Raw genomic sequence first — 42,471 nt, 5'->3', positions numbered from 1 at the left:
AAACTTCACGGCCTTTCCCCGATAGAATATCGGGAAAAGGCCGTGGCATAATACTCTTTTTATTACTGTCTACTTGACAGGGAGATGACCAATAGATGTCCTCTTTTTTTGATTGGAATTGTCTGAAAAATGTTTCTCAAAATTTTAGTAGAGGTATCGGCTGGGAAAGTAAGAATTGTATAAAAGTGTCAAAAATCTTTATGGGAATGGGGAATGTTATAGTGAAAAAGCAAGTCATTTCATCAGCATTAGCGTTAACTGTTATCGCCGGGGGATTTGGAGCGTTTGGGGCAACGACAACGAAAGCGGAAGAACAAAAAATTCAATATCATCAAGAATTTAAAACACCTGCATACATAGGTGAAGAATGGAAAGCACCGGAAGGACTAGATAAAAAAGAGACAGTCTTTCAATACTTAGAGAGTAAGAAAGATATGTTTAAATTAGCAGGAAATATTGAAAAGCATTTTAATATCGTTGGGGAAGAAAAAGACGCTGAATCTGATACGACACATGTGAAGCTAGTTGAGAAACATAATAACATTCCTGTGTACGGTTCTGATCAAACTGTTACACTTGATAAAGAGAATAATGTAAAAGCATTCTTCGGACAAGTTATTCCGAATTTAGATGATAAAAATATTCCTGCAGCTGCAAGCATTACTGCGGAACAAGCAGAAACGATTGCAAAGGCAGATATTGAGAAAGAAATTGGTAAAGTAAAGAGTTATGACGGTGTGAAAAAAGATTTATTTGTATATGAAAAGGACGGTAATTACTACCTTGCATACTTAGTTAAGGCATCGATTTCAAAACCAGCTCCAGGATATTGGCATTATTTTGTTGATGCAACGAATGGAAATGTTATTGAGAAATATAACGCTGTAGATAACATTACTGGATTTGGTTACGGAGTATTAGGTGCTAGACAATCATTTGAAATTGCTCAAGATACGAAAACAGGACAATTCAACTTGTTTGATGGTAAACGAGGACAAGGTGTTCATACATTTGATGCAGAAAATATGGACGAGAACTGGTTTAATTTATTCTCACAATGGCTTGGATATACAGGAGAAGAAGTTGAAAGTAAATCTAAGTTCTTCGAAGATAAAGCTGCAGTTGATGCGCATGTAAATGCAGGAAAAGTATATGATTACTACAAAAAGACATTTAATCGTGACTCTTTCGATGATAAAGGTGCGAAGCTTATTTCAACTGTTCACGTAGGTACAGCTTGGAATAACGCAGCTTGGAATGGTGTGCAAATGATGTACGGTGATGGCGATGGAAAAACATTCATTCCATTATCTGCTGGACTTGATGTTATCGGTCACGAATTAACGCATGCTGTAACTGAACATACAGCAAACCTTGTTTACAAAAATGAGTCAGGGGCGTTAAATGAATCGTTATCTGATATTATGGGTGTTATGGTTGAGAAGAAGAGCTGGGATTTAGGTGCTGATATTTATACACCTGATAAACCTGGTGATGCGCTTCGTTCACTAAAAGATCCAGCATCTATTCCAAACCCATTAAAACCAAGTGAAGGTTACCCAGATCACTATAGTAAACGTTATACTGGAACAGCTGATAATGGCGGCGTTCATATTAACAGTAGTATTAATAATAAAGCTGCTTATTTAGTTTCTGAAGGCGGAGATCATTACGGCGTGAAAGTAACTGGAGTGGGCCGTGAAGCGACAGAAAAAATTTACTACCGTGCGCTTACGAAATATTTAACTGCAAACTCTGACTTCAAAATGATGCGTCAAGCGGCACTTCAGTCAGCTGAAGATTTATACGGTAAAAACTCTAAAGCTGTACAAGCTGTAACGAAAGCTTATGATGCAGTAGGTGTAAAATAATAAGAGAAAAGACCTGACATCCTAGTCAGGTCTTTTCTTTATCCCGCTATCCGCAAATGATGAAATTTCCACTTTGTTTAGTCGCGAATACCTAATGCGATTTTCGCCATACGTGACATACGTTCTTTCGACCACGGTGGATTCCAAACGACATTTACTTCTATTTCATTAACTTCAGGTACGTTTGTTGATAATACTTTTTTAACGTTTGGTACGATTTGCCCAGCCATTGGACAACCGATAGAAGTCATAGTCATCGTAATGACAGCATTATTATTTTCATCTGCTGTAACATCATACACTAATCCAAGATTAACGATATCAACACCTAGTTCAGGGTCAATAACAGCTTCTAAATTGGCAAGTAATTTATTTTCAAATGCTTCTTGTGACATAAGCAGCCCCTCCTACACTTTAATGATATCGATTCTCATTATAACGGAAATGAGCATAATGTGCAGGAAATGAGCTCAAAAAAATATCCCTCTTCGCAAGAGGGATATTTTTTGAACATCTATTCTGTTTTAAAATGAGATACGAGCTGATCTAACTCTTCAACTGTTTGTTTCATTTTTCTAGCAGTTACTGTCATTTCATTCATAACAATAACTTTCTGTTCAGCAGATTGTGCCGTTGCGGCAGTTTCGCTGGATACTTCAGTAGAGATAGAAGCGATGTTATTAAGTGAAGCATTCATTTCTTCAGCACTTGCAGCCATTTCTTCAGCAGTTGCTGATATATCTTGCATTTGAGTAGATACTTTATTTACTTGTTCCACAATTGTTGTGAAAGAAGTACCAGCTTCACGAATAACATTGATACCTTCAAATGCTTCAGAACGGCCTTGAGACATCATAGAGCTAGCAGTCTCTGTATCATTTTGAATTTGATGTAGTAATTGATTAATGTCTGTTGCAGCTGTTTTAGATTGTTCAGCAAGTTTTCGAACTTCGTCAGCTACGACAGCAAATCCTTTTCCTTGCTCGCCAGCACGAGCTGCCTCAATAGAAGCATTTAAAGCAAGTAAGTTTGTTTGCTCAGCAATATTAGAAATAGATTGTACAGCAGTATCAATATATTTCGTATGAGTGATTAGACGTTCAACCACTTCTGACGTAGCATTTACAGCTTCGTGTATTGTTGTCATTTGTGAAACAGATTTTTGAATAACGGTACTTCCATCGCTAGCATGTTCAGATGTGGCAACAGCAAGTTCCGCTACAGATGAAGCGGATTCAGCAATACGCTGAACACTTACTGCCATATCGTCCATTGCAGTTGAACTTTCTTCCATACTAGAAGTTTGTGATTGAATACTTGCATTTAAGTTGGACATCGAGCTTTGGACTCTTAATGTCGCCTCACGTGATGTATTCGTTTTTTCTAGCATATTTTCAGAAGCGGTTTGTACTTCCACTGATGTTTTTTGAACACGATTAATGATATGTTGTAGGTTTTCTAACATTTTATTAAATGATGCTGCAATAGCACCGATTTCATCGTTGCTATTTACTTGTAGACGTGCCGTTAAGTCACCTTCTTCAGAGGCTAATTCTTTTAGTTTTGTATCAATTTGTTGAATTGGTTTCACAAGTTTACCAGAGAACCACCATGCAAGAATAATTGCAACGATAATACAAATAACAAGTGATAGAAAGACTGCATATTCAATTCCTAGTGAAGATTGATCAATTTGTTCAATAGATTGTTCACGTAATTTAGCTTGTTCATTACTGTAATTTGTGAAGTCACCAATTACTTTATAGACCGTTCCGTTTTCTGAAGAAGCTACTTGTAAAGCTTCTTCCCATTTTTGTTCTTTTGCAAGAGTGAATACTTTTTCTTCAACGAACTTTCTCCAAGTAGAACCTAATTCCATTGTACTTTTTACGGACGAAGAAAGATTTGGATTAGAAAGAAGTTTATCTTTTGAATCCTCAAGACGTTTACTCATCTCATTAAACTTGTCTATTTCGGCTTGATCATGTTGTAGTAAATAACCTCTTAAAGCAGATAGCTGTACTTGATAAGCGTCTCCACGTTCTTTCAATTCTGTTGCCAGTGGAGAAATTTCTTTTTGTAATGTTTCAGCTTTACGAGATTGGTCAATAGCAAAAAATAAAATAAAAGCTAAGGCGATACCAAATAAAGCGCAAATCGTTCCCATCATGAACATAAGTTTTTTTCTGATACTTACAAAATTCATATAATTAAAAGCCTCCTTTGTGAAATCTTAGTATTAGAATTAATAAATGTAAAAAATTGAAAGAAAGCTTTACTCCAGTTGGAATAAAGCTTTCTTATTTCCTTTAGGAATTATAGCAGACGGAATGAGAGATAGAAAGAGATATTTTAAAGTGAAAAAGGAGAACCTGTAAAACTTTCTTTCCTATACCTTTGAGTTCGTTTCATTTTCACTTTAAGCGTTTGTTTTGAAATGAGAGACGAGAACTTCAAGTTCTTGTACGATTGTTTTCATTTCAGATGATTTGTTAGCCACGATACTCATTTTGTTTACTTGATCACCAGCTGAATGTGCTGTTTGTAATGTTTCTGCAGCAACTTCATTTGAAATAGAGGCGATATTATTTAAAGCTGCGTTCATTTCTTCAGAGCTTGCAGCCATCTCTTCAGCAGTTGCAGACATTTCTTGCATTTGCGTAGAGACTTTGTTAATGTGGTTAACAATTTCTGAGAATGAAAATCCGGCAGTACGAATAACAGTAATTCCTTCAGAAGCTTCTGCTTGACCTTGTGTCATCATGTCATTTGCTATTTTAGTATCGGCTTGAATTTGATGCAGTAAATGGTTAATGTCAGTTGCGGCTAGTTGAGATTGTTCAGCAAGTTTTCGAACTTCATCAGCAACAACAGCGAATCCTTTTCCATGTTCACCAGCACGAGCTGCTTCAATAGAAGCATTTAAAGCGAGTAAATTTGTTTGCTCGGCGATATTCGAAATAGATTGAAGTGCAGTATCGATATGATTTGTATGTGTAATGAGTCGCTCAACTACTTGTGATGTAGCGTTAACAGCTTCGTTAATTGTGTGCATTTGTGTAATAGATTTCTCAATGACTTTATTCCCATCATCTGCTTTTTCTGAAGTTGTAACAGCTAAACTAGTAACAGAAGAGGCGGACTCAGCGATACGCTGAACACTTGTTGCCATGTCATCCATTGCAGTTGAACTTTCTTCAATGCTAGAAACTTGTGAACGAATATTGTGTTCAAGAGCATTCATAGTTTCTTGGGTCCTTGCGGTATTTTCCATAGAAGCAGTCGTTTCGATAAATACATTTTCGGAAGCTTCTTTTACACTTGTTGATGTTTGTTGAACTTGTTTTATTATAAGCTGTAAGTTAGTGAGCATTTGATTAAAAGAATTTGCAATGTCACCTATTTCATCTTTACTTGTTACGTGTAATCTAGCCGTTAAATCTCCATCTTGAGAAGCTAATTCTTTTAACTTCTCATCAATTTGTCGAATTGGTTTAACGAGTTTACCAGAGAACCACCATGCTAATAAAATAGACGTTAATGTACATGTAATGAGTGAGAAGAAAATAATATATTGAATAAGTGATGAAGAAGACTCAACGTCAGCAATTAATGCGTCACGTTTCTCATTCTCTTCATTTGTATATTTATTAAAACGACCTAAAAGATCATTTACATAATCTGTTTGTGCTAAAGCAATTTTGGATGCTTCGTCCCATTTTCCTTCACGAGCAAGAGGTAGTACCTCATTATCTATGACGCTACGCCATTTTCCCCCCATTAAAATAGCTTCTTTCATTCCTTCTGGGAGCTTCTTGTCACTTGTTACTTTCTCTCTAGTATCAGCTAATTTTTTCCCTTCTCGGTTGAACTTATCTAATCCTTTTTGATCATGTGATAGTAAATATTCTTGTAAACCAGCAACTTGTGCTTGGAACCAATCGCCACGTTCTTTTAAAATCGTCGCTCTTTTTGATACATCATTTTTTAACGTTTCGATTTCACTTGCTTGATTCATGGCGAATGAAAGAATAACAATAAGAGCAATGCTAAATAAAGAAGAAATGCTTAAGAGTGTGAACAGTAGTTTTTTTCGAATACTAACATATTTCATCGTTACCCCTACCCTCATTTAAACTGTTTATTATGATTTATAGATATTTAAAACAAAATTAATAAAAACATTATTATGAAGTTATTAATCTGTTCAATGAAAATTATAGCAGATAATGGAAGCAGTCAGATTGGTATTAGAAAAAGTTCTTAAAATGTATACATTTGCATATCATAAAATTCATAAATAAATATTAGAAATGCTATTGAAATTTGAAATGACATCATGTATACTTCTAATTAGTTGATAACGATTATCAGTATCAACTGAAACATTACTCTTCGTTATGTTGGTCATACCCCTTTTTGACGACGTAAGTCAGAGACGAAATGTTGAAATATCTTGTGTCCTATTCTACAGAATTATGGTAATCTCCAACCTCAACTTATATGCGTGAGCATGCAAAAAGGATCCTATCCGTGAAGGGATCCTTTTTTGCATGCTGTCGCAATTATTGTATATAGACCAGGGATACGTTCTTCGATTCCTTCCGGTGCAGCAGAAGGGAAGAGCCATCTTTGATGAGGTCCGTGTTCTTCAACTAGTTTTTCAATTTTAAAATGTTCTTCCGCGAGTGTTGTAATAATTTCTCCTAACGTCCAGCGACGGATGGTTGTTTTAGGTAGCGATTCTTTCTGTGCTTCTGTAAGAAGGATGCTATAAGCAACATCATCTTCAATTAATTCTTCATCGAAATAATTTCCACTTGCTCGAAATGATGGATGGTCTACTCCTAATAGCTTTGTGTATATTGGATGGTAATCGCGAAGGATAAGTATTCCACCGGGCTTTAGTAGTTGAGAGATTGTTGTAAAAAGTGGTTTTAAATCTAGAAAGTAATGAAGTACACCAAGTTCCAGTAATACGATATCAAATGATTTGGAGAGATTTACATCTAGTACATCAGAAACGATGTAATGAATAGAGACGCCTGCGGCTTCCGCAAGTTCATTTGCATATTTTGCATTACTTGCTGAAATATCAACAACTGTTACGTCAGCTCCTAAAAGAGCGAGTGCGACAGCTTTATTTCCTTTTGAGCCGAGTAAATTAATAATACATTTTCCTTTTGGAGATTGTATGTAAGGTAAATAATGTGCTACTTCGCGCGTGGGATCTTTCATGATTTTTTTCGCATAATCAGCTGGTGCCCCGTGGCGATTCGTCCAAGTTTCATAAGCAGCTGTATTCCAGCTTTTTGCATTTATAGTGCTTAGTTGTTTTTGGTTCAATGTTATCACTCCTTTTGTGAACGTATAGTTATTCGGCAGGGGGATGGGATTTCCTTTTCTTTCTGAATAAAAGTTTGATTTTTCTGTGATTAAGTCGTACAATACTTTTTATACGTAAAAGCGTTGAAAAGGAAAAGTAGGATGAACACATTCTTTCCAGAGAGCTTCGGTAGCTGAGAAGAAGCAAGAATATTCATTTGAACAATGGCCTTTGAGCTTCGTCCTGAACTTATCAAATGATAATAGTAGGCGGCGACGAGAGTTGGTACTCGTTATCAAAACCACAGTATAAGAGCATATAGCTCCGTACTTGTTAAGGCTAATTATGTGAGTAATTGGCGAAATAAGGTGGTACCGCGACTGTTTATACAGCCCCGCCCTTATCTTTTTTAAGATAAGGGCGGGGCTTTTTATATTTAAAAGGAGGAATGTAAGATGAGTATTTTTATTGGAGGCGCTTGGCCGTATGCAAATGGTTCGTTACACCTTGGCCATATTGCGAGTTTGTTACCTGGAGATATTTTAGCGCGTTATTACAGGGCAAAAGGTGAGAATGTGCTGTATGTTTCAGGGAGTGATTGTAATGGAACACCGATTGCAATTAGAGCAAAACAAGAAGGTGTGACAGCGAAAGAAATTGCTGATAAGTATCATGAAGAGTTTGAACGATGTTTTTGTAGCCTTGGTTTTACTTATGATTGCTATACACGTACAGATAGTGAGCACCATCATGAAACGGTTCAAAATGTTTTTTTACGTTTATTAGAAGAAGGACATATTTATAAAAAAACAGTGGAACAAGCATATTGTGAAACGTGTACGCAATTTTTACCGGATCGTTATGTAGAAGGAATATGTCCGCATTGTCATGAAGCAGCAAGAGGAGATCAATGCGATGCTTGTTCTGCTATTTTAGATCCTCTCGATTTGTTAGAAAAGAAATGTAAGTTATGTGGTAGTACGCCATCTGTAGAGGAAACAGAGCATTTCTATTTTGCATTGCATACATTTCAGCAGCAAATTAAAAGGACTGTAGAAATTGCCAAACAAACAGGGACATGGCGCGACAATGCGATTCAACTAACAGAGAGGTATGTAAAGGAAGGATTACTAGATAGGGCCGTATCACGTGATTTACCAATTGGGGTACCAATTCCAGTAGAAGGGTATGAAGATAAGAAAATTTACGTATGGATTGAAGCGGTGACAGGCTATTATTCAGCGAGTAAACATTGGGTTGAAGAAACAGGGAAAGATGATCAAGAGTTTTGGGATAGCGAAGCGAAAACATATTATGTGCACGGAAAGGATAATATTCCGTTTCATTCCGTCATTTGGCCAGCGGTATTACTTGGAATAGGGGAGGAAGCAATCCCGCGTCATATCGTTTCGAATGAATATTTAACAGTTGAAAAAAGAAAATTATCTACAAGTAAAAACTGGGCAGTATGGGTGCCTGACATATTAGAACGATATGATCCAGATTCTATTCGTTACTTTTTAACCGTCAACGCACCAGAAAATCGCGATACTGATTTTTCATGGCGGGAATTTATTTACAGTCATAATAGTGAATTATTAGGTGCATACGGGAACTTTGTGAACCGGACATTAAAGTTTATTGAAAAATATTATGGTGGTATCGTGCCGAAAGGAAGTATTGAAGTAGAGCTGAAAGATAAAGTAGAAGGATTATATAAACAGGTAGGAGAGGCGATTGAGCAAACTAAATTTAAGGTGGCGTTAGAGACAGTATTTGATACAGTACGTTTTGCAAATAAATATTTTGATGAAAAGCAGCCTTGGAAACAAAGAGAAGATGATCCAGTTTCATGTGAAGAAACGATTTATAACTGTGTGTATCTTATCGCTAATTTTGCCCATCTCCTTGAGCCATTTTTACCATTTTCAAGTGAAAGAGTTCGAAACACATTGTCGATTGTGAAACGAAATTGGGAACCGCAAAATACGTTGCCAAGTAGAATTGATAGCGTACAGCCATTATTTGAGCGAATCGATGTAAAACAAATTGAGCATGAGATAGAGAAGCTGTATGGAGCGGTAAAATGAGATAGAGAAAAAGACCTTTCAAGTAAATGAAAGGTCTTTTGTTATGCAGTATGGTTCTCTTTCTTATCTTTCAAAAAGAAAAGTACAGCAAGGATTACAAGAATAATAGCTGCAATATCATACGTTATTTTAAATGTAGTATTAAAGTTTAAGTACTCTACGAAAGGAGTTTTCACTGCTCCTGCATATATACAAACGGGAACGAGAAGTAAATCGTAAAATTTCTTTTCTTTCATATATCTTATTAGGAAGAAGATACACATAATAGCAAAAAATACGATGCTTAAAATAGTCATTTATACCTCCAGATAAATTTACTTATTTTAGTTGCAGTTATATCTTTTATATAAATTCTGTATTTTTTCAAGCGCTGTGCACGCGATTGTGTTTCCTTTCTTTCCTAGCCGTAAGTAGCTGAGGAGTGAAAATCCCAACCAATATAAAAATAATTCCAATCCACTGCATGAACGTTACGACTTCATGTACAAGTGTAATAGAAGCAATAATAGCAGTTGGTAATTCAGCTGCACCTAATATTGTACCAAGCCCTGTTCCAACCTTTGGTACACCGATTGAAAAACAAATGACAGGTACAACAACGCCGAATAATCCGAGGAAGAAAGCATATTTCCATAGGCCAGCTTGCAAAGCACCGTCTGTTAAAAAGGTTGGCGGAAAGAATAGGCATACGATAAGAGTAGCACTTGTTGTCATAAGAAAGCTTTTCGTATAAGGCGGAACATCCGTAGCGACGCGCCCGCTCGCAAAAACATAGAATGAAAAAGAGACAGCAGCTAATAGCCCAAAGATAATCCCTTTCGTAGAAAAACTTTGTCCGAGGCCTTCAAATACACCACCTGCAAACAATGTACCAGCAAATAAAATAAGGATAGATATGATCTTATCGCGGCTTGGAAATGTTCGATTTGCAATTGCTTCGATAATGACACCAATCCAAGTGAACTGAAAGAGTAGGACGACAGCGATAGATGCGGGTAGTTCTTCTACAGAAATAGCGTAAAAAATCCCAGTCATACTCATTGTTGTTCCGACGGTTAGTAATGAAAAAAATTGTTTTTTTGTTACTTTATGACGTGAAAAGAAAAGAACGAGTAGAAATAGTCCAATCCATCCGAAGACATATTGTCCCCCTAGTAGTTGATGTGCTGAAAATCCATTTATGAATCCGAGTTTGAAAATAGTTGAAAGTATGCCGTAGCTGCAAGCACCGAATAAAACGAGCAATGAATATTTAAACTTTTCCATAAAAAATCCTCCTTTTAAGTAATAAAAAACGCCCGCTATCCAAATAAGGATAACGGGCGAACGAAACAGAGTAAGACACTCTACAAAATTCCGCCACTCACACATGAAGTATGAGTTTGGGGTATGTAATTATAGTGAATGTTACATTGCTTTTGGGAATACAATGGAGCATTTTACACCTTGAGCTGTGTTTTGTATCCCGTAAGGAAACTGATGTTTATCTAATATTTGTTTCACGATATATAATCCAAGACCACTACCTTGTACTAAACCGTGTTTATCAGGGTTTGCGCGATAAAAAGGCTCAAATAAATGAGCAAGTTTATCTTCATCAATTTGTGAACCTGTATTTAATACTTCTAATGCATAACCATTTGGTTTTTCATAAAGCTTTATATATACGTGCTGATGGTCAATTGTATAATGAATTGCATTTGAAATAATGTTAAAAATAGCAGTTTGAATAAATTTAGGATCAGCTAAAATTTGTACGTCGTGTTTAATATTAGATTGTACATTTAATTGTTTTACAGATACAAAGTAATCTACTTTCTTCATAACATCCTCAATAATATTAGATAAAGAAATGACTTCTAAATTCGGTTTAAATTGAGGGTTTTGTATTTTGGATAATTATGACATTTTTTCCGTTAATATGTTAATGTCTTGCATCATCTCGTAGGAACGTTTCAAATACTTATCTCTATCTTTATAAGCTCCAATTCCGTGAATCATGCCATCTAGTTGTCCCATAACGGCTGCGATTGGTGTTTTTAATTCATGGGACACCATAGACATAAATTCTTTACGAGATTGTTCTAATTGTTGTTCCTTCTTGAGCTCGCTTCTTAAATCTTGATTGCTTTCATGTAAATTCCTCACAATATTTGGTACTTGTGAAGCAGCTACTTGCAAATTAAAATCTGTTTGATCTGCATTTTTGTTAAGTAGCTTTTTATCTGAGAAATCAAGATTCATAATATCTTTTAAAGCATCGCTCATATATTGAAAAGGTTTGGCAATTAGTTTTGTATAAATTAAAGATCCAAGTAGTGATAATGCAAGCATTGTCGCGCCAATATGTGGAGCTAATTGCTGCAACGCATCTGCTAACTTTGGATTATCATTTGTATCATTTGTTTTACTTGCTGCATTTTGTGTATGTAAGGCATCATTATTAGCGGCTTTCTTTTCTGCTTCTGTAGGCGGATTAGAAGTGCTATTTTTCCCCGAAAGATTTTGTGTATGTTCTTTTGCCTTTACAGTTTGGCTAGGCCGCAAAAGGTGATTGATAGCTGTAGAAAGAGATTTATAATCTATAATAGAAGATTGGAAATTAGAAATGCTCTCCTCTGACACAGCTTTATTTTGCTTCGTTTTACTTCCGTCGTTTTGCTTATCTGAATCGGCCTGTTCTGTAGTCGGCGTTCCATTTTCTTTCGCAAAATGTTCTTTATCGTAGTTTGAAGCTAGAAAGTAAATAATTTGATAAAGGCAAAGTGATAAAAGAATACAAAATAATAAGGTTTTGATGAAAATATTTTTGGTGATGTTGTCTTTGCTACGATTCGATTTTGTAGCCAATGCCTTTCACCGTTTTAATATAAGGAATTCCTAATTTTTTTCTTAAGTTTTTAATATGTGTATCTATAACTCTTACATCACCATAATGTTCATAGCCCCATACCTTATTCAACAAATCACTTCTTGATAATACTTTTCCTCGATTTTGCAGTAAAGTATAAATAATTTCAAATTCTTTTGTTGTCAATTCAATTTGATTACCATGAACATAAGCTGCATATGCTGTAGAGTTTAACATCAATTCATGGAATTGTAGTATAGTTGCAGCTTCTGCTTCCTTCGTTGCTGCCCTTCTTAATACAGCCTCTACACGCTTAATAAATACAGTGTAATGGAACGGTTTCGTAATATAGTCATCAATACCTAACTCAAATCCTTTAATTTCACTTTCTTCATTATGTAAGCCTGTTAACATAATGATTGGTACATCAGATTGTCCTCGCATAATTTTACAAATACTATAGCCATCTATATCTGGTAACATTACATCGAGGAGGACAAGATCGTATGAATTTTTTTGGAAAAGAAGAATACCTTCTGTTCCAGCACCAACTACATCAACTGTAAAGTTTTGTGCCATTAGAAATTCACGAATAAGTTCTTGTATATCTGGGTTGTCTTCAATCACCAGTATATGCGTCATAGTAACACCTCCTAAATAACGCTTTTTACTGCAATATTCGAATTCATCATTTTTCGAGTGACTCAGATTGTTTATACATATAATAAGCCCCCGCTATAAAATAATCATGAAGGTAGCAAGGGGAATAGTTTAGTGTTACTGAATAGTTCAGAATTACAGTAGTTCTATTATAGTATGTATTATAAAATTTATAAAACATTATAACTGTATAATTTTAATATCTACGTTTATCAATGTTTAGATATCAGCTAATCAAATCTATTCCTATTATATATGTAAATACAGTTGTTTTGCTACTGTAAATGAATAAATAAAATAAGCCAAGACATAAAATTCTTGGCTACACATAAATCTTGTTTTTAGGCTATTTTACAGTGACAGTAGCTTGCTGCTGAACGCGCTCAAATAACCAGTGTATATCATTGTTATACATACGAATACAACCAAGTGTTGTCCATTTGCCGATTGCTTGATTATTGTTAGTTCCGTGAATCGCATAAGTTGTTCCGTAAGTTCCTGCCATATTTAATCCGAGCCAACGGTCACCAAGTGGATTACGTGGATCGCCGCCTTTAATTTTGCCTGTATAATAAGGGCGGTTTTTAATTTTATTTACGATTTGAAAAGTGCCTTTAGGTGTAGGTGTTGCAGCTTTTCCAGTAGCGACAGTAAAACTTTTTATAAATTTTCCATCCTGATAATAATCCATTTTATTTAACTGAGTGTCTACGATTAATTGATCTTTCGTTGTAGCTGCCTCTGCACTAGCGAATGGAAGAGTTAAAAATCCTAATGATAATAGTGCGCTTAATAATAATTTTTTCATTGTTATTCTCCTTTTACTATCGTAATAGTCTTACATACAATGAAGTTGTAATCCTCGTAATGCTTTATTTACATTTTCATCTAATGTTTCAAAGAATGTAGTGATTTTGCTGTTGTGTTTGTTGTTATCAATAAGTAATCTTTCATTTAATAAAAGCTCACCACGTAGGCCAAAACTTTGAACTTGAATATTTAGCTCATCTTCATTTTCAGAAATGATTGGTAAGAAATAGTGAAAAGCTTTTGTTGGAATGATGTAGCTTTTGCCAATCATGCTTTCTTGATTTGAATTAATCCATTTTTTCGTGACAATTTTAATATTCTTTTTTGAAACGATAAAAGATAGTGTTGTAGATTTTGTTAAACTTACGTCAAATTCACTTGTTTCACATATTTGTAAATTAAAAACGGTTTCATTTTGATGAGATTCAACATTTGTATTAATAAAATCGTGCATTTTATATGCTTCCATTTCGTATTCACCCTTTTTTCAATTTCGAAAAACGACTTATATTTATTCAAATTAATGCTTAGTCATATATTGGTTAAATTTTTCAACAAATTCCGATATAATCTTACAATACGTATATGAAGCTAATATGAAGTTAGCATGAGTTTGTGATGGTTTTTTATTGAGAACAAAATAAGAGAGCTTTTTTAGTGCTAAAAAATGGATAAAATCTGCATGTTATTAATGCGTCTTTTCGCTATTTCGAATTGAAAAATGATTTTTACTATTTAATAAAGAACGAAAATCATTAGTGTGACCCTTACAAAAATGTAATAAAAATGTAAGCTATTGTGATAGTTATTTCGACAATTTTTTTATACAATAATAGTAAGAAGTTGTACGTGATTGAAAGGAGAGATGACATGGAATGGATTCATGAATTATTTCAGCAATACGGGTATTATGTTGTACTTGTCGGTTTGCTGTTAGAATATATTGCACTTCCGTTTCCGGGAGAGCCAACATTAGCATATGCGGGATTTTTAGCACATAAGGGTGATTTAAGTTTACCGATTTTAATCATTCTATCCTTTATTGGGACAAGTGTAGGAATGACGATTCAATACTTTTTAGGAAATAAATTAGGTATGCCTTTCATTCAAAGGTATGGGAAATACGTATTTTTAACACAAAGAAAAATTGACTTAACGAGAATGTGGTTTGATAAGTATGGGTACTTCCTAATTTTTATTGGTTTCTTTATTCCTGGTGTACGTCATTTCACAGGATACTTTGCAGGAATTATTAATTTACCATTCCGTCGTTTTGCCATTACAATTTATTCAGGCGCTCTATTTTGGGTATCATTCTTCTTAATCGGTGGTTACTGGTTAGGTGGAAACTTACATGATATCTTTGGAGTGCTAGAAGGTCATATCGGTAAAATCATTTTTGGAGTTATTGTGATTGTAGCGGTTACGTTGGGTATTCGTTTCCGTAAGCAGTTAAAACGAGTATTACTACAAAACGCAAGTTAATATGAAATCCATTCTATGTCAGAATTTAGGAAGGTAGTGCAAAAGCACTGCCTTTTTTATTTTATTTTTAAGACTATGTTTAATGTGCATTTTACATTCTTTATAGGAATTTGATACAAGATAAGAAATAAGTATCTTGTCAATTATTATAGTCGTAATGACAAATATAATTGACAAAAATAAGGATATTATTTACAATTTTAATTAAATAAATGAAAAAGAGGGAAGACATGAAGCTTCAAAATCGAGTGAGGGAATTGCGAGCAAAGCATCGTTTATCACAAGGGGATTTAGGGAAAGCGATTGGATCATCACGGCAAACGATTAGTTTAATTGAGCGTGGGGATTATGCACCATCTATCGTATTGTCGTTAAAAATCGCACAAATTTTCAATGTACCGGTGGAGGAAATATTTACGTTAGTAGAGGGGGAAGAGGACGATGAAGAGTAAGCGAAAAAAACAATTTGATTCTGTGGGGAAAATAGCATTAAGTATGATAGGAGGATTTTTAACGTCTTATATAGCTTTAAATTTACTCTCGGATGAACCGAGAAAATTATCATCCAATACATTTATAGGTATATGTACTATTTTTGGAATTTTAATGATGTACTATACTTGGAAGAATACACGTATGTTAGCAGAGGCACGCGATGAAGAAGAGAGCGTACAAGGCAGAAAATTAGGCATTATAAGTATATATTTACGTGTAGGTGATATAGTTACGCAGGCATGGTTTGTATATGCAGTTATTACATGTAGACGTGCACTGTTGCAGGATACAAATGTTTCATTTGCGGTGTGGAATTTAGTAGCTTCTATTGCTTGTTTAACTACAGTAGTAATTATCGGACTCATAACAAAAAATCGTTATAATAAGCTATATCCTGAACAGGGTGTAACGTATATGGAATCTATGAAAATGTGGACGAAAAATGCAGATGAAGGATTAAAGCACATTGTGCATGAGGCTGGATATAAAGCATATGAATTTACGAATACAATATTGGCATATGTATGGTGGGCTGCCGTTATATATACAGCTGCTAGTAATATCGATTTTGTATTAATTGGCTTAATCTCATTTATTTGGATATTGCATCTTGGGAAGTTCATGTACGAAATGCAAAGGAAAATGATTTATTAAGGGGAGAAAAAGGTGGATATTTTAAGAAGGCCAGCTGGCTCAATGACAGTGGCGTTAATTCTGTCCATTTTATACGGAGTAATCCGAACTGGGAAATTAGAAGTAATTTTGAACCTATGGGCAATAGTTGGAATTTCATTGTTAGTGTTAGCCATTCATGAGCTAGGACATGTAGTATTTGGTGTAATAGGTGGTTTAACATTTAAATTTATGACAGTAGGACTCATTACTATTCAAAAAGAAAAGGGAAAATTACGCATTCGAGAAAATAAATTATGGGCGTACTTTGGAGGCGTTGCAACACTAGTACCACCTTCTATAGAGACACCGAATCTTTCGAAAAAATGGGCGTGGCTCACTTTAGGTGGACCGATTACAAGTTTACTATTTGGTATTACCTCAGGTTACATATACATGGTAAGTTATTATCAATATCTTTTATATTTTTCCTTTTTCCATTTTGCAATCTTTGCGGTTACAATTGTGCCGATAAAAGGAACGCTTATGAGTGATGGGATGCAATTTCTTATTTTAATTAAAGATGATGAAAGAGCTAGAAATCATTTATATGAGATTCAAATATCGAGTGAGTTATTTAGTTATAAAAGACCGAAAGATTGGGATGAAAGATTAGTAGAATTGAGTGAGGAGAAAATAAAAGAGAATAAAGGGATAAGAGAGATAATGAGTAGACTTATGCTTGTCTTTTTTGCTCGTGCAGATCAAGAGGGAATGGAAAGAGCGATACCGTATATAGAACGAATTGTTCAACTACCTGTAACGAAAGAAAATAAGTTTTTCGTTAGTAGTTTTCATAGTTGGTATCTTTTATATAAAGCCCTTTATCAGATGGATAGTCTTTCTTTGCAAGAAGCAAAGGAACATGCAAAGGCTATTACAAAAATGGACCTAAGTGGATATTACCGTACACAAGGAATTATCAAATATTTAGAGAATGATCTAGAAGCTTCCCATACTTATATGAAGAAAGCTGATAAAGAATTGGAGAGCGCCGAGAAGAGTGAGATGGGATATTTACAATTAGAAAGAGAATGGTTTGAGCAGTTGAAGGTGAGGGTATCTTACGATGGGTGAGGTATCCTCTTTTTTATATGTCATCTTATGCCGTTCCATAAATAGCCCGGGGCGAGTAAAATGAGATAAGAAGAGCAAAGTTTGGAGGAAGTAGATATGGAAATTTTATCAATTATTTTGATAGTCTTGCTCATTTATGTTGTTTTTAAAGTGGCATATGTAGCATTAAAGATACTCGCGATCCTATTAATTATCTTTTTAATCGTAGAGTTCGGCAGTAAGTTGCTTGGGGGATAGGGTATGTGGTGCGTTTCGAGTGTCGAAGGTTGTCGTTAAATCGATATCTTGTGTTGAACCGTCGATATAATGAAAAAATCGTTGATATAAGTGGAGAAATGATCGATATATTTGAAAAATCGTTGATATATTTTAGTGAATACGAAGTGGGGTATGTGGAAAAGAAGTTGCCGTGAGGGTAACTTCTTTTTATCGTGATGCGGGGATATGCAAAACAATATAAAAAGCTGGAAGAGTATCTTCCAGCTTAAGAGTTACTTTCAATTTGACGACCGCTATCTTCTTCAGTGTCTTGTAATAGGTTGAATACGTCTGCTAGGCAGAATGCAATGAACCAAGTCCATAGACCGTGGAAGAAAGCTGAGCTTAATTGAAGTGGTAATGTATAGTTTGTCATCGAGTAGGAAATACATCCACCGACGATTCCAATCATTGTTAATAACATTGTTTTTTGAGCATTTTCTTCTGGATTGAAGAGGAAGTAAATGTATCCACCTAGAATTGAAGCGCTTACAAGTGTTTCGATTCCGTTAAAGATGATATTCTCTCCAAGCTGAGTGTTTGTCCAGAAGCAGATTGCTCCGCCGATAATAGCAAACAGGACAGCTATTGTATATCGTATATATTGATTCATATGTTCATCTCCCTATGTAATAAGATGATTTGGAAGTCAAAAAGGTAGGTATAGTATATTGAAGTGAGTTTTAATTGTACGTATCTTTTTATAAAAAGATCATTGAAGAGTAACTAAGATGATCGGTTATTTAAACCGTTACGTGTATGGTGTCTGAAATATACCCGAATGCTCGTTTCTTTTTGCTTGTAAAATAAGAGAAACTTCCAAGTCTATATACTCTTTTTTTGTGAGTCTGCTTTCATTATAACACATTTAGGGACATAATAATAGAATTATCTGATTTTGTAATAAGTGTAAAAAATAAAAAGCGTGAGGAAATACAATTAACGGTGCAGTTTAGTGGAAGAAGGATTTTAATTTATTATGATGAAATATGTAATCAAGGTGAGATCTAAGAATGAGGCTTAAATACTATAAAAAATGTTTTATAGCATGAATGTAAGGGAGGAGAGCTAACTTGGAGTTCACAACAGAAAGATTAATAATTAGACCTTTTAAGAGTACTGATTTACAGGATGTATTTGCTATTTATAATAGTGATGATACATGTAAGTTCCTATTACATAATAAGTGGACTCATGAAGACATGCAGAAAAGATTTAATAAGAAGCTAGCAAATAATGTACTTACTAAAGAAACAATATTAAGTTTGGCAGTTATATACAAAACTAAAGTAGTTGGTGATTTATCAGTATGGTACACAAATATGAAAGACACTGTTGAGATTGGTTATAGTTTTGCAAATGAAGTAGCTGGGAGAGGTTTGGCAACAGAAGCAGTAAGTAGTTTGGTATTGAAATTATTTAATGAATGTAATGTACATCGTATACAGGCTAATCTTGATGCACGTAATACAGCTTCACAAAAATTGTGTGAACGAATAGGCATGAGAAAGGAAGCCCATTTCATACAAGATTTTTGGAATAAAGAGGAATGGACAGATAGTATTGTATATGGAATGCTATCCTCCGATTTGTAGTAATAAACTTAGTGATTTTATTATGCTAAAAGGTACGTTATTTGAATAACAAAGGGCATAACATATTAGTCATATATAATATGTTATGCCCTTTAATTTATTAACCGGTTTTATATGCGTTTGAAACGGCCGACAATTTCAACTGTTTCAGTAATGTTCATAAATGCTTTGTTATCCACTTGACGGATAATACGTTTCATTTCGCCTAACTCATAGCGAGTCACGACAGTGTAAATCATTTTTTTCTTATGGTTTGTATAGCCGCCGACAGCGTCTACCATTGTCACCCCGCGTATGCCGTGATGTAGTAGTGCGCTTTTTATTTCCTCGCCTTTTTCTGTAATAGTCATTATCGTTAATTTAATATGTTTCGTATGCACAGCGTCGATAACTTTGCTGACTACAAATCGACTAATTAACGTATAAAGTGTAATATCCCATCCGAAAATAAAACCTGCTGCTACAAGTAAGATTAAGTTGAATACAAATATGATTGCTCCAATTGAAACATCTCGATATTTCGCTACAATCAATCCAACAACATCAAAACCACCTGTTGAAGAAGCAAATCGGAATATAATTCCTGAAGCTGCTCCGCAGATAACACCACCGAATACAGAAGAAAGTAAAATATCGTCTGAAACTTGGTGTACCGGGATAATGTTCATCGCTAACGATGATACAGCTACAAAGTACGCTGTTAAAAAGGTTGTCTTCTTTCCTAAGTAAAAGTGACTTAAAATAAGAAGAGGAATGTTTAGTAAAAAGATAAGTGCACCGATATTGTAGTGCATTAAATAACCGATAATCATCCCTACACCAGCGAATCCACCGCTAATCATATTATGCGGGATAAAAAACATATTCATAGAAATTGCATACAAAATAGAAGCTATAAAAATAACAACCAACTGTATCATAAATTCTAAGTGAAATTTTTTAGCTGCTGGGAAGGATAAAAAGGCGGTGTCGGGAACGTAATCGGCGTCTCCTAGTTGACCCATAGTATGTTTCATCTCCATATTCATTTTTGATTACAAGAAGAGAATAAAGGTTTTTTCAAAAACTGGCAATAGTTTTATTATAATGCAAAAATTTTATAAATTTCTAATAAATCAAGCCTATTCATTGATGTGTGTGAATATGCTAAAGAAAGCGAATACAACGTTTCTTAATTATTGTTTTCTTGAGAAAATATGCAAAATACTTTTTTTGAAAATAAAAGGAAATAGAGAATATTTGCCCGATGTGCTAAAATGACCTTATTAAGGATGTGAAGCGATGGAATTTTTATTGCAGGATGCAATTCTATATATATCGTTTGTAACGACAGCACTTTGTTTATTAGAAGTTTTCTTCCTTACTAATGTTTCTCGCTTTGTGCGTCAACAAGCATCAAGCGGTAGACAAAGAGCTTTTGCGTTAGTTGATACATGTGAAGATAGTGCGGGAAATGTACCGCTATTTTCAATTTTTTATAAATATGGAATGATTCGTTCCGTACGCAGACAAGAATCAAGTGAAGAGAATGATGAGGTTGGTCCGTATACACCAATGTTTCGCTAAATAATTACGAAACATTGGAGGAATGAACATGTTAAAATCATACCGAGCTGCGCTCATTAGTTTATCAGTAGTACTTGTTTTTGTTTTATCTGGCTGCAGTAATGCAGGCACAATTGATTCACATAGTACGGGAATATGGAACCATTATTTCGTATATCCAATCTCGTATATGATTCAATTTGTTGCTCATCATATACCGGGAGCTAGCTTCGGGGTTGCTATCATTATTATGACGCTCGTTATTCGTTCAGCCATGATTCCATTAGCTGTTTCGCAATATCGCAGCCAAGCGAAAATGAAGAAAATGCAACCTGAATTGCAGAAGCTAAAGAAAAAATACGGTGATGTAAGCAAAGACCTTGAAAAACAAAAGCAGTATCAAAAAGAAATGTCAGAACTAATGAAATCAGGCGGTTGGAATCCACTTGCTGGTTGCTGGCCAATTTTTATACAAATGCCGATTTTCTCTGCTTTGTATTATGCGATTAGCAGAACGGAAGAGATTCGCACATCTTCGTTTTTATGGGTGAACCTAGGACATGCAGATCCATATCATATATTACCGATTATTGCAGCGTTAACGACATTTATTCAGATGAAAGTTTTCCAATCGAATATTACACCTGGAGAACAAGTACAGATGCTAAAGATGCAGCAAATTATGATGCCAGCAATGATTCTATTTATGGGGTTTGCGGCGCCATCAGGACTTGTGTTGTACTGGATAACAGGTAACTTATTTACAATGACACAAACAATTGTATTAAGAAAAATAATGGAACGTGAAGAGTTACAATTACAAAAAGCATAGAGAAACACCGCTCATTACGAGCGGTGTTTTTTATTTGAATCGTTAAGGAAATTTTAAGAAACCAATATTACTATTGGCGTTGTATACGAAAGTGTACATGCTTTAGAAATATGAAGGAGGAAATTTCCTATGAAGAAGAAAACAGTTGGTTATTTAGCGATTGCAGGTGCTTTATCATTCGGAATCATTGGAGGAGTCGGTGTTCCGGCATTCGCGGCAACAAATACTCCAACAGCTGAGCAAGCGACAAAAACAGCGAAAAAAGATTTAGATGCCGCTACAAAACAAAAAGTAAAAACGATTATGGACGATACAAAGAAACAGTTACAGGAGCTAGGTGTAAAGCTTCCAGAAAAAGAAAAACGTAAAGAAATGTTTGCGGGATTAGATGAACAGGCGAAAGAAAAAGCGAAGTCGATTTTAGAGCAAGAAAAGTCTGGAAAATTAACACGAGAACAAGCAAAAGAGGAATTAACAAAGTTAGGCGTAAAAATGCCGGAGAAAGGTAAGCGTGGAGACATGTTTGCTAACTTAGATGAACAGGCGAAAGAGAAAGCGAAGTCGATTTTAGAGCAAAAGAAATCTGGAAAATTAACGCATGAGCAAGCAAAAGAGGAATTAACAAAGCTAGGCGTGAAAATGCCGGAGAAAGGTAAACATGGAGACATGTTTGCTAACTTAGATGAACAGGCAAAAGAAAAAGCAAAGTCAATTTTAGAGCAAAAGAAATCTGGAAAATTAACGCATGAGCAAGCAAAAGAAGAATTAACAAAATTAGGTGTGAAACTTCCAGAGAAAGAGAAGCATGAAGATATATTTGCAGGATTAGATGAGGCAACAAAAACAAAAGCAAAAGCGATTTTAGACAATGAAAAGAAACAATTAGAGGCATTGAATGTTGATTTACCGCACCATAAGTTTTTTATGAAAAAAGATGAGAAATAATTGAATGAAGTCGTATCTTTCGTGTGGGCAACCGAAAGATACGTGAGAGGACCGATTTCTGTTAGCAGAAATCGGTCCCTTTTAATGATTTAATAAAATTTTTTTCATTGTTAGTATGTATCCGAAGACGCAGTAGAAGATTGCAAAACCGATAAACACTTCCGTATATTGATATTTACCCAATACGTAGAAGGAAACAGCTGGTATAATAGCTACCGCTAAAATGCTATAACCAGGATACTTGTGCCGATGCATGATAGCGAATAGAACAGAGAGAAACGTAGCGATGATACAAAAGACAGCAATCATTATTGGTGCACCTCCTAAATGGATTATACCATTTTTAGGGAAATAGAGAAGTTTTGTATCTTCTGTTATAATATAAGAAGATAAATATTTCCTATGTTATATAAAAAACATATTGATTTTTTCTAACAATTCAATATAATGAACAATAACTACAAAATTCGACATCAAGAAGTGATGATGAGGACACGATCAATTTTTTACGATTTCCAGAGAGGGAAGCCTTTGGCTGCGAGCTTCCTAATACGGAAAAATGGATTACCACCTCTGAACTGCAGCAGTGAACGAGCATCTAGTAATTGCTTGCCGGCAAAAACCGTTATTTAGACTTGAGAAATTGGTGAAGTGTGTTACTTTACGAATTGAAACAAGGGTGGAACCACGAATACAACACTCGTCCCTTTTTTAGGGAGGAGTGTTTTTTTATTTCATTTTTGCATCACACTAGGATTGGAAGGAGGATACGCAGCATGCATCATGATGAGAAGAACAAAATTGGTTTAACAGTAGCACTTTCTATCGTAGTAGGAACGATTATTGGATCTGGTGTGTTTATGAAACCAGGGAGCGTATTAGATTACTCGGGGAGTTCTAATATGGCCATTCTTGCTTGGGTAATTGGTGGTCTGTTGACGCTAGCAAGTGGTTTAACAGTTGCTGAAATTGGAGCGCAAATCCCGAAAAATGGTGGGTTGTATACGTATTTAGAGGAGATTTACGGAAGTTTTTTGGGATATTTATCAGGTTGGATGCAAACAATTGTTTATGGACCTGCTATTATCGGAACATTAGGTTTATACTTTAGTTCTTTAATGATTAATTTTTTCTATTTAGATAAAGTGTGGAATTTACCAATCGCAATTGGAACGGTTGTGTTCCTTGGCGTTGTAAATAGTATGGGAACAAAATACGGAGGTATCGTTCAAACAATCACGACAATTGGGAAGATGATTCCGATTGTGTTAATTGTTGTGCTAGGTTTCTGGAAAGGGAATAGCGATATTTTTAACGTAGTTGTGCCGATATCGGAAAATCAAAGTATCGGTATGGCAATTTTAGCAACGTTATTTGCTTATGACGGCTGGATTTTACTTGCTTCGATTGGTGGAGAAATGAAGAATCCAACAAAGTTATTACCGAAAGCAATGACAGTAGGGATTTTAATCGTAACGGCTGCTTACGTATTAATTAACTTGGCATTATTAAATGTATTACCAGCAGCGAAAATTGTAGACCTTGGAGAAAATGCAACAGCGACAGCTGCAGGCATGTTACTTGGAGAATATGGCGGAAAAATTATTAGTATCGGTATTATCGTTTCTATTTTCGGCTGTTTAAATGGAAAGATTTTAACGTTCCCACGTATCCCAATGTCTATGGCAGAGCGTGGACAACTTCCATTTTCTAAGTTTATTGCAAAGGAAAGTCCGAGATTTAAAACACCAGCAAATGCGATTACTGTTGAAATCATTTTAGGAATTATTTTAATGATTATTAGTGATCCAAATAAGCTATCTGAGATTTCCGTATTCATTATTTATATTTTCTATGTAATGACGTTTATTGGTGTCTTCATTTTAAGAAAACGTAATAAGAATAAAGAGCGTGCATATAGTGTACCGTTATTCCCAATCGTACCAATCGTAGCGATTTTAGGTTCGTTCTTTGTAATTGGTAGTGCGATTATTAACGATCCAGTAAGTTGTTTTTTATCGATTGGAATTGTATTTACGGGACTTCCGGTGTATTGGTATTTAAATAAGAAGAAAGAAACAGAATGATGAAAAGGTAGGCGTATTATACGCCTACCTTTTTTACTGTAAAAAAATTGTACTTGCGTCTATTTTCTATTTTGGTTACTATAGTCGTAGTAACCAAAATAGAAAGCGTGGGGAAAGACTTGAATTTTCGTGTTTATATTTTAGCTATCGCGGCTTTTGTAGTCGGAACGGTTGAGCTAATTATAGGAGGAACGCTCGATTTAGTTGCCAATGATTTAGGAGTATCTATTAGTGCAGCTGGTCAGCTTATAACAATATTTTCGGTAGTATTTGCTTTGTCAGGTCCAGTTTTATTAGCTTTGACAGGGAAGTTTGAAAGAAAAACATTGTATGTTGGAGCATTATCGATTTTCTTAATCGGAAATATTATTTCGGCATTTAGTGTGAATTACGGAATGCTGATGTTCTCAAGGGTTATTTGTGCGGCGAGTGGTTCATTAATTATTGCACTATCGGTAACACTTGCTTCTAGTGTAGTAGAACCGCATTTTCGTGCGCGTGCAATTGGAATCATTTTTATGGGAATTAGTGGATCACTTGTGCTTGGAGTACCGCTTGGTCTTGTACTCGGAAATGCATACGGATGGCGTGCACCATTTGTATTAATTTCGGTATTAACAGTTATGGCAATTGCTTGTATTTCATTATTCTTAACGAAAGTACCACCGACATCGGTATTATCAATAAAAGAACAACTTGCTACTTTAAAAGATAAAAAAATTGTAAGTGCACAGTTAACATCATTTTTGTTTTTAACAGGGCATTTAACATTGTATGCATATTTAACACCGTTTTTAAAAGATGTCATGCATGTTGAAGCAAACTGGATTAGTGTGTTTTACTTTATTTTCGGAATCGCAGCAGTAATTGGTGGCGGCTTTGGTGGCTGGCTTGCTGATAAATGGGGATCGAAGAAAAGTATTATTTCCATCATTATCGTATTTGCGTGTGCAATCTTCATACTGCCATTAATGACATTCTCATTCCCGCTCTTCATCATTATGATGGGACTTTGGAGTATGCTGAGCTGGGCGATTTCACCAGCGCAACAAAACTATTTAATTGAAATTGCACCAGAATCAGCTGGTATTCAGCAAAGTTTAAATAACTCTGCCCTTCATTTAGGAATTGCACTTGGTTCAACAGTAGGCGGAGTTGTTATCGAAAAATCATCTGTTATATATAATGCTTGGGTAGGCGGTGGCTTTATTATATTAGCATTGCTTTGCGCGATTTTCTCGATTACGAGAGGACGCTCTACTCAGTTCGTGAAAGAAGAATCTATCGTTTGATAGGTTCTTTTTTTATTTGGAAAAAATTGCAGGCTTTAGTAGAAAGGTGGAGAATTTATATGTAGCGAGGTGATGTATATGTATACGAATTTTTCAATTATTGGTCTTCTAATTTCAATGCTCCCTTTGTTTCTTATTATTCTTGCACTTAGATGGGTTCGTTTCATCTATAAAAATTCAGAGAAACAGGTAGAGCAAAATGAGAAAATCATTGAGCTGTTGATGGAGATAAAGGAACAAAACGAAAAGGAGTCTAAGTGAAAAACTAGACTCCTTTTTATTATTTAATTAGTATCTTAATTTCATTAACAAACTCTTAATTTCCTCATCTTCCATAAAGAGGTCATGGTGTTTCTGGGTAATCTTTGCAAGTGCAACGTCATGATAGAAAAATTCTGTAAAGAACTTTACGAAAGGTTGTGACATTGTTTTCATCGCTTGCCATGACTCTTGTTCTACGCCAGCAAATAAAATTTCACGATCGTCAACGATGAGTAGCAAGTAGCGCTCTAATGCATTAGGTTCTTCAGCTGGGATTAGAAAATGCATGTTTTCTAAGTCTGTTTCTACTTCTCCAACAATAAGGGATTCAATTTGAACACCTTGTTTTGCTTTTTGTTCTAGTAAAGGAAGATATTCTAAAAGAGTATCATTCCAAGCTGAAATACGGATTGATTCTTTTGCACTTTCAATGAGTTCTTTACTTTGAACTCGAATAGAAGATTGCATCTTTAAGCTCCACACACGGTCATCTGTAAATGATTTTTTTGATATATTTGTTTCCAGTTCTTTAATATTTGATTGGAATTCTGTCGTTAATTTTTCAATTGCTAGCTTTAGTGGTAATGCTGTATACAGTTTTTTCTTTTCTGAAACAGAATCCATTACCATTCCTTTATCGATTAGGCGTGCTAGCACTTCATATATTTTTGCTTTTGGAACACCTGAATGCTTCACAATCGTTGTAGCATCTAATGGTTCATTGCTTGATACGACAACTTCGTAAGCTTGGCTTTCATATTGTGAGAAACCGAATTTTTGTAACATAGTTACCTCCGAACGAATGAGATTATATTTTAAGGATAATGAACTATTTGTTTTTGCACAAGTGGTAGTCCGTTTTCTAATTGTATTAAGGTGAGAATTAATTTCAATTTTTTAATTTTATCTATTATACTTAATATAATGATTAATAAGATTTCAATTTAATGCGAAGGGGATGCTTGGGGGAAGATGTTAAGAAGTTTACGATTAAAAATTGCGGTAGTGTTTTCAGTTCTTATTTCTATGATGTTCGTAATATTGGGTACAGCTGTGTATCAATTACAGAAAGAAAAGGAAGTGCGTTCCTTAGACGAGTATTCTCAAAATGCGATGGATCTTGTGACAGAGCAACTTACGACATTTGTTCAAAGAACGGATGAAGATATGGGGTATTACGCGAACAGTAAGATGATTCGTAATATGCTTCAAGGTGGGGTTACTCCAGAAGAGGAAGCGTTTTTAACGAAAGAGTTTGCAGAGTATAAAAAGAATCATCCTGGTATTTTAGATTTATATATTGGTACGAAAGATAAAAAAACATTAAGTGCCAATCTTGCTGAAGGTGGGCAAGTGCCAGAAGGATACGATCCAACGACAAGACCATGGTATAAAGATTCAGAGGCTGATGTAAAAAAGGTCCATTGGGGACAACCTTCTTATGAAATTGCAACAGGAAAGTTAAGTGTAGGTGTTTCTAAAGCAATTACAGCTCAAGATGGATCTGTATTAGGCGTTGTTGCGATGGATGTATCGCTTGGGACGATTCAGAAGTTGCTTCACAATATTCAATACAATAATGACGGAGAAATGTTTATTATAAATGATAAAAATATGGCTCTTGTTTATCCAGAAAAGATAGGGAAAGATGTTTCTAAAGAGCCACTTATAAAGAGCTTAAATAAAGAGGTAACAAAATATGCGGTCACTACAATAAAAGGTGAAGATGTAGTTGTTTATAGTCAATCATTTGATACGATGAAATGGACGATAGGAATCTTTTATCCGAAAGAAACGATCGATGGGCTATTAAATAGTACGAGAAATACAGTTATTATAATGGCATGTATTAGTTTATTAGTTGGAATCGTAGCTTCCTACTTGTTCTCAAGAAGATTAGCAAGACCACTGCAACTATTAAAGAATCACGTGCAAAAAGTAGCAGAAGGCGATTTAACGCTCCGAATGAAAGTGACAAGTAAAGATGAAGTTGGAGAGTTGACTAAGCACTTTAATGATATGGTTGAACAAATGAATGAAATGGTAAGTAAAATTAAAAACAGCGTATCAACGGTGCAACAATCAACGAATAGTTTACATTATTTAACGAACGAAACAGTAGCGGCTAGTAGAGAAGTTTCAGGAGCAATGGATGATGTGAGCGGAGGAGCTTCTACTCTTGCGAATAGTGTGGATGAAGTTTCAGCTCAGCTCGAGAATATGGCGGAGTCAGTGGAACAAATGAATAGCTCCGTTGGTGAAATAAAAGGAGTGGCTGGCAAAGCGGAAGAGGCATCTAAGCAAGGATTAAATACAATGAGGAATTTAATCCGTACGAGGGGACAATCATCTTCGATTGTTGTTCATACAGAAGAAGCATCGGATAAGTTAGAACAAAGAGTTGGATCGATTCAAAATGTTGTTGAGCTTATAAAAGGCATTTCGGATCAAACAAATTTACTTGCTTTAAATGCATCGATTGAAGCTGCCCGTGCAGGTGAGCAAGGTAAGGGATTTGCGGTTGTTGCTGAAGAGGTGCGGAAATTAGCAGAACAATCAAAAGAGGCAACCGGAGAAATCACAACGATGATTGGTGATGTACAATTAGAAGTAAAAAGGGTTGTAGAAGTTGTAAGTAAATTGAAAGACATTGCAGATGTGCAAAATAAAGTGACGACAGAGGCGGAAATGGAGTTCCGCACAATTATGTCAGTCGTAAATACGATTAGTACTTCAGTTGAAAAAATTGTAGAAGAGGTACATAACATAGGTTACGAGCAGGGGGAAATTACAGCGGTAATGCATACAATTGCTGGTACGAGTCAAGAAAGTGCAGCTGTTTCTGAAGAGGTACATGCTGCAACGGAATCACAGGTGAATCATTTAGAAAAGGTAGCTCACACGATGGAAAGTTTGACAGAACATATGAGAGATTTAGAAAGATTAGTCGAGCAGTTTAAAGTGGAAGAGTAACATATTAGTAAAATGATGAGGATTTCGGTAAAATAGACAATGGATATATAAGAAACGATTATAGGAGGAAGACTACTATGGCAATTGTTGATGTATCGATTATTCCAGTAGGAACAGGTAATCCAAGTGTTAGTGAATATGTAGCAGAAGTACAAAAGGTGCTAGAGAAAAATGCGGATCGCGTGAAGTATCAATTAACACCGATGAATACAATTATTGAAGGAGATCTTCCTGTCATTCTAGAAGTAATTCAACAAATGCATGAAGTTCCATATACGAAAGGTGCACAGCGTGTTGCAACAACAATTCGTATCGATGATCGTCGTGATAAAGTAAGCACGATGGAAAAGAAATTAAACTCTGTTCGATCAAAATTATAAGGAAAAGCAGCGATTTTCGCTGCTTTTTTCATATAGGAGGTAGATAAGATGAGTGAAAAGTTTAATGAACAATTTGACGGGTTACTAGAAAAATACACGGAACTATTACTTGGAGAGAGCAATGAAGAGAGAAAAGAACAGGTGCAGAAGTGGGCACTGTATTCTTACATAGCGAAGACGCTGCCGGCTTTAGTGAAGCATTGGAATGAGACATATCCTGATGCGAAAGAAGAGATGGTACAGTTAATTACAGATATTAAAAGGCTGAATGAAGAGAAGCGAAATGAGCAATAAAAAAACTTGAGGGAAATATAATCGTAAGTTTTCTGTATTAATATCCTTATATAATTTACATGGAATATAAAGGATTTTATAGGCATGTCGAATATTTTCGACATGCCTATTTTATGCCTATTAAACTCCATTTTTCTAAATGTCGAAAAATATTTCAGGTATATTTATAAGCAGAAATATAGGTTTTTAAATGTTTTTATAGTATTTTATAAATTATCTAAATAATTATTTGTATCCAATAATTTTAAACAATGATATAATTTTGAAGAGGGGTAAAAAACAGATAAATTACAGTCATAGGGGTGAATTACATGGAACAATTAATGCGAAATTCGTTTTTTTTCTTATCTAAAAATAAAGCGCTAACAAAACTGGCTAAAAAGTACGGTTTACGCTTTGGTGCAGGTCGCTTCGTCGCAGGGGAGACGATTGAATTAGCGACAGCTGCCATTCAACAATTAAATAAGCAAGGTCTTTGCGTAACAATCGATTATTTAGGTGAATTCGTTGATAATGAAGCGGAAGCAAATGAAATGGCTAACCAATCGATTGAAGCGATCCGTGCAATTGGAAGAGAAGGTCTTGATTCGCAGCTTTCTTTAAAGATGACTTCTATGGGATTAGATATCTCTGATGAAATCGTAATGAACAATATGCGCCGTATTTTAGAAGCGGCGAAAGAAAATGGTGTGTTCGTTACCATTGATATGGAAGACTATACACGCTGTGGTAAAACAATTGATATCTTTAAACAATTAAAATCTGAATACGATAATATTGGTACTGTTATTCAAGCTTACCTATATCGTACAGAAAAAGATATTGAAGATTTAAATGCTTATAATCCGAATTTACGTCTTGTAAAAGGTGCTTATAAAGAACCTGAAGAAGTAGCGTTCCCAGACAAGAAAGATGTAGATGACAATTATAAAAAAATTATTAAAATGCACTTATTAAATGGAAATTATACTGCAATTGCTTCACATGACGAAGCGATTATTGAATATACAAAAAAACTTGCTGAAGAACATAATATTCCAAGGGATCAATTTGAATTCCAAATGTGATATGGTATTCGTAATGAGCGTCAACTTGAGCTAGTAAAAGAAGGATACAAAATGCGTGTTTACGTACCTTATGGAAACGACTGGTATGGATATTTCATGCGTCGTTTAGCAGAACGTCCAGCAAACGTTGCGTTCGTATTAAAAGGTATGGTTAAAAAATAACCAAGGAGAAAATACTCCTTGGTTATTTTAATTGCTGAAATGCATAATGTGCCATTTTCTTCGTATCAGGATATAGTTGCGCACGAGTAGAAGATAATACGACGTTAATGACGCGTTTACCGTCTTTTTCATCCACTGTTACGACTGTATATTTGCCAAGTGCTGATAGACCGCTTTTACTTCCAATCGCATATGGATCATCATATAGTTCTTCTCGTCCGTAGTTTGCGATGTTTGGAGAGCGTTCTGAAGTATGTAGAGTTGTACGTGTTGAATTCATATATTCTAAAACAACTGGATACTTTAATGCTTCTTTCGTAATAATAGCAATGTCATATGGCGATACTTTATTTCCAAGTGCATCAGCACCACTTGCGTTCTTGAAAGTCGCATGCTTTGTACCGAGTTCCTTCGCTCTAGCATTCATCATTTTCACAAATTCATTTTTTGATCCTGCGATATGTTCTGCAATTGATTCAGCTATTGGATCTGCACTAATGATAAGCATAAGTTTTAATGCCTCATCACGCTTTAATTTTTCTCCAGCACGAAGTTTAATTTTCTTACTTTGACTTTCTGTTTTAATTGCGTTTTCTGTAACTGTAATTTCTTCATCTTCTTTTACATTCTCTAGTAAAAGAAGGGTTGTCATCATTTTGGCTATACTAGCCGGATAAGAGCGTTCGTCTTCACGTTTCCCATACAAAATTTCACCTGTGTCTGCATCGATTGTAACTCCGTATTGCCCAGTAATATTAGGTTGATCAGCTCTTACAGATTGTTGCCTTTGTGCATAAGAGAAGAAAATCATCCCTGTAAATAGTGTGGCAATCATTACAATCATAACTATTGTTCGTTTCATTATAATTCCCTCATTTGTTACAAATAAATTGGGCAGAAAAAGCAGCCATTAATCATTATGCCACGTTCTCTGCCCAAAAATATAGCGTTATTTTTCGCCCATATTATGCTTTTTATATTGTTGGTTATTACCTTGACGTCCTTTTTCCACGCCGTGGTTATGCGGACCTGCGTTTCCAGTTACACTAGCTGCACTAATTCCAGCCTTTGAAGGGTTCTTCTTAAGTTTTGCCATATATATTCCTCCAGTTTCGTCAGATTATAAAAAGGGAAAGTGTATTTTAGTGAAGAAAATACATATATAGCATGGCCAAATGAAAGAAAAATATTTATTTCAGAAAATTTTATCAATAAATATATTGCGAAAATTTAAACAGTATCATATATTTATTAGTAGAGGCTCACTCATTGATTGCGACTTATGTCGAAAAATTGAATGAGCATTCATTCAAGAATAGGGGGAGAATTGGATGTTCCAAATTAAAAAGGCTGCTGTTCTAGGTTCAGGCGTAATGGGTTCGGGAATTGCGGCACACTTAGCTAATATTGGTATTCCGACATTATTGCTTGATATTGTACCACCTGCGCTTACGAAAGAAGAAGTGAAGGGACTTACATTAGAACATAAAAGTGTGAGAAATCGTTTTAGTAATACGGCTGTGCAAAAACTATTAAAGCAAAAACCAGCTCCTCTGACAGTGAAAGGAAATCTAGCACTGATTGAAGCAGGTAACTTAGAAGATGATCTTGAGCGTCTAGCTGATGTAGATTGGATTATTGAAGTAGTAGTTGAAAACTTAGATATTAAAAAGAAATTATTTGAAAAAGTAGACGCTGTTCGTAAACCGGGCTCAATTGTAAGCTCGAATACGTCAGGCATTTCAGTTGAAAAAATGGCAGAAGGTCGTTCAGACGACTTCCAGAAACACTTCTTAGGCACACACTTTTTTAACCCACCACGATATTTAAAACTTCTAGAGGTAATACCGACGAAAGAAACAGATCCACAAGTATTAAGCTTCATGAAACTATTTGGCGAAGACGTTCTTGGAAAAGGCGTTGTTATCGCAAAAGATACACCAAACTTTATTGGAAACCGCATCGGTACGTACGGTTTACTTGTTACTCTTCAAGAGATGGTAAAACGCGGCTATAGCATTGGGGAAGTTGATTCTGTAACAGGCCCACTTATCGGTCGTCCGAAGAGCGCAACGTTCCGCACATTAGATGTTGTCGGTTTAGATACATTCGTACACGTTGCAAATAACGTATATGAAAATGTGCAAGAAGAAGAGCGTGATGTATTTAAAGTACCAGCTTTCATGCATGACATGCTTGATAAAAAATGGCTTGGAAGCAAAACAGGTCAAGGCTTCTTCTTAAAACAAGGAAAAGAAATTTTAGAATTAAACCCTGAAACGATGGAATACGAAGCGCGTAAAAAATTAAAAGCTGCATCCGTAGAGTTAAGTAAACAAGAAAAAGGATTAGCGAATAAATTGAAAGCGCTTGTATACGCGAAAGACCGTGCAGGAGAGTTATTATGGAACATCATTACACCAACTCTTTTATACTCTGCAAAACTTCATAAAGAAATTGCTGACGATATCGTTGCAATTGACCAAGCGATGAAGTGGGGCTTCGGCTGGGAGCAAGGACCGTTTGAAGTGTGGGATGCAATCGGCGTTGAAAAATCTGTTCAAAAGATGGAAGAAAACGGCGTAGTTGTTCCTACTTGGGTGAAAGAAATGTTAGAGAAAGGTTTCACTACTTTCTATAAACATGATAACGGCGATAGCTACTATTACGATAATGGCGAATATAAGCTAATCGAGCGTAATAAAAAAGCAATTTCTCTTAAGCAATTAAAAGCGAAAAATGGTGTATTAAAGAAAAATAGCGGAGCGAGCTTAATTGATTTAGGCGACGGTATCCTTTGCTTAGAGTTCCATTCGAAGAGCAATGCAATCGGTATGGATATTACGCAAATGATTAACTATGCTGTTGATGAAGTAGAAAAGAATTATAAAGGTCTTGTTATCGGTAACCAATCGAAGAACTTCTGCGTTGGTGCGAACCTAGCAATGATCTTAATGGAAGCACAAGACGATAACTACTTTGAAATTGAGTGGGTTGTGAAAAACTTCCAAGATGCAATGACGAAAATTAAGTACTCTTCTAAGCCAGTTGTAGCAGCACCATATGGTATGACGCTTGGCGGAGGTACAGAAGTTTGCTTACCAGCAGCGAGCATTCAAGCTTCTAGTGAAACGTATATGGGCTTAGTAGAAGTTGGTGTTGGCTTAATCCCTGGCGGAGGCGGTAATAAAGAGCTATACATTAAACACTTAAACAAAATGGCAAACGGTGTAGAGTTTGATCTGCAAAAAGTTGCAAATAAAGTGTTCGAAACAGTCGCAATGGCGAAAGTTTCAACTTCAGGACAAGAAGCAGTTTCTCATAACTTCTTAGGTGATAAAGATGGTATTAGTGTGAATGGTGATCACTTACTATACGATGCGAAACAGAAAGCACTTGCTTTATATGAAGCTGGTTATAAAGCGCCGATCCGTAAAAAGATACCAGTTGTTGGGGAAACAGGATATGCAACTCTTGCACTTGGTGCGGAAGCAATGCATTTATCTGGTTACATTTCAGAGTACGATCTTCACATTGCTAAGAAACTTGCATATGTCATTGCGGGCGGAAAAGTGCCGTACGGAACAGAAGTTGATGAGCAATATTTATTAGATGTAGAACGTGAAGCATTTATTAGCTTAGTAAGTGAGATGAAATCACAAGCAAGAATGCAGCACATGTTTGTAAAAGGAAAGCCATTACGTAACTAATAACGAGGGGAGATATCGTTCATGAGAGAAGCTGTCATTGTTGCGGGAGCAAGAACACCAATTGGAAAAGCAAAGAGGGGTTCATTAAAAACAGTTCGTCCTGACGATCTAGGGGCGTTAGTAGTAAAGGAAACGTTAAAGCGTGCAAATTATGAAGGACCAATCGATGATTTAATTTTCGGTTGTGCGATGCCAGAAGCAGAGCAAGGTTTAAATATGGCTCGTAATATCGGCGGATTAGCAGGACTTTCTTACGATGTTCCAGCTATTACGATTAACCGTTACTGTTCTTCAGGTTTACAAAGTATCGCTTACGGAGCTGAGCGTATTATGCTTGGTCACTCTGAAGCTGTATTATCAGGCGGAGCAGAATCAATGAGTTTAGTTCCAATGATGGGACACGTTGTTCGTCCGAATAGTCGCCTTGTAGAAGCGGCTCCAGAATATTATATGGGTATGGGACATACAGCAGAGCAAGTTGCTGTGAAATATGGAATTTCTCGTGAAGAGCAAGATGCATTTGCAGTAAGAAGTCATCAACGCGCTGCGAAAGCATTAGCTGCAGGAAACTTTGCTGATGAAACAGTATCTGTAGATGTGACGTTACGCTCGGTTGGATCAAACAATAAACTGCAAGAAGAAACAATCACTTTCGCACAAGACGAAGGTGTAAGAGCAGAGACAACGCTAGACATTTTAGGGAAATTACGTCCAGCATTTAACGTTCGCGGTTCTGTAACAGCTGGTAACTCTTCACAAATGAGTGATGGTGCAGCATCTGTACTATTAATGGATCGCGAAAAAGCAGTGAGCGATGGCATGAAGCCACTCGCGAAATTCCGTTCATTTGCAGTAGCTGGCGTACCACCAGAAGTAATGGGAATCGGTCCAATCGCTGCAATTCCGAAAGCGTTAAAACTAGCTGGTTTAGAGCTATCTGATATCGGCCTATTCGAACTAAATGAAGCATTCGCTTCACAATCAATCCAAGTTATTCGTGAACTTGGTTTAGATGAAGAAAAAGTAAACGTAAACGGCGGTGCAATCGCACTTGGACATCCACTTGGCTGTACAGGAGCAAAACTAACACTATCTCTTATTCACGAAATGAAACGCCGCAACGAACAATTCGGTATCGTAACAATGTGTATCGGCGGCGGAATGGGAGCAGCGGGAGTATTTGAATTACTATAAAAAAAGTGGAATCGGCTTGTTCAGAATGTGAGGGGGATGGAGCTTCAGACGTAGAGGCGCTCTTTGCCTCGTAGGAAGAAGCGAAGCCACCGAACATTCTAGCCGCTGGAACTGGACTATAAAAAAAGTGGAAGTGGCTTGCTCAGAACAGGAGGGCGTTGGAAGCCCTGACGAAGAGGCGCTTTTTGCCTCAAAGGAAGGGGTGAAACGACCGACTGTTCTAGCCACTGAAACTGGATTATAAAAAAAGAATGGAAGCAACAAAGGTTTATAAAAACAAAAGGGAGAGCCAGCTTCTTTCAAAAAGAGAGAAGCGGCTCATGAAAATATGAAGGAGGAAATTTTCATGGAAAAAACAGTAGGAAATGCGGTTAAAGGCGGTAGCTTTTTAGTAGATGAGATTACGATTGATCAAGTGTTTACGCCAGAAGATTTTTCATCTGAGCATAAAATGATTGCTAAAACGACAGAGGACTTTATCGTAAATGAAGTTCTTCCAGAGCTTGAATATTTAGAGCAACATGAGTTTGATCGTTCAGTTCGTCTTTTAAAAGAAGCTGGAGAACTTGGTTTATTAGGCGCTGACGTACCAGAAGAGTACGGCGGAATTGGTCTTGATAAAGTAAGCTCAGCGTTAATCGCAGAGAAATTCTCTCGCGCTGGTGGTTTTGCAATTACTCACGGTGCTCACGTAGGTATCGGATCTTTACCAATCGTATTATTCGGTAACGAAGAGCAAAAGAAAAAGTATTTACCATTACTTGCAACTGGTGAAAAATTAGCTGCATACGCATTAACAGAGCCAGGTTCAGGATCTGACGCATTAGGCGCAAAAACAACTGCACGTTTAAATGCAGAAGGTACACATTACGTATTAAACGGTGAAAAACAATGGATTACAAACTCTGCATTCGCTGACGTATTCGTTGTATATGCAAAAATAGATGGCGAGCACTTCTCAGCATTTATTGTAGAGAAAGACTACGCTGGCGTATCTACAAGCCCAGAAGAAAAGAAAATGGGTATTAAATGTTCTTCAACTCGTACGTTAATTTTAGAAGATGCGTTAGTACCGAAAGAAAACTTACTTGGTGAAATCGGTAAAGGTCATATTATCGCATTCAACATTTTAAATATCGGTCGTTATAAATTAGGTGTTGGTACAGTTGGATCTGCGAAACGTGCAGTAGAAATTTCAGCACAATATGCAAACCAACGTCAACAGTTCAAACAACCAATCGCTCGCTTCCCATTAATTCAAGAGAAACTTGCGAATATGGCAGCAAAAACATATGCAGCTGAAAGCTCTGTATATCGTACAGTAGGTTTATTCGAAAGCCGCATGAGCACATTATCTGAAGAAGAAGTAAAAGACGGTAAAGCAGTAGCAGCTTCTATCGCTGAATATGCAATCGAGTGCTCTTTAAACAAAGTATTCGGTTCTGAAGTATTAGACTATACAGTAGATGAAGGTGTTCAAATTCACGGTGGTTACGGATTTATGGCAGAATACGAGATTGAAAGAATGTACCGTGATTCTCGTATTAACCGTATTTTTGAAGGAACGAACGAAATTAACCGCCTAATCGTACCAGGTACGTTCTTACGTAAAGCGATGAAAGGTGAATTACCACTTCTTCAAAAAGCACAAAAATTACAAGAAGAGTTAATGATGATGATGCCAGAAGAAGTGGGTGATGAGCCATTAGCACTTCAAAAATATTTAGTAAGTAACGCGAAGAAAATCGGCTTAATGGTAGCTGGATTAGCAGCTCAAAAATATGGTAAAGCATTAGATAAAGAGCAAGAAATTCTTGTGAATATCGCTGACATCGTAAGCAACCTATACGCAATGGAATCAGCTGTTCTTCGTACAGAAAAAGCGATCAAAACAACTGGTCTTGAAAAGAATAAACAAAAAGTGTTATACACTGAAGTATTCTGCCAAGAAGCATTCAACGAAATTGAAGCAGATGCGAAAGAAACACTTATCGCAGTTGAAAACGGCGACATGCTGCGCATGATGTTATCATCATTACGTAAATTAACTCGCCATACACCACTTAACGTAATTCCGAAGAAACGTGAAATCGCTGCGAAAATTTTAGAAGATGAGCGTTACACAGTTTAATAGCTGTACAGAAAAGTAGTCGTATAAACGGCTGCTTTTCTTTTTTTTTGGAAAAAATGAAATTTTTAGTGACATAAAACTAATGACATTAGTATAATAAAACTAATAGTATTAGTTTTCGTGAAAAGGGAGATGGAAATATGAGAATGATACATGAACAAACGGTATATCAATTGTCATTTTTGCCAAGAGTGTTTCCTGTGAATTGTTACTTTGTGGAGGAAGAAGATGGTTTAACTTTAATTGATGCGGCTTTGCCATATAGCGCAAAAAGTATTTTACAGGCGGCTGAGAAAATAGGAAAACGAATTACTAAGATTGTATTAACACATGCGCATGATGATCACATAGGTGCATTAGACGCATTAAAGGAAGTACTCCCTCATGTTCCAGTCTATATTTCTAAGCGGGACGCAAAGCTGTTAGAAGGAGATACGACGTTACAAAAGGATGAACCAAATATACCGATAAAAGGCGGTGTACCTAAAAAGGTAAAAACGGTACCTGATGTTTTATTAGAAGATGGAGACCGAGTTGGATCGCTTCTTGCGATTATGACACCGGGACATACGCCAGGATCCATGTCGTTTCTTGATGTACGAAATAAAGCTCTTATTGTTGGGGATGCATTTCAAACAAGAGGAGGTATGGCTGTTTCGGGACAAATGAAATTTTGGTTTCCGTTTCCTGCGATGGCAACGTGGAGTAAAGAAATATCAGTACAAAGTGCAGAGAAGTTAAGCGAATATGAGCCTTCCTTGCTTGCGGCAGGACATGGGAAAATGATAAAGAATCCAGGCACTGCCATAGAGCTTGCTATTAAGGAAGCGAAACGGAATATAGAAAGTAAGAAAGAGGGTTAATTTATGTCACCGAGAATCGGACTTACATTACAGAAAATTGTAGAAACAGCTGCAGAAATTGCAGATGCAAATGGAATACAAGAAGTGACATTAGCTTCATTAGCGCAAAGGTTAGGGATACGTTCGCCCTCACTATATAATCATGTAAAAGGGTTACAAGATGTACGGAAAAATCTTGGTATTTACGGAATCAAACAGCTGCATAACAAACTGGAAGAAGCGGCCGAGGATAAACGTATGGATGAAGCAATTCATGCATTAGGAGAAGCGTATGTAGCATTTGTCCGAAAACATCCTGGACTATATGAAGCAACTTTTTTACGAGATGAAGAAGTAAGAAAAGCAGGTGACGGAATTGTAAAGCTTTGTCTTCAAGTATTACAACAGTATGGCTTAGAAGGAGAGAATGCACTTCATGCGACACGCGGATTCAGAAGTATTTGTCATGGATTTGCTTCGATTGAACAGCAAGGCGGATTTGGTTTGCCGTTAGATCTGGATACAAGTTTACATGTATTATTGGAAACGTTTATTAAAGGGTTACGTGAATAAGAAGCGAGGCAAACAAAAACCTTAGAAGTGATTCTAAGGTTTTTTAGTGCATATGATTCGAAAAGAGCGGTAGGCTTTTTCTCATTACATGATATTATTTAGCAGGTTTGAAAAATGTGTATATAGCTACGGAAAGGCAAACGAAAATAAAAGCAATAGGATCTTGATATGGACTAGGCTCAGAGCCCTTCTGGATTTCTGTAAGGAAGTCATGTGTTTTCATGCTCATTGCTCCTTTAACTAATAAGTTTTATATGATGCGAGGGTTATAGTGGATAGGGAGTATTTTTTGAAATTTCATATAATAATTATTGCATAGCAATTCTATTCCTAAAACTATAAAATATAAAGTTTTCATAATATGTAAAATTACATATTATTCTTTTTGTAAAATTCGTTATATTATATTTATATTTAAATTAAAGGATTTTAATGAGATAAATGAGAATAACTGGAGGGATACTGTGGGTAAAACAGTGTTAGAAGCGTATAGTGTGGAAAGAAAAATCGAGAATATAACATATAAAAATCTATTTGTAATGATAGCAATGATTATAGGGATTTCACTCCTAGGAGGATTATTTCTTGGTTTAGCCTTTGAGATTTATGGAGAAGAAGCATTAAGTACTAAATTAGAAGGATATTACTTACTCTTATTCGATGCAATTGTTGTTGCTATCGTTTTATTAGCTTATAAACCAGTTCTTCATTTTATTAAATACATTTGGGATGTATCCGTTTTGAAGAATGGGAAGACATATTTATATCTATTAATTGGTTTTATTATCATTGCAGTATCACAATATTTAATGTTACATGTGTTTAGTTTTGAAAGTGCAGCAGAACAAAAGGAACAATTAGGAGGTTTAGGACTTCAAAATAACATACAAAGTATTATATATGTGTTAAGTATTGCTATCATTACGCCGGTTAAAGAAGAAATTCTATTTCGAGGTATTTTATATCGATTTTTAGAAAAGAAATATAATTTTTTAGTTAGTATCATTATTTCTTCCTTCATTTTTGGAATTCTTCATGGAGGTCTTCTAATTACAGCAACGATTATGGGAATGGTATTTGCAATGTTATACAAAAAGACGCAATCTATTATACCTAGTATTATTTTACACATTGTATGGAACTTACTTGTGAGTATAAGTATGATTGTATCTCTATAAAAATAAATACATAACCAGTATAAAAGATGAATGGCTTAGCTATTCATCTTTTATTTTGTATGCACGTGAAAAAGTTAATTCATGTATACAATCAAAAAATAGCTAAATACTAACAGTGAACGAATAAAGAAAGGTAGGAGTATTCCATGCAAAATTTAACAGAGCTTGAAGTAGAAAACTTACGTCATTTAATTGGTGGACACGCAACAATTATTAACAAGTTGGAGCAGTATGCACAAACGTGTACAGATCCACAATTGAAACAAATGTTACAAAAGGATGCGCAAGATGCACGAAATACGAAACAGCAATTAATGACTTTCCTAGGATAGGAGGAAGCGGAAAATGAATGAAAAAGATATGGTAAATGATTATTTAGCAGGATTAAATGCAAGTTTAACAAGCTATGCAAATTATATTGCTCAGTCTGATAATGAGCAGTTACATCAAACGTTAATTCAAATTCGTAATCAAGATGAGATGCGCCAACGTAATATGTATGAGTACGCAAAGCAAAAAAGTTATTACAAACCGGCAGCACCTGCTAATCCAATGATTGTGCAGCAATTAAAAAGTCAATTAAGTGCGGAATAACGGGATGACAAAAAACGGGCGAATGAAGTCGCTCGTTTTTTGTTTTGAGCATGTCAATAAATATAAAATAAATATTTTTCCAGTTGTAACAAATATGACGAAAATGGAATATAACAATTCACAAAAAGGACAAATACTTTGTTCAATATTTCACAAAGTATCCATGGTTTCTATCGTGGGAACCTCTATAATTAGGAGTGTAAAGAGCAAAAGAAATAGATTATATGATCAATTAGGAGAGATTGCTATGAAAAGACATACAAGAAAAATTGCAATTATCGGTACTGGATTAGTTGGATCAAGTTGTGCGTATTCCATTGTAAATCAAGGAATTTGCGAAGAACTATTATTAATTGATATAAATCATGAACGTGCAGTTGGGGAAGCGATGGATTTATCACATTGCATTAACTTTACAAATACAAGAACAAAAGTATATGCAGGAAGCTATGAAGACTGCAAAGATATGGACATTGTTATTATTACAGCAGGGCCAGCACCAAAACCTGGACAAAGTCGCTTAGATACTTTAGGAGCGAGTGCGAAGATTATGGAAAGTGTTGTTGGCGGCGTAATGGAAAGTGGATTTGATGGTATTTTCTTACTTGCATCGAACCCAGTTGATATTATTACATATGAAGTGTGGAAATTATCTGGATTACCTAGAAATCGCGTAATCGGTACTGGTACATCATTAGATTCTTCTCGCTTAAGAACAATTTTATCTGAAATGCTACATGTAGACCCTCGTAGTATCCATGGGTATTCATTAGGAGAACATGGTGATTCTCAAATGGTTGCTTGGTCTCATGTAACTGTTGGTGGAAAGCCAGTTCTGCAAATTTTAGAAGAACAAAAAGAACGATTTGGTGAAATAGATTTAGATGAAATTGTTGAGAAGACTGCAAAAGCTGGCTGGGAAATTTATAAACGAAAAGGTACTACTTATTACGGAATTGGAAATTCTCTAGCATATATTGCGAGTTCAATCTTTAATGATGATCACCGTGTTATTGCTGTATCAGCCATTTTAGATGGTGAGTACGGTGAATATGATATTTGTACAGGAGTACCTGCTATTATTACTAGAGACGGTATAAGAGAAGTTGTAGAACTCAATTTAACAGAGGATGAAGAATCTCGATTCGCAAAATCAAACGATATTTTACGTGATTATATGAAAACAATTGGTTACTAACTTATAGAAGAAGGTGAAACGAA

The 42,471-nt window shown here is 35.7% G+C and carries 42 protein-coding genes, 2 pseudogenes and 2 other annotated features (1 of these 46 cut by a window edge); of the genes and pseudogenes, 28 read left to right on the top strand and 16 right to left on the bottom strand.

The annotated features are described in order from the left end of the window. The first annotated feature begins 221 nt into the window (after positions 1-221). On the top strand, positions 222-1,871 hold the full coding sequence (locus MR169_RS10985; RefSeq protein WP_043308787.1) for a M4 family metallopeptidase: 1,650 nt from the start codon (positions 222-224) through the stop codon (positions 1,869-1,871). Positions 1,872-1,948: 77 nt separating this feature from the next. Here MR169_RS10985 and MR169_RS10980 read toward each other — a convergent pair whose 3' ends face one another. The 4 genes from MR169_RS10980 to MR169_RS10965 all read right to left on the bottom strand — a co-directional run bounded on the left by MR169_RS10980 (position 1,949) and on the right by MR169_RS10965 (position 7,217). After that, on the bottom strand, positions 1,949-2,266 hold the full coding sequence (locus MR169_RS10980) for a metal-sulfur cluster assembly factor (protein ID WP_242319374.1): 318 nt from the start codon (positions 2,264-2,266) through the stop codon (positions 1,949-1,951). Positions 2,267-2,385: 119 nt separating this feature from the next. Further along, a complete protein-coding gene (locus MR169_RS10975) occupies positions 2,386-4,077 on the bottom strand; it encodes a methyl-accepting chemotaxis protein (RefSeq protein ID WP_242319373.1) in 1,692 nt (563 codons plus the stop codon). Between the two features lie 213 nt (positions 4,078-4,290). Beyond that, entirely contained in the window at positions 4,291-5,985 is a 1,695-nt protein-coding gene (locus MR169_RS10970) for a methyl-accepting chemotaxis protein (RefSeq protein WP_016118854.1), read from the bottom strand. Between the two features lie 413 nt (positions 5,986-6,398). Continuing rightward, the gene (locus MR169_RS10965; protein ID WP_242319372.1) at positions 6,399-7,217 is read right to left on the bottom strand and encodes a class I SAM-dependent methyltransferase; all 819 of its coding nucleotides are present in this window, start codon (positions 7,215-7,217) and stop codon (positions 6,399-6,401) included. 114 nt (positions 7,218-7,331) lie between these two features. Then, positions 7,332-7,602: a binding site (T-box leader), on the top strand. Between the two features lie 50 nt (positions 7,603-7,652). On the opposite strand from MR169_RS10965, the gene metG reads away from it, so the two are divergent. Continuing rightward, positions 7,653-9,287 (top strand): methionine--tRNA ligase, encoded by a 1,635-nt coding sequence (metG, locus tag MR169_RS10960; protein ID WP_242319371.1) that lies wholly within the window; start codon positions 7,653-7,655, stop codon positions 9,285-9,287. Positions 9,288-9,328: 41 nt separating this feature from the next. Here metG and MR169_RS10955 read toward each other — a convergent pair whose 3' ends face one another. The 6 genes and pseudogenes from MR169_RS10955 to MR169_RS10930 all read right to left on the bottom strand — a co-directional run bounded on the left by MR169_RS10955 (position 9,329) and on the right by MR169_RS10930 (position 14,077). Continuing rightward, positions 9,329-9,583, bottom strand: a complete 255-nt coding sequence (locus MR169_RS10955; RefSeq protein WP_000154132.1) for a hypothetical protein — start codon at positions 9,581-9,583, stop codon at positions 9,329-9,331. A 67-nt stretch (positions 9,584-9,650) separates the two neighbouring features. Further along, complete coding sequence (locus MR169_RS10950; RefSeq protein ID WP_000410483.1) at positions 9,651-10,553, bottom strand: EamA family transporter; 903 nt, start codon at positions 10,551-10,553, stop codon at positions 9,651-9,653. A 141-nt stretch (positions 10,554-10,694) separates the two neighbouring features. Then, positions 10,695-12,038 (bottom strand): annotated as a pseudogene (locus MR169_RS10945) (sensor histidine kinase). 76 nt (positions 12,039-12,114) lie between these two features. After that, the gene (locus tag MR169_RS10940; RefSeq protein ID WP_000148833.1) at positions 12,115-12,780 is read right to left on the bottom strand and encodes a response regulator transcription factor; all 666 of its coding nucleotides are present in this window, start codon (positions 12,778-12,780) and stop codon (positions 12,115-12,117) included. A 364-nt stretch (positions 12,781-13,144) separates the two neighbouring features. Continuing rightward, complete coding sequence (locus tag MR169_RS10935; protein WP_000735058.1) at positions 13,145-13,606, bottom strand: L,D-transpeptidase; 462 nt, start codon at positions 13,604-13,606, stop codon at positions 13,145-13,147. Positions 13,607-13,636: 30 nt separating this feature from the next. Continuing rightward, entirely contained in the window at positions 13,637-14,077 is a 441-nt protein-coding gene (locus MR169_RS10930; RefSeq protein ID WP_000388768.1) for a DUF3978 family protein, read from the bottom strand. 401 nt (positions 14,078-14,478) lie between these two features. Here MR169_RS10930 and MR169_RS10925 point away from each other — a divergent pair, with 401 nt between their 5' ends. From MR169_RS10925 to MR169_RS10905, 5 genes are all read left to right on the top strand, one after another. Beyond that, the gene (locus MR169_RS10925) at positions 14,479-15,093 is read left to right on the top strand and encodes a DedA family protein (RefSeq protein WP_000454755.1); all 615 of its coding nucleotides are present in this window, start codon (positions 14,479-14,481) and stop codon (positions 15,091-15,093) included. A gap of 230 nt (positions 15,094-15,323) precedes the next feature. Beyond that, positions 15,324-15,545: a helix-turn-helix transcriptional regulator gene (locus MR169_RS10920; protein WP_000776168.1), complete on the top strand. Its 222-nt coding sequence runs from the start codon at positions 15,324-15,326 to the stop codon at positions 15,543-15,545. Next, positions 15,535-16,242: a DUF3169 family protein gene (locus MR169_RS10915; protein ID WP_000837712.1), complete on the top strand. Its 708-nt coding sequence runs from the start codon at positions 15,535-15,537 to the stop codon at positions 16,240-16,242. The genes MR169_RS10920 and MR169_RS10915 overlap by 11 nt, the downstream gene beginning before the upstream one ends. 42 nt (positions 16,243-16,284) lie before the next feature. Then, positions 16,285-17,337 (top strand): site-2 protease family protein, encoded by a 1,053-nt coding sequence (locus MR169_RS10910; RefSeq protein WP_136986161.1) that lies wholly within the window; start codon positions 16,285-16,287, stop codon positions 17,335-17,337. 96 nt (positions 17,338-17,433) lie between these two features. Beyond that, positions 17,434-17,574 carry a DUF3985 family protein gene (locus MR169_RS10905; RefSeq protein ID WP_000404758.1) on the top strand — a complete coding sequence of 47 codons (141 nt, stop codon included), beginning with the start codon at positions 17,434-17,436 and terminating at the stop codon, positions 17,572-17,574. Positions 17,575-17,821: 247 nt separating this feature from the next. Here MR169_RS10905 and MR169_RS10900 read toward each other — a convergent pair whose 3' ends face one another. After that, positions 17,822-18,208, bottom strand: coding sequence for a DUF3938 domain-containing protein (locus tag MR169_RS10900; protein ID WP_001077763.1), 387 nt, complete (start codon positions 18,206-18,208; stop codon positions 17,822-17,824). 460 nt (positions 18,209-18,668) lie between these two features. On the opposite strand from MR169_RS10900, the gene MR169_RS10895 reads away from it, so the two are divergent. Then, positions 18,669-19,190 carry a GNAT family N-acetyltransferase gene (locus MR169_RS10895; protein ID WP_016118849.1) on the top strand — a complete coding sequence of 174 codons (522 nt, stop codon included), beginning with the start codon at positions 18,669-18,671 and terminating at the stop codon, positions 19,188-19,190. A 110-nt stretch (positions 19,191-19,300) separates the two neighbouring features. Here the strand turns inward: MR169_RS10895 and MR169_RS10890 are convergent, their stop codons facing one another. Then, positions 19,301-20,194, bottom strand: coding sequence for a YitT family protein (locus MR169_RS10890; RefSeq protein ID WP_242319370.1), 894 nt, complete (start codon positions 20,192-20,194; stop codon positions 19,301-19,303). Positions 20,195-20,471: 277 nt separating this feature from the next. Here MR169_RS10890 and MR169_RS10885 point away from each other — a divergent pair, with 277 nt between their 5' ends. The 3 genes from MR169_RS10885 to MR169_RS10875 all read left to right on the top strand — a co-directional run bounded on the left by MR169_RS10885 (position 20,472) and on the right by MR169_RS10875 (position 22,512). Continuing rightward, positions 20,472-20,756, top strand: a complete 285-nt coding sequence (locus MR169_RS10885) for a hypothetical protein (protein WP_000394936.1) — start codon at positions 20,472-20,474, stop codon at positions 20,754-20,756. 28 nt (positions 20,757-20,784) lie between these two features. Continuing rightward, the gene (locus MR169_RS10880) at positions 20,785-21,567 is read left to right on the top strand and encodes a membrane protein insertase YidC (protein WP_000920519.1); all 783 of its coding nucleotides are present in this window, start codon (positions 20,785-20,787) and stop codon (positions 21,565-21,567) included. A 129-nt stretch (positions 21,568-21,696) separates the two neighbouring features. Then, a complete protein-coding gene (locus MR169_RS10875) occupies positions 21,697-22,512 on the top strand; it encodes a hypothetical protein (protein ID WP_000730878.1) in 816 nt (271 codons plus the stop codon). An 81-nt stretch (positions 22,513-22,593) separates the two neighbouring features. Here MR169_RS10875 and MR169_RS10870 read toward each other — a convergent pair whose 3' ends face one another. Continuing rightward, positions 22,594-22,821, bottom strand: a complete 228-nt coding sequence (locus MR169_RS10870; protein ID WP_000562238.1) for a hypothetical protein — start codon at positions 22,819-22,821, stop codon at positions 22,594-22,596. 165 nt (positions 22,822-22,986) lie between these two features. After that, positions 22,987-23,223: a binding site (T-box leader), on the top strand. Positions 23,224-23,288: 65 nt separating this feature from the next. Here MR169_RS10870 and MR169_RS10865 point away from each other — a divergent pair. From MR169_RS10865 to MR169_RS10855, 3 genes are all read left to right on the top strand, one after another. After that, on the top strand, positions 23,289-24,599 hold the full coding sequence (locus MR169_RS10865) for an APC family permease (protein WP_016118847.1): 1,311 nt from the start codon (positions 23,289-23,291) through the stop codon (positions 24,597-24,599). Positions 24,600-24,706: 107 nt separating this feature from the next. After that, positions 24,707-25,891 (top strand): MFS transporter, encoded by a 1,185-nt coding sequence (locus MR169_RS10860; RefSeq protein ID WP_002062676.1) that lies wholly within the window; start codon positions 24,707-24,709, stop codon positions 25,889-25,891. 78 nt (positions 25,892-25,969) lie between these two features. Then, positions 25,970-26,152, top strand: a complete 183-nt coding sequence (locus MR169_RS10855) for a hypothetical protein (protein ID WP_000288473.1) — start codon at positions 25,970-25,972, stop codon at positions 26,150-26,152. Between the two features lie 27 nt (positions 26,153-26,179). Here the strand turns inward: MR169_RS10855 and MR169_RS10850 are convergent, their stop codons facing one another. Next, positions 26,180-26,938 carry a TrmB family transcriptional regulator gene (locus tag MR169_RS10850; protein WP_000939479.1) on the bottom strand — a complete coding sequence of 253 codons (759 nt, stop codon included), beginning with the start codon at positions 26,936-26,938 and terminating at the stop codon, positions 26,180-26,182. A gap of 186 nt (positions 26,939-27,124) precedes the next feature. Between MR169_RS10850 and MR169_RS10845 the strand changes: the two genes are divergently transcribed. The 4 genes and pseudogenes from MR169_RS10845 (at position 27,125) to MR169_RS10830 (ending at position 31,028) form a co-directional block, all read left to right on the top strand. After that, positions 27,125-29,125 (top strand): methyl-accepting chemotaxis protein, encoded by a 2,001-nt coding sequence (locus MR169_RS10845; RefSeq protein WP_136986393.1) that lies wholly within the window; start codon positions 27,125-27,127, stop codon positions 29,123-29,125. A gap of 77 nt (positions 29,126-29,202) precedes the next feature. Continuing rightward, positions 29,203-29,505, top strand: coding sequence for an MTH1187 family thiamine-binding protein (locus MR169_RS10840; protein WP_001018860.1), 303 nt, complete (start codon positions 29,203-29,205; stop codon positions 29,503-29,505). Positions 29,506-29,553: 48 nt separating this feature from the next. Further along, a complete protein-coding gene (locus MR169_RS10835; protein ID WP_242319369.1) occupies positions 29,554-29,799 on the top strand; it encodes a YusU family protein in 246 nt (81 codons plus the stop codon). A gap of 311 nt (positions 29,800-30,110) precedes the next feature. Beyond that, positions 30,111-31,028 (top strand): annotated as a pseudogene (locus MR169_RS10830) (proline dehydrogenase family protein). Positions 31,029-31,050: 22 nt separating this feature from the next. Here MR169_RS10830 and MR169_RS10825 read toward each other — a convergent pair. Beyond that, complete coding sequence (locus MR169_RS10825; protein WP_044794995.1) at positions 31,051-31,890, bottom strand: D-alanyl-D-alanine carboxypeptidase family protein; 840 nt, start codon at positions 31,888-31,890, stop codon at positions 31,051-31,053. 87 nt (positions 31,891-31,977) lie between these two features. Then, positions 31,978-32,124 carry a YuzL family protein gene (locus tag MR169_RS10820; RefSeq protein ID WP_001096344.1) on the bottom strand — a complete coding sequence of 49 codons (147 nt, stop codon included), beginning with the start codon at positions 32,122-32,124 and terminating at the stop codon, positions 31,978-31,980. A gap of 235 nt (positions 32,125-32,359) precedes the next feature. On the opposite strand from MR169_RS10820, the gene MR169_RS10815 reads away from it, so the two are divergent. The 10 genes from MR169_RS10815 to MR169_RS10770 all read left to right on the top strand — a co-directional run. Further along, complete coding sequence (locus MR169_RS10815) at positions 32,360-34,738, top strand: 3-hydroxyacyl-CoA dehydrogenase NAD-binding domain-containing protein (protein WP_242319368.1); 2,379 nt, start codon at positions 32,360-32,362, stop codon at positions 34,736-34,738. Between the two features lie 21 nt (positions 34,739-34,759). Beyond that, positions 34,760-35,932 (top strand): acetyl-CoA C-acetyltransferase, encoded by a 1,173-nt coding sequence (locus MR169_RS10810; RefSeq protein ID WP_001206333.1) that lies wholly within the window; start codon positions 34,760-34,762, stop codon positions 35,930-35,932. A gap of 346 nt (positions 35,933-36,278) precedes the next feature. Further along, positions 36,279-38,063, top strand: coding sequence for an acyl-CoA dehydrogenase family protein (locus MR169_RS10805; RefSeq protein WP_000416290.1), 1,785 nt, complete (start codon positions 36,279-36,281; stop codon positions 38,061-38,063). 140 nt (positions 38,064-38,203) lie between these two features. After that, entirely contained in the window at positions 38,204-38,926 is a 723-nt protein-coding gene (locus MR169_RS10800) for an MBL fold metallo-hydrolase (protein ID WP_001242350.1), read from the top strand. Between the two features lie 3 nt (positions 38,927-38,929). Continuing rightward, a complete protein-coding gene (locus MR169_RS10795; protein ID WP_000074923.1) occupies positions 38,930-39,478 on the top strand; it encodes a TetR/AcrR family transcriptional regulator in 549 nt (182 codons plus the stop codon). A 464-nt stretch (positions 39,479-39,942) separates the two neighbouring features. After that, entirely contained in the window at positions 39,943-40,656 is a 714-nt protein-coding gene (locus MR169_RS10790) for a CPBP family intramembrane glutamic endopeptidase (protein ID WP_000520912.1), read from the top strand. Between the two features lie 146 nt (positions 40,657-40,802). Further along, complete coding sequence (locus MR169_RS10785) at positions 40,803-40,988, top strand: hypothetical protein (RefSeq protein ID WP_001180555.1); 186 nt, start codon at positions 40,803-40,805, stop codon at positions 40,986-40,988. Positions 40,989-41,001: 13 nt separating this feature from the next. Next, positions 41,002-41,250, top strand: coding sequence for a spore coat protein (locus MR169_RS10780; protein WP_001002987.1), 249 nt, complete (start codon positions 41,002-41,004; stop codon positions 41,248-41,250). A gap of 247 nt (positions 41,251-41,497) precedes the next feature. Then, positions 41,498-42,448 (top strand): L-lactate dehydrogenase, encoded by a 951-nt coding sequence (locus MR169_RS10775; protein ID WP_000820652.1) that lies wholly within the window; start codon positions 41,498-41,500, stop codon positions 42,446-42,448. Positions 42,449-42,470: 22 nt separating this feature from the next. After that, position 42,471: a 1-nt sliver of a PTS sugar transporter subunit IIC gene (locus tag MR169_RS10770; RefSeq protein WP_242319367.1), read on the top strand. 1,013 nt of this gene lie beyond the right edge of the window; only 1 of the gene's 1,014 nt is visible here; only part of the start codon is in view: it crosses the right edge, with 1 base visible at position 42,471; its stop codon lies beyond the right edge, outside the window.

Source organism: Bacillus cereus group sp. BfR-BA-01349 (assembly GCF_022663795.1).
GTDB lineage: Bacteria > Bacillota > Bacilli > Bacillales > Bacillaceae_G > Bacillus_A > Bacillus_A cereus.
The sequence above is the reverse complement of the archived record's forward strand: the minus strand, read 5'-3'. Positions and strand labels throughout refer to the sequence as shown.

Coding starts and splice junctions, on each gene's coding strand:
- metG (WP_242319371.1), top strand. CDS start 7,653: ATGAGTATTTTTATTGGAGGCGCTTGGCCGTATGCAAATGGTTCGTTA.
- MR169_RS10920 (WP_000776168.1), top strand. CDS start 15,324: ATGAAGCTTCAAAATCGAGTGAGGGAATTGCGAGCAAAGCATCGTTTA.
- MR169_RS10840 (WP_001018860.1), top strand. CDS start 29,203: ATGGCAATTGTTGATGTATCGATTATTCCAGTAGGAACAGGTAATCCA.
- MR169_RS10800 (WP_001242350.1), top strand. CDS start 38,204: ATGAGAATGATACATGAACAAACGGTATATCAATTGTCATTTTTGCCA.
- MR169_RS10815 (WP_242319368.1), top strand. CDS start 32,360: ATGTTCCAAATTAAAAAGGCTGCTGTTCTAGGTTCAGGCGTAATGGGT.
- MR169_RS10885 (WP_000394936.1), top strand. CDS start 20,472: ATGGAATTTTTATTGCAGGATGCAATTCTATATATATCGTTTGTAACG.
- MR169_RS10805 (WP_000416290.1), top strand. CDS start 36,279: ATGGAAAAAACAGTAGGAAATGCGGTTAAAGGCGGTAGCTTTTTAGTA.
- MR169_RS10875 (WP_000730878.1), top strand. CDS start 21,697: ATGAAGAAGAAAACAGTTGGTTATTTAGCGATTGCAGGTGCTTTATCA.
- MR169_RS10820 (WP_001096344.1), bottom strand. CDS start 32,124: ATGGCAAAACTTAAGAAGAACCCTTCAAAGGCTGGAATTAGTGCAGCT.
- MR169_RS10850 (WP_000939479.1), bottom strand. CDS start 26,938: ATGTTACAAAAATTCGGTTTCTCACAATATGAAAGCCAAGCTTACGAA.
- MR169_RS10975 (WP_242319373.1), bottom strand. CDS start 4,077: ATGAATTTTGTAAGTATCAGAAAAAAACTTATGTTCATGATGGGAACG.
- MR169_RS10950 (WP_000410483.1), bottom strand. CDS start 10,553: ATGGAAAAGTTTAAATATTCATTGCTCGTTTTATTCGGTGCTTGCAGC.
- MR169_RS10905 (WP_000404758.1), top strand. CDS start 17,434: ATGGAAATTTTATCAATTATTTTGATAGTCTTGCTCATTTATGTTGTT.
- MR169_RS10865 (WP_016118847.1), top strand. CDS start 23,289: ATGCATCATGATGAGAAGAACAAAATTGGTTTAACAGTAGCACTTTCT.
- MR169_RS10855 (WP_000288473.1), top strand. CDS start 25,970: ATGTATACGAATTTTTCAATTATTGGTCTTCTAATTTCAATGCTCCCT.
- MR169_RS10915 (WP_000837712.1), top strand. CDS start 15,535: ATGAAGAGTAAGCGAAAAAAACAATTTGATTCTGTGGGGAAAATAGCA.
- MR169_RS10795 (WP_000074923.1), top strand. CDS start 38,930: ATGTCACCGAGAATCGGACTTACATTACAGAAAATTGTAGAAACAGCT.
- MR169_RS10870 (WP_000562238.1), bottom strand. CDS start 22,821: ATGATTGCTGTCTTTTGTATCATCGCTACGTTTCTCTCTGTTCTATTC.
- MR169_RS10925 (WP_000454755.1), top strand. CDS start 14,479: ATGGAATGGATTCATGAATTATTTCAGCAATACGGGTATTATGTTGTA.
- MR169_RS10835 (WP_242319369.1), top strand. CDS start 29,554: ATGAGTGAAAAGTTTAATGAACAATTTGACGGGTTACTAGAAAAATAC.
- MR169_RS10930 (WP_000388768.1), bottom strand. CDS start 14,077: ATGGAAGCATATAAAATGCACGATTTTATTAATACAAATGTTGAATCT.
- MR169_RS10775 (WP_000820652.1), top strand. CDS start 41,498: ATGAAAAGACATACAAGAAAAATTGCAATTATCGGTACTGGATTAGTT.
- MR169_RS10955 (WP_000154132.1), bottom strand. CDS start 9,583: ATGACTATTTTAAGCATCGTATTTTTTGCTATTATGTGTATCTTCTTC.
- MR169_RS10910 (WP_136986161.1), top strand. CDS start 16,285: ATGACAGTGGCGTTAATTCTGTCCATTTTATACGGAGTAATCCGAACT.
- MR169_RS10980 (WP_242319374.1), bottom strand. CDS start 2,266: ATGTCACAAGAAGCATTTGAAAATAAATTACTTGCCAATTTAGAAGCT.
- MR169_RS10900 (WP_001077763.1), bottom strand. CDS start 18,208: ATGAATCAATATATACGATATACAATAGCTGTCCTGTTTGCTATTATC.
- MR169_RS10880 (WP_000920519.1), top strand. CDS start 20,785: ATGTTAAAATCATACCGAGCTGCGCTCATTAGTTTATCAGTAGTACTT.
- MR169_RS10810 (WP_001206333.1), top strand. CDS start 34,760: ATGAGAGAAGCTGTCATTGTTGCGGGAGCAAGAACACCAATTGGAAAA.
- MR169_RS10785 (WP_001180555.1), top strand. CDS start 40,803: ATGCAAAATTTAACAGAGCTTGAAGTAGAAAACTTACGTCATTTAATT.
- MR169_RS10970 (WP_016118854.1), bottom strand. CDS start 5,985: ATGAAATATGTTAGTATTCGAAAAAAACTACTGTTCACACTCTTAAGC.
- MR169_RS10940 (WP_000148833.1), bottom strand. CDS start 12,780: ATGACGCATATACTGGTGATTGAAGACAACCCAGATATACAAGAACTT.
- MR169_RS10825 (WP_044794995.1), bottom strand. CDS start 31,890: ATGAAACGAACAATAGTTATGATTGTAATGATTGCCACACTATTTACA.
- MR169_RS10890 (WP_242319370.1), bottom strand. CDS start 20,194: ATGGGTCAACTAGGAGACGCCGATTACGTTCCCGACACCGCCTTTTTA.
- MR169_RS10780 (WP_001002987.1), top strand. CDS start 41,002: ATGAATGAAAAAGATATGGTAAATGATTATTTAGCAGGATTAAATGCA.
- MR169_RS10935 (WP_000735058.1), bottom strand. CDS start 13,606: ATGAAAAAATTATTATTAAGCGCACTATTATCATTAGGATTTTTAACT.
- MR169_RS10845 (WP_136986393.1), top strand. CDS start 27,125: ATGTTAAGAAGTTTACGATTAAAAATTGCGGTAGTGTTTTCAGTTCTT.